Origin of the sequence: Thermoanaerobaculum aquaticum (genome assembly GCF_000687145.1) — a bacterium.
GTDB classification, from domain to species: Bacteria; Acidobacteriota; Thermoanaerobaculia; order Thermoanaerobaculales; family Thermoanaerobaculaceae; genus Thermoanaerobaculum; species Thermoanaerobaculum aquaticum.
Map to the genome: position 1 here is coordinate 1 of NZ_JMFG01000007.1, position 54,125 is coordinate 54,125.

General features: G+C 63.5%; 50 protein-coding genes, 2 tRNA genes and 1 pseudogene. 37 read left to right on the plus strand and 16 right to left on the minus strand.

Going from position 1 to position 54,125, the window contains the following annotated elements; genetic code table 11:
• From EG19_RS02930 to EG19_RS02950, 3 genes and pseudogenes are all read left to right on the plus strand, one after another.
• Window positions 1-438, plus strand: a pseudogene (locus tag EG19_RS02930) (hypothetical protein); the annotation flags it as partial.
• Between the two features lie 432 nt (window positions 439-870).
• The gene (locus tag EG19_RS12270) at window positions 871-2,187 is read left to right on the plus strand and encodes a DUF3631 domain-containing protein (RefSeq protein WP_053334811.1); all 1,317 of its coding nucleotides are present in this window, start codon (window positions 871-873) and stop codon (window positions 2,185-2,187) included.
• Window positions 2,188-2,592: 405 nt separating this feature from the next.
• Window positions 2,593-3,090, plus strand: a complete 498-nt coding sequence (locus tag EG19_RS02950) for a hypothetical protein (protein ID WP_053334813.1) — start codon at window positions 2,593-2,595, stop codon at window positions 3,088-3,090.
• Between the two features lie 334 nt (window positions 3,091-3,424).
• On the opposite strand, the gene EG19_RS02960 is transcribed toward EG19_RS02950, so the two are convergent.
• Window positions 3,425-3,778 carry a hypothetical protein gene (locus EG19_RS02960; protein WP_038047356.1) on the minus strand — a complete coding sequence of 118 codons (354 nt, stop codon included), beginning with the start codon at window positions 3,776-3,778 and terminating at the stop codon, window positions 3,425-3,427.
• A 974-nt stretch (window positions 3,779-4,752) separates the two neighbouring features.
• A tRNA-Ala gene (locus EG19_RS02965) sits at window positions 4,753-4,828 on the minus strand.
• 172 nt (window positions 4,829-5,000) lie between these two features.
• On the opposite strand from EG19_RS02965, the gene EG19_RS02970 reads away from it, so the two are divergent.
• The 4 genes from EG19_RS02970 (at window position 5,001) to EG19_RS02980 (ending at window position 7,360) form a co-directional block, all read left to right on the plus strand.
• Window positions 5,001-6,050, plus strand: coding sequence for a PKD domain-containing protein (locus EG19_RS02970; protein WP_038047357.1), 1,050 nt, complete (start codon window positions 5,001-5,003; stop codon window positions 6,048-6,050).
• Between the two features lie 16 nt (window positions 6,051-6,066).
• Window positions 6,067-6,162 (plus strand) — tRNA-Sec (locus EG19_RS13345).
• Between the two features lie 36 nt (window positions 6,163-6,198).
• On the plus strand, window positions 6,199-6,963 hold the full coding sequence (locus EG19_RS02975; protein ID WP_161685319.1) for a DUF4388 domain-containing protein: 765 nt from the start codon (window positions 6,199-6,201) through the stop codon (window positions 6,961-6,963).
• A gap of 112 nt (window positions 6,964-7,075) precedes the next feature.
• The gene (locus tag EG19_RS02980) at window positions 7,076-7,360 is read left to right on the plus strand and encodes an FmdB family zinc ribbon protein (protein WP_038047361.1); all 285 of its coding nucleotides are present in this window, start codon (window positions 7,076-7,078) and stop codon (window positions 7,358-7,360) included.
• Here the strand turns inward: EG19_RS02980 and EG19_RS02985 are convergent.
• The 13 genes from EG19_RS02985 to EG19_RS03045 all read right to left on the minus strand — a co-directional run bounded on the left by EG19_RS02985 (window position 7,357) and on the right by EG19_RS03045 (window position 21,262).
• Window positions 7,357-8,232, minus strand: a complete 876-nt coding sequence (locus EG19_RS02985; RefSeq protein WP_161685322.1) for a UTP--glucose-1-phosphate uridylyltransferase — start codon at window positions 8,230-8,232, stop codon at window positions 7,357-7,359. The genes EG19_RS02980 and EG19_RS02985 overlap by 4 nt on opposite strands.
• The gene (locus EG19_RS02990) at window positions 8,232-8,678 is read right to left on the minus strand and encodes a DUF192 domain-containing protein (protein WP_053334814.1); all 447 of its coding nucleotides are present in this window, start codon (window positions 8,676-8,678) and stop codon (window positions 8,232-8,234) included. The genes EG19_RS02985 and EG19_RS02990 overlap by 1 nt, the downstream gene beginning before the upstream one ends.
• A 3-nt stretch (window positions 8,679-8,681) precedes the next feature.
• Window positions 8,682-10,025 (minus strand): sigma-54-dependent transcriptional regulator, encoded by a 1,344-nt coding sequence (locus tag EG19_RS02995; protein WP_038047365.1) that lies wholly within the window; start codon window positions 10,023-10,025, stop codon window positions 8,682-8,684.
• The gene (locus EG19_RS03000; RefSeq protein WP_161685325.1) at window positions 10,026-11,624 is read right to left on the minus strand and encodes a two-component system sensor histidine kinase NtrB; all 1,599 of its coding nucleotides are present in this window, start codon (window positions 11,622-11,624) and stop codon (window positions 10,026-10,028) included.
• Window positions 11,625-11,686: 62 nt separating this feature from the next.
• Window positions 11,687-12,889 carry a type II secretion system F family protein gene (locus EG19_RS03005; protein ID WP_038047369.1) on the minus strand — a complete coding sequence of 401 codons (1,203 nt, stop codon included), beginning with the start codon at window positions 12,887-12,889 and terminating at the stop codon, window positions 11,687-11,689.
• Between the two features lie 3 nt (window positions 12,890-12,892).
• On the minus strand, window positions 12,893-14,011 hold the full coding sequence (locus EG19_RS03010; RefSeq protein WP_038047371.1) for a type IV pilus twitching motility protein PilT: 1,119 nt from the start codon (window positions 14,009-14,011) through the stop codon (window positions 12,893-12,895).
• A gap of 10 nt (window positions 14,012-14,021) precedes the next feature.
• Window positions 14,022-15,740, minus strand: a complete 1,719-nt coding sequence (pilB, locus tag EG19_RS03015; protein WP_161685331.1) for a type IV-A pilus assembly ATPase PilB — start codon at window positions 15,738-15,740, stop codon at window positions 14,022-14,024.
• 3 nt (window positions 15,741-15,743) lie between these two features.
• The gene (locus EG19_RS03020) at window positions 15,744-16,505 is read right to left on the minus strand and encodes a DUF3108 domain-containing protein (RefSeq protein WP_038047375.1); all 762 of its coding nucleotides are present in this window, start codon (window positions 16,503-16,505) and stop codon (window positions 15,744-15,746) included.
• Window positions 16,506-16,514: 9 nt separating this feature from the next.
• Window positions 16,515-17,513: a lipopolysaccharide heptosyltransferase I gene (waaC, locus tag EG19_RS03025; RefSeq protein WP_038047377.1), complete on the minus strand. Its 999-nt coding sequence runs from the start codon at window positions 17,511-17,513 to the stop codon at window positions 16,515-16,517.
• Window positions 17,513-18,016: an adenylyltransferase/cytidyltransferase family protein gene (locus EG19_RS03030; protein WP_038047379.1), complete on the minus strand. Its 504-nt coding sequence runs from the start codon at window positions 18,014-18,016 to the stop codon at window positions 17,513-17,515. Before EG19_RS03030 ends, waaC begins: the two co-directional genes overlap by 1 nt.
• Window positions 18,009-19,016 (minus strand): bifunctional heptose 7-phosphate kinase/heptose 1-phosphate adenyltransferase, encoded by a 1,008-nt coding sequence (locus EG19_RS03035; RefSeq protein ID WP_038047381.1) that lies wholly within the window; start codon window positions 19,014-19,016, stop codon window positions 18,009-18,011. The genes EG19_RS03030 and EG19_RS03035 overlap by 8 nt, the downstream gene beginning before the upstream one ends.
• Before the next feature lie 9 nt (window positions 19,017-19,025).
• Window positions 19,026-20,003 (minus strand): tetraacyldisaccharide 4'-kinase, encoded by a 978-nt coding sequence (gene lpxK, locus EG19_RS03040; protein ID WP_053334815.1) that lies wholly within the window; start codon window positions 20,001-20,003, stop codon window positions 19,026-19,028.
• Window positions 20,000-21,262 carry a 3-deoxy-D-manno-octulosonic acid transferase gene (locus EG19_RS03045; protein ID WP_053334816.1) on the minus strand — a complete coding sequence of 421 codons (1,263 nt, stop codon included), beginning with the start codon at window positions 21,260-21,262 and terminating at the stop codon, window positions 20,000-20,002. The genes lpxK and EG19_RS03045 overlap by 4 nt, the downstream gene beginning before the upstream one ends.
• Before the next feature lie 103 nt (window positions 21,263-21,365).
• On the opposite strand from EG19_RS03045, the gene EG19_RS12280 reads away from it, so the two are divergent.
• The 30 genes from EG19_RS12280 to EG19_RS03195 all read left to right on the plus strand — a co-directional run bounded on the left by EG19_RS12280 (window position 21,366) and on the right by EG19_RS03195 (window position 53,329).
• Window positions 21,366-21,980 carry an RNA polymerase sigma factor gene (locus EG19_RS12280; protein WP_053334817.1) on the plus strand — a complete coding sequence of 205 codons (615 nt, stop codon included), beginning with the start codon at window positions 21,366-21,368 and terminating at the stop codon, window positions 21,978-21,980.
• Window positions 21,977-22,465 (plus strand): zf-HC2 domain-containing protein, encoded by a 489-nt coding sequence (locus tag EG19_RS03055; protein ID WP_038047383.1) that lies wholly within the window; start codon window positions 21,977-21,979, stop codon window positions 22,463-22,465. Before EG19_RS12280 ends, EG19_RS03055 begins: the two co-directional genes overlap by 4 nt.
• 3 nt (window positions 22,466-22,468) lie before the next feature.
• Window positions 22,469-23,152, plus strand: coding sequence for a secretin N-terminal domain-containing protein (locus tag EG19_RS03060; RefSeq protein WP_038047385.1), 684 nt, complete (start codon window positions 22,469-22,471; stop codon window positions 23,150-23,152).
• Complete coding sequence (locus EG19_RS03065) at window positions 23,152-24,360, plus strand: type II secretion system F family protein (protein ID WP_038047387.1); 1,209 nt, start codon at window positions 23,152-23,154, stop codon at window positions 24,358-24,360. Before EG19_RS03060 ends, EG19_RS03065 begins: the two co-directional genes overlap by 1 nt.
• An 8-nt stretch (window positions 24,361-24,368) precedes the next feature.
• On the plus strand, window positions 24,369-26,000 hold the full coding sequence (locus tag EG19_RS03070) for a GspE/PulE family protein (RefSeq protein WP_038047389.1): 1,632 nt from the start codon (window positions 24,369-24,371) through the stop codon (window positions 25,998-26,000).
• Window positions 25,997-26,908 carry a type IV pilus biogenesis protein PilM gene (locus EG19_RS03075; protein ID WP_038047394.1) on the plus strand — a complete coding sequence of 304 codons (912 nt, stop codon included), beginning with the start codon at window positions 25,997-25,999 and terminating at the stop codon, window positions 26,906-26,908. The genes EG19_RS03070 and EG19_RS03075 overlap by 4 nt, the downstream gene beginning before the upstream one ends.
• Window positions 26,905-27,477 carry a hypothetical protein gene (locus EG19_RS03080; RefSeq protein ID WP_038047396.1) on the plus strand — a complete coding sequence of 191 codons (573 nt, stop codon included), beginning with the start codon at window positions 26,905-26,907 and terminating at the stop codon, window positions 27,475-27,477. The genes EG19_RS03075 and EG19_RS03080 overlap by 4 nt, the downstream gene beginning before the upstream one ends.
• Complete coding sequence (gene pilO / locus EG19_RS03085; protein ID WP_038047399.1) at window positions 27,474-28,085, plus strand: type 4a pilus biogenesis protein PilO; 612 nt, start codon at window positions 27,474-27,476, stop codon at window positions 28,083-28,085. Before EG19_RS03080 ends, pilO begins: the two co-directional genes overlap by 4 nt.
• On the plus strand, window positions 28,072-28,647 hold the full coding sequence (locus tag EG19_RS13850; RefSeq protein WP_152543884.1) for a hypothetical protein: 576 nt from the start codon (window positions 28,072-28,074) through the stop codon (window positions 28,645-28,647). Before pilO ends, EG19_RS13850 begins: the two co-directional genes overlap by 14 nt.
• 2 nt (window positions 28,648-28,649) lie before the next feature.
• The gene (locus EG19_RS03095) at window positions 28,650-30,983 is read left to right on the plus strand and encodes a secretin N-terminal domain-containing protein (protein WP_038047402.1); all 2,334 of its coding nucleotides are present in this window, start codon (window positions 28,650-28,652) and stop codon (window positions 30,981-30,983) included.
• Window positions 30,980-31,441: a type II secretion system protein gene (locus EG19_RS03100; protein WP_038047403.1), complete on the plus strand. Its 462-nt coding sequence runs from the start codon at window positions 30,980-30,982 to the stop codon at window positions 31,439-31,441. The genes EG19_RS03095 and EG19_RS03100 overlap by 4 nt, the downstream gene beginning before the upstream one ends.
• Before the next feature lie 2 nt (window positions 31,442-31,443).
• Window positions 31,444-31,854, plus strand: coding sequence for a type II secretion system protein (locus EG19_RS03105; protein ID WP_038047408.1), 411 nt, complete (start codon window positions 31,444-31,446; stop codon window positions 31,852-31,854).
• Complete coding sequence (locus EG19_RS03110) at window positions 31,854-32,390, plus strand: prepilin-type N-terminal cleavage/methylation domain-containing protein (RefSeq protein WP_038047413.1); 537 nt, start codon at window positions 31,854-31,856, stop codon at window positions 32,388-32,390. The genes EG19_RS03105 and EG19_RS03110 overlap by 1 nt, the downstream gene beginning before the upstream one ends.
• 239 nt (window positions 32,391-32,629) lie before the next feature.
• Window positions 32,630-34,084 (plus strand): hypothetical protein, encoded by a 1,455-nt coding sequence (locus EG19_RS03115; RefSeq protein ID WP_152543885.1) that lies wholly within the window; start codon window positions 32,630-32,632, stop codon window positions 34,082-34,084.
• Window positions 34,085-34,121: 37 nt separating this feature from the next.
• Window positions 34,122-34,817, plus strand: coding sequence for a heavy metal response regulator transcription factor (locus EG19_RS03120; RefSeq protein WP_038047464.1), 696 nt, complete (start codon window positions 34,122-34,124; stop codon window positions 34,815-34,817).
• Entirely contained in the window at window positions 34,807-36,213 is a 1,407-nt protein-coding gene (locus EG19_RS03125; protein WP_053334818.1) for a heavy metal sensor histidine kinase, read from the plus strand. Before EG19_RS03120 ends, EG19_RS03125 begins: the two co-directional genes overlap by 11 nt.
• A 60-nt stretch (window positions 36,214-36,273) precedes the next feature.
• A complete protein-coding gene (locus EG19_RS03130) occupies window positions 36,274-38,133 on the plus strand; it encodes a hypothetical protein (RefSeq protein WP_038047417.1) in 1,860 nt (619 codons plus the stop codon).
• Window positions 38,134-38,135: 2 nt separating this feature from the next.
• The gene (locus EG19_RS03135) at window positions 38,136-38,981 is read left to right on the plus strand and encodes a cytochrome c3 family protein (protein WP_038047420.1); all 846 of its coding nucleotides are present in this window, start codon (window positions 38,136-38,138) and stop codon (window positions 38,979-38,981) included.
• 121 nt (window positions 38,982-39,102) lie between these two features.
• Window positions 39,103-40,872 carry an ammonia-forming cytochrome c nitrite reductase subunit c552 gene (locus EG19_RS03140; RefSeq protein ID WP_038047422.1) on the plus strand — a complete coding sequence of 590 codons (1,770 nt, stop codon included), beginning with the start codon at window positions 39,103-39,105 and terminating at the stop codon, window positions 40,870-40,872.
• Between the two features lie 157 nt (window positions 40,873-41,029).
• Window positions 41,030-42,265, plus strand: coding sequence for a M16 family metallopeptidase (locus tag EG19_RS03145; protein WP_152543886.1), 1,236 nt, complete (start codon window positions 41,030-41,032; stop codon window positions 42,263-42,265).
• Entirely contained in the window at window positions 42,262-42,708 is a 447-nt protein-coding gene (dut, locus tag EG19_RS03150) for a dUTP diphosphatase (protein WP_038047433.1), read from the plus strand. Before EG19_RS03145 ends, dut begins: the two co-directional genes overlap by 4 nt.
• Entirely contained in the window at window positions 42,708-43,475 is a 768-nt protein-coding gene (locus EG19_RS03155; protein WP_038047438.1) for an MBL fold metallo-hydrolase, read from the plus strand. Before dut ends, EG19_RS03155 begins: the two co-directional genes overlap by 1 nt.
• Window positions 43,472-43,711 (plus strand): phosphoribosylformylglycinamidine synthase subunit PurS, encoded by a 240-nt coding sequence (gene purS / locus EG19_RS03160; protein ID WP_038047441.1) that lies wholly within the window; start codon window positions 43,472-43,474, stop codon window positions 43,709-43,711. The genes EG19_RS03155 and purS overlap by 4 nt, the downstream gene beginning before the upstream one ends.
• Window positions 43,708-44,406: a phosphoribosylformylglycinamidine synthase subunit PurQ gene (gene purQ, locus EG19_RS03165; RefSeq protein ID WP_038047442.1), complete on the plus strand. Its 699-nt coding sequence runs from the start codon at window positions 43,708-43,710 to the stop codon at window positions 44,404-44,406. The genes purS and purQ overlap by 4 nt, the downstream gene beginning before the upstream one ends.
• The gene (gene purL, locus EG19_RS03170; protein ID WP_038047443.1) at window positions 44,403-46,595 is read left to right on the plus strand and encodes a phosphoribosylformylglycinamidine synthase subunit PurL; all 2,193 of its coding nucleotides are present in this window, start codon (window positions 44,403-44,405) and stop codon (window positions 46,593-46,595) included. Before purQ ends, purL begins: the two co-directional genes overlap by 4 nt.
• On the plus strand, window positions 46,592-47,992 hold the full coding sequence (purF, locus tag EG19_RS03175; protein WP_038047444.1) for an amidophosphoribosyltransferase: 1,401 nt from the start codon (window positions 46,592-46,594) through the stop codon (window positions 47,990-47,992). The genes purL and purF overlap by 4 nt, the downstream gene beginning before the upstream one ends.
• 239 nt (window positions 47,993-48,231) lie before the next feature.
• Window positions 48,232-51,219 (plus strand): hypothetical protein, encoded by a 2,988-nt coding sequence (locus EG19_RS03180; protein ID WP_038047446.1) that lies wholly within the window; start codon window positions 48,232-48,234, stop codon window positions 51,217-51,219.
• 230 nt (window positions 51,220-51,449) lie between these two features.
• Window positions 51,450-52,493: a phosphoribosylformylglycinamidine cyclo-ligase gene (gene purM, locus EG19_RS03185; protein WP_038047448.1), complete on the plus strand. Its 1,044-nt coding sequence runs from the start codon at window positions 51,450-51,452 to the stop codon at window positions 52,491-52,493.
• A complete protein-coding gene (gene purN / locus EG19_RS03190; protein WP_200867105.1) occupies window positions 52,462-53,100 on the plus strand; it encodes a phosphoribosylglycinamide formyltransferase in 639 nt (212 codons plus the stop codon). Before purM ends, purN begins: the two co-directional genes overlap by 32 nt.
• 16 nt (window positions 53,101-53,116) lie before the next feature.
• Window positions 53,117-53,329, plus strand: a complete 213-nt coding sequence (locus EG19_RS03195) for a hypothetical protein (protein WP_038047450.1) — start codon at window positions 53,117-53,119, stop codon at window positions 53,327-53,329.
• A 220-nt stretch (window positions 53,330-53,549) separates the two neighbouring features.
• Here EG19_RS03195 and EG19_RS03200 read toward each other — a convergent pair.
• Window positions 53,550-54,125: TPM domain-containing protein (locus tag EG19_RS03200; RefSeq protein ID WP_038047451.1), on the minus strand; the 576-nt coding region annotated here is incomplete at its 5' end.

Here is a 54,125-nt window from a genome sequence, read left to right on the forward strand (position 1 = left end):
TTTTGCGAGGCGCTGAACCGGAAGTTTGCGCAGGAGCCGGCAAAACGCGAAGACTGGCATCGCCCGGTGCCGGAGGGCATGGACCTTGCGGAGGTTTTCTGCTGGGAGGAGACCAGGGTCGTGAACAACGACTGGACGGTGCGCTATCACAACCGGTGGTTCCAGATTACAGGGCCCAAGGGAAGCCTGCCACCGGCCAAGAAGAACGTCACCGTCCGCCGGCGGCTGGATGGCTCGTTGGCCCTTGTGTACCGGGGACAACCGGTGGACTTTGTGGAGATTCCTGGTGCTTTGCCGCGGGCCAAAGCACCGGTCGTGGTGGCATCGAGCAAGCGCAAACCCCATCGTCCGGCGCCCGATCATCCTTGGCGGCGTTGGTCCCCACCGATCCCAAAAGCCGCAACGCCAAAGGCCAGCAACACCCCGCAAGGCGCTTGACATCCGTGAACCATAACGGCGCAACCCGGGCTGTGGAGCATGCCGCACCTATGGAAAAGCCAGAGGCTTTCCCACAGGTGCTTGGAAAACGCTCCGCGTTTCCCCCACGCCCCACAGCCCCTACGACAACCATGGGGTCATTTCTATCGAGCTCCCCATGGGGACATTTCTAAAGAGTGTTGACAGACCCACCTCCCCGCCATTCTTTGCGCACCCGCCGCCTGCAGCCCCCCGACCCCTACTTCTCGCGTGAGCAGTTTTTGCGCTACCACCATCAAGATTTGGCAGCCATGTCAGAGCAAGAGCTTGAGAAGGAAATCCGTCGCGCCCTTGTGGCTGCGAGTTTAGCCCCCGTTCTTTCGTGGGCAACCTGGTGGGAGCAGCGGTACCAAGCCGCCCTGGCGGAGCGAACCCGCCGGAAGGGGGGTGGGCATGAGCGGCGGTGAAACGCTGAACGAGGTGCGCGCGTTCATTGGGCGCTTTGTGGTTGCTTCCGAGGCGGTGAAGGACACCCTCACGCTGTGGGTTGGCTACACGTACACCTGGCAAAGCTTCCCGGTGGCCCCCTATTTGGCCATCGTTTCACCTACGAAGCGCTGCGGGAAAACAAGGGTGCTGGAGGTTTTGGAGTGTCTGGTTCCCAACCCCTGGCGTGCCGTTGCACCTACACCAGCTGCACTTTTCCGCACCATCGAGGCGGAACATCCAGTGCTGCTGCTTGATGAGCTAGACACAATCTTCAAAGGCCGTACCGAGGCCGAGTCTTACTTGCAGGCGGTGGTGAACGCCGGCTACCGCAGGGGCGGCTTCGTTCCCCGCTGTGAAAAGAACGGCAAAGAAAAGATGACCGTGCAGAAATTTGAGGTGTTTGGCCCCAAGGTGCTGGCTGCCATCGGCCACCTGCCACCCACCATTCAGGACCGCTGTATCACCATCCACCTGGAGCGCGCCACCGTTAAACTGCCGCGCTTCATCCTCTCGCGGGAACTGGAAGCCGCCGCGCCGTTGCGTGCCGCGCTGGCGGAAGCCTTTGGTGGTGGGGTTCCCGACCCCTGGCCGACCGACATCCCATCGCAGCTTGACGACCGGGCGGCGGAAATTTGGGCCCCGTTGTTGGTGATTGCCGAGGGAGCGGGCGGCGATTGGCCGAACCGTGCGTGGCGCGCTGCTATCCAACTTTCAGCATCACGTGGGGAGGATGAAACCCCGGCCATTGAAGCTTTGGCGTTCGTGGCGCGCCTCTTCAAGGAACACGGCGCCGACCGCCTGGCCACCACCACAATCATCACTGAAGGCCAAGAGGCCGGGGTTTTTGACCGTGACTTCACCCCCCGGCGCTTGGCAAAGCTTTTAGCACCCTTTGGAATCACCCCAGCCAAGTGGAAGGACACTGAGGGCAAGACGGTACGAGGCTACCTGCGGGAGCAGGTGGCTGCAGCTGCGGCCGTTTACACCCCGCAGGAAACCGCCACAAGCGCCACCGGAGTTACAACCCACGATGCTGCAAACACTTACGCGGTGGCGGATGGGTGGCGGGTGGCGCTTCCAAGCGCCACCAATGATGATACGCCGTCTCAGGTGGCGGATATATCCGCCACCCGCCACCAAAGCGCCACCACGCAAGTTATTGATCATAAAGGTACTTCTTCCGCCGGTGGCGGAAGTGGCGCTTTCTTCTCGGGTACTGAGGCCGGAAGCCTGCCCGAGAAAGGAGGAAAGCATGGCACCCCAAGCCGTAAGCTCATTTGACCTTCCGGCAGGGGTTCGGCTGTCTGCCTCCCCTGACGGAAAGTTTCTGGTGGTGGAACCAGCTGAGTTGCTTACCCCTGAGCACGAAGCCAAGCTTGCAGAGCTGAAGCCCCGCATCCTGGCCCTGCTCCGCTGGAACCACTGCCCCACCTGCCTGCAGCCGTTGGAGCTCCAGCCGGGCCAAGGTCGGGCGTGGTGTGGGCACTGCCAGTGGGCATGGTTTGAGATACCGGGGGAGCCTAACGGGTGGAAGGACACCCCCATGGCGCTGGCGTCCCGCCGCGCGTCAATGGGCTTGTGCCCCACCTGCGGGGTGTGGCTCGGGGCGAGGGGCTGCTGGCGTTGTGGGGCCACCTGCCCTATCCCCGGGTGTGACCACGCGAGGCATTGAACGGAGGACGAACGATGGACGCACGCGAAAGAACCAGCGGAAAAATCGGGACCGCCCGCTGGCGGTACATCACGGACGAAACCGTAACGCTTAAGACCCTGGCGGAAGAGCTCGGTATCTCTTATCCCTACCTGAAAAACAAAGCCGCTCATGAACGATGGGCGGAGCAACGCCAGGAGTTCCAAAGGATGGTGATGGAAAAGGCAAGTGCCAAGGTGGCGGATGAGGTCGCGCGCTTGGCGGAAGAACACCGGAAGATTGCCCGCAAGGCCATGGAAGTCGCGCAGCCCATCTTTGAAGGCAAGGTTGGGGAGCTGACCCCATTCCAAGCGTGGAGTGTCATTCGCGAGGCCGTGGAGCTGGAGCGCAAGAGCACAGGCCTTGACGAGCAAGTAAAGGCCCAGGTTGTCGAGCACCTGGTGGTCCTGCTCAACGTGGCGAAAACGCTGCTGCAGCCCGAGCAGTTTGAAGAGCTGAGAACAAGGCTGCTTGAGGCCTCGGGGGTGGGGTAGGGGGTGGCCAAGACGTTGCTTTTTTGCATCGCCGGCGGGCAGAGGGCCATCACTGGCCGAGTTACCGCCAGGCGCATTGCACGCTTTCAAGCTTGTTTGGGGCACCTGCCCATTCCGCAAAGGCCGGGGGGCATGAAAAAGTATCATCTCCCCGGCCGCGAGCGCAGCCCGGCCCTTGCTCGCTCAGCACTGAAGTTCCCGTGAACCCCCGATCGCAGCTGGAGCAAAGCCCCCCTACTTAGCCTGAGATTGTGCCGCTACCGGAGTGGTTGTATGGCGGTTCAAGGGTTCGCTTAGAGGTAACGAATCATGACCCGACGTGCTCGTAATAGCCTCACTTGACCCATAAAGCTGGAACCCACCCGGTCATCCCAAAAACAGGGCCGGGACAGAGGATTTGCACCTTCCGTCGGTTTCTCGTGCTGCCTACCACGGCTACCTCGCATCCCTGGTCAACATAAAAAACCTCGCCTTTCAGTTGCATCACCAAAAGGACCCCTGTGACGCGGCTATCATCTGCCCTCACGACCTCATCTATTAGCTCCGGGCGAGTAAAAACGGGCACCTGTGCTACGTCGACGCCTGCGTCAAGAATGGCTACGCCGGACCTTGGGGGAAGCTCAGCAATCAATCCGATGACTAAGAGAGCTAGGAACACGCAGCCGATCTTAACGGTTCGAGAAGCCATAGGACCTCCTTTCTAGCTTGCCGCGAGTATTATCTGCTCTTGGGTTCTGTGTCAACCTCCAGGCACCCACCTAAAACTTTGTCCTCCTTGCGGGGTCACGCCCTGGGGCGAGCTTTCCCCATTACGTGACGAGGCTTCCCTTGCCTCCAAGGACTGGCCCTTTTTAAGGCCCGGAAGCCGTTTTAGGCCTCCCCCTGGGGTGATTGCGAGGTGCTGCCGAAAAAACCTCTTCGGTCGAAATCTCAGGCCGGAAAGAGGCCCCCACTACTGTGGGGACGGACGGCTCGGTTTTGCGGCAACCCGGGCTGAAGCTGGCTTTTGTTATTTGCCTCCTGCGCAGTTTGCTATCCGGTTTTCGCAAGGGCGCACACGCCTAAGGCGAAAGGAAGGGTTAACAAACTAACGTTCGGCATTAGTCCGCTAGCCGATGGTTGGGAACCTCTTGTGGGGGGGTGGCGACCATCCCCCCACCGGCACCTTCTCCCCAACCTGATTGCTTTTGCTCCCCCAAGAAAAAATCCCGCAACCACGCCCGTCAAGCTCGTTACCAAGCCTGGGATTGTCAGCTGCCGGGGGAAGGTGTTCCCCTGGTGGCCTGCTTGTTCTGCACATTCCTTTGGGTGTGTTCTGCAGTGCAGGCTTCCTTTGCGGCCGAAAGCTCTTGGGAAAGAGAAGAGTGCCAAATCCCCCCTCCCCGGGGTGTTTCTCTTAGATGACCTTGAAGGCTCCAACCGTTGAGGCCCTTTCGGAACGGAAGCACGGGTTGCGGAGGGATGGAGGGCCACCGGCTTCTCCCGTGCCCTTTCCAAGCGCCTGCCATGACCGGAACGGGAAAGCCGGATGCGCCAAAAAGGGGTGGAAATCGGGGGTTCCTCTGGGAGGGGTGGAAAAGCCTTTTTGGTGCTCCTATTGCAATACTAGTGCAATGAAGCTTAGGGCCGCCGGAGCGGCCCGCCGTAAGCTGTTGATCTTATTGGTGGAGCCGATGGGAGTCGAACCCACGACCTCATGAATGCCATTCATGCGCTCTCCCAACTGAGCTACGGCCCCACCCGGGGATGAAAAACTAGCAAACTCCGGGCGGCCCGTCAAGGACCGGCAGGGGCATTTAAGGCGGTAGTTGGCCCGGTAGCCTGGATGGAGCATTTTTTCCCGGGACGGGGGTAGGATTAAGGGGGCTTTCTCCATGAAGGCGTTGCCCGGGAAAGCCAAAGGAGGGGCAATGTGGCGGCTCGCACTTTGCTTGATTTGCTTGGGGGTAGACGCAGCTGCGGTGGACCTTACCATCACGGCCTCACCAGCTCGTCCTCGGGTGGGTGAGGAAGTGACCTTTACCTTTTCGCCGCCGGTGAGCCAAAGCGGTGATGAGGTGATCTTTGACTTTGGGGACGGAGCCACCGGGAAGGTGAGTTGGGCCGTGGAGTGTGCGCTCTTTGGTGGGTGCAAACAGATCAAACACACCTATCTGGCGGCGGGAAACTTCCGCGTGCTGGCTTCCGGGAAGGTGACTGGACAGGACGCCTCCGGCTCCCTGAACCTCACCGTGGACCCGACGCCGGTGCCTGCCGACCTTTACCTTTTGGCGGCGGCGCACGTGCGGGGCACTAACGAGACCAACTGGCGCACGGATTTGGTGGTGAACAACGTGACCTTTCTGGCGGCTTCCTACAAACTGTGCCTCCTCCGCCGCGGGACCGGGAACCAAAACCCGGTGTGCAAGAGCTTTACCCTGCCGGCTCGGCAAGCCCGGCGACACCAGGATGTGTTGTTCACTGAGTTTGGCAGCGAGGGGGCAGCAGCCCTGCGTATCGAAGCCGCCCCTGGAGTAGTTTTGGCCACCAGTCGCACCTACAACGCGCTGGAGGCAGGCACCTACGGGCAGTTTGTGCCGGTTTTGGGTTTGTCCCAGGCGCTATTGGCTGGCGAGGAGGGGCGGCTTTTGCAGCTTTCCCATAACCCAGCGCTGACCGACGGTTTCCGCACCAACCTGGGGCTTTTGAACCCTACGCCCGGCGTGGTGACCGCGCAGCTTCGCTTTTACCGCGGCGACGGCATCCTGATTGGCGAGCTGGCCCAAGACCTTCAGCCCTACGAGTTCACCCAGCTGGACAAGGTCCTCGAAAGGGTCACGGATCAACCAGTGGAGGACTTCTACCTAGTGGTTTCCTGCAACCCGGCGGGAGCTCGGCTTTTTGCTTACGCCTCGGTGGTGGACAACCGCACCGGCGACGCCATCTTGGTGCCGCTGCAAAAAGTGCCCGCCCAGCAGTAGGCGGTACAATACGCGCGGAAGCGCACGGGGCCTGGTGGCCCTCGCGGTCTTCAAAACCGTTGCCCGGCCGCACCAGGCGGTCGGGGGTGGGTTCGATTCCCATGCGCTTCCGGAACTCTTTTGGCGAGAACGTGCTAGGATGGCCGTTGTGGGGGAACAAACCTCTCGTCATATTTACGTGGGGGAGCTTGCCGAAACACCGCTCCCGGAAATGCTGGCTACCATCCACCGCTACCGCGTCCCGGGGGTGCTGGAGGCGGAGGTAGGGGACGCCATTAAGCGGGTTTTCATTTACGACGGCGACATCATCTTTGCCACCTCCACCAACCGCGCCGAATCCCTCGGTGACATGCTGTTAGCCGCGGGAAGGATCACCCACGAGCAGTACCGGGCCTCTTCGCTTTTGCTTTTGGAAAACCCCCATAAGCGCCACGGCCAGGTGCTGGTGGAAATGGGGATCCTTACCGAAGCCGAGCTGCGGGTGGTGGTGCTGGAACAGGTGCAGCGCATCGTCTGGGGGCTTTTTGGGGTGAACGAAGGCAAGGTGACGTTTACCCTAGGGGAATACCGCACGGACGAAACCTACAAGCTGCGTATCCCCACCCCCAGGGCCGTGCTTCACGGCTGTAAGACCGTTCCCGACGCCCGCCGGCTGGTGGGGCGCCTGGGCAGCAAGAGCACGGTTTTCCAAAGGGTCCCCACCCCGGAGCACCTGCGGGGGTTGGAGCTGGAGGCCCAGGAGGAGCAGCTTTTGTCTTTGGTGGACGGCCGTAAGACCTTTTACGAGCTGTGCGAGCAGGGGCCCTTTGCCCCCGGCCTTAACGCCCGCGTTCTGTACGCGTTTCACTGCTTGGGGCTGATTCAAAAGGCCAAGGAGCAGGCGGGCATCAAGGTGCAGGTTTCGTCGAGCTGAGGGTGTAAAATATGAGCGGTTGCCGCGCAAGGCGCGGCCGCGACCATGCCTGGGGTTGAAAACTGGGGGACTGGCCGGAGGCCCCAGGCTTTGCGTCACAGGGAGGATCGCCATGCCGCTTTACGAGTACGCCTGTGCAAGCTGTGGCGTTCATACGGAGGTCATGCAACGGGTGGGTGCGCCGCCGTTGGCCTCGTGCCCTCACTGTGGCGGTCCGGTTCATAAGGTGCTGGCTCCGCCTGCGCTTCACTTCAAGGGCACGGGGTGGTACGTCACCGACTACGCCCGTGGGGGCAACGGGGGGAAAGCGGAAAGCCGCACCGAGCAAAAGGGGGGTTCCGAAAGCGCCACGGCGTCCTCCGGGGACACCGCCTCGGGAAACGGAAAAAAGCCTTAAGGTTGGAAGTTACGCCGGGCCAGATCTTCCAGAAAGTTTCTGAAGGCCTCCCCTAGCTCGGGGTGGGAAAGCCCCAGCTCCACCGTGGCGCGGAGGAAGTCTCCCTTGTTGCCGGCGTCGTAACGCTTCCCTGGAAAGGTACAGGCGTAAATGGGTTCCCGCCTCAAGGTGCGGCGCAGGCCCTCGGTGAGCTGGATTTCCCCGGAAGCATCGGGGGGTGTAGAGCGCAGCTCCTCCAGCACCGTGGGCGTGAGGATGTAGCGGCCAATGACCGCCCAGCGGGAAGGGGCCACCTCGGGGGCGGGTTTTTCCACCAGGTCGTTGACGCGGAAAACCCCGTCGCCCAGGGGCTCCGCCGCCACGCACCCGTAGCGGGAAATTTCTGCCGCGGGCACCTCCATGACCGCCACCACCGAAGCCCCGGTTTGCCGGTGCACCTCGGCCAGCCGGCCAATGGCCGGGCTTTCCCCCACGATCACGTCATCCCCCAGCAGCACCGCAAAGGGCTCGCGGCCCAAAAGGGAGGCGGCTTGCAGCACCGCGTGCCCCAGCCCCAGGGCCTGCTTTTGGCGAACGGCTACGACCTCCACCAGGTTGCCCACCTCCTGCACCGTCCGCAAGAGCTGGTGTTTGCCTTTTTCCGCAAGAAAGGCCTCCAGGCGCAGGCTGCGGTCAAAATGATCCTCGATGGCCGCTTTGCCTTCCGCGGTTACGAAAATCGCCGTGGTGAAGCCGGCGGCTACCGCTTCCTCCACCACGTACTGGAGGGCCGGCTTGTCCACCAGCGGGATGAGCTCCTTGGGGATGGCCTTGGAGGCCGGCAGAAAACGGGTGCCAAAGCCGGCCACCGGGAAAACCGCGCGGGTGAGCATCAGCGGCGACCCTCACCGGCAACCGGATAGCCGGGGACCGCGGTGAACGTCAGGCGAACCCCGGGTTTGACACCGTGGGCTGCCGCTTGCCCGGCCGCCAGCTCCAGCACCGCCCGCGCCGGGCGGCTGGGCTTGTAGGAGGGGCAGGGGTCCAGCTTGCAGGGGGGCACCGAGGCCTTCACATCCACCACCGTGCCGCTGGCATCCAGCCAAATGAAATCCAGCGGGATGAGGGTGTTCTTCATCCAGAAGGGCAGGTAATCCTCCCGGTCAAACAAAAACAGCATCCCGTGGTTGGGCGGCAGCACATCGCGGAACATCAGCCCCACGGCCTTTTGCTCGTCGGTGACCGCCAGCTCCAGCGAAACCACGGTGTTATCGGGAAGCACGCAGGTCGGTGTTGCTGCTTGACCAGCAAGAACCACAGCAAGCAAAAACGGGATCATCGGTTAATCCTCCACTAGCTTGTACTTTGCCACATGGTAGCGGAACGCCCGGTAGGACATGCGCAGGAGCTTGGCTGCTTCTTTTTGCACACCACCGGTGCGCGCCAGGGCTTGGCGCATGTACTCCCTTCGCAACTCGTGCAGGTGCGCTTCCACGTCCAGGCCCCCTTCGGGAAGGCGCACCGGGCCTGAAGACGGTGCCATTTCCCCCTGCCCCAAAAGGGTAGTGGGAAGCGCGCTTAGGGTGATCACCGAGGAAGGCTCCAGCGCCACCGCCCTTTCCATGATGTTTTCCAGCTCCCGTACGTTCCCCGGCCACGGGTAGTTTTCCAGGACCGCCATCACGTCGCGGTGAATTTGCTTGGTGGGGAGTTTGAGGCGGTTGCACGCGCGGCTCACGAAGTGGCGGGCCAGCTCGGGGATGTCCTCCCTTCGCTCCCGCAGCGGCGGCACGTGCAGGTGAATGACGTTGAGCCGGTAGTACAGGTCCTCGCGGAACTGCCCTTCCTTGAGGAGCTTTTCCAAATCCCGGTTGGTGGCGGCAATGATGCGCACGTCCACCTCGATTTCCCGGTTGTCGCCCACGGGGCGGATGCGCCGTTCCTGCAAAGCGCGGAGGAGCTTTACCTGCATGGTCAGCGGCAGCTCCCCTACCTCGTCCAAGAACAACGTGCCCCCATGCGCTTCCAGGAAAAGCCCCTTCTTTTCGCGGACGGCACCGGTAAAAGCACCGCGGGCGTGGCCGAAGAGCTCGCTTTCCAGAAGGGGCTCGGGCAGGGCACCGCAGTTCACCGGCACAAAAGGAGCAGCGGCTCGCGGGGAAGCCGCGTGGATGGCCCGCGCCAACAGCTCCTTGCCGGTTCCCGATTCGCCGGTAATGAGCACGGTGGCATCGCTGCGGGCCACCTGAGGGAGGCGCTGGAGGATGGGCCATAAGCTGGGCGCCTGGCCCAAAAACCCAAAAAACGCCACCGGTTGCGGGGCGGCAGGCGCCAGATGCTTGCCCACTACGGCCTTCAAGACCTCAACGTCGAAGGGCTTGGAAAGGTAATCCACCGCCCCCTCCCGCAGCGCGGTGATGGCTTGGGCCGGGGTAGTGTGGGCGGTAATCACTACAAACGGGGTTTCTTGGTTGTTTTGGCGGGCAGTGCGGATGAGCTCCAGCCCGTTGCCATCGGGCAGGTAGATGTCGCAAACCACCAAATCGAAGCGGTTGCGGTGCAACTGGGCGTGGGCTTCGCTGAGGGTGCTCGCCTCCGCCACGTGGTACCCCTCGGCCTCCAGGATGATGCGCAAAAGCTCGCGCATGGGGGCTTCATCGTCCACAACCAGAATGCGCGGTGGCACTTACACCTCCCGCATGGGGATGGAAAGCGTAAAAACCGAACCTCGGCCTGGCTGGGACTCCACCTTCACCTCACCGCCGTGTTCGCTGACGATGGAGTAAACCACCGCCAGCCCTAAACCGGTTCCTCCTTTGCGGAACGCCTTAAACGGCTGAAAGATCTCATGAATGCGCTCGGGGTCCATGCCTTCCCCCTCGTCGGCAAAACGTACCACATAAAAGGCCCCATCGGGGAAAGCCTCCACGGTGAGCGTTCCCCCGCCGGGCATGGCTTGAATGGCGTTGCGGGCCAGGTTGAAAAAGGCCTGGCGGAGCTGCTGCTCATCGGCCACCACCGGTTTTTCGTGGCGCACGATGCGGCGCAGGATGCGGTGGTTGGGGCCAAGCTCCGAAGAGTGGGTAAAAAGGTCCAGGGTTTCCTCCAGGACGCTTCCTATGTTGCAGGGGCCCCAGTGCGGTTCGGGCGGCCTGGCGTAGTTGAGGAACGACTCGATGATGTTGGAAAGCCTTTTCGATTCGCTCACCACGATGCGCAACAGCCGGCGTTCCTCCTCGGTGAGGGTGCTGCGGTTTGCCAACACCTGAGCCGCTCCGGAAATGGAGGCCAGCGGGTTGCGGATCTCGTGGGCAATGCCCGCTGCCATCTCGCCGGCTGCCACCATGCGCTCCTTGAGCTTTTCTTTGCGTGCCGCTTCTTGCACCTCGGTGAGATCGCGGAAGTGCACCACCGCCCCCAAAACCGCGCCGTTGTCGGAGGCCAGCGGTGTGACCGTGCACCCTACGGGGCGATTGCTGGGTGGGAGCTCCCCTTCCAGCCTTTGGGGGAAGCCCTTCGCCACGCGGTCCAGAATGGTTTCCCAGGACACCCCAGCGAGGGGCAGTACTTCGGAAAGCTTTTTCCCCTCCAGGGGTTGCGGCTGTCCGGTGATGGAGGATGCGGCCGGGTTGGCCAGGAGCACACGCCCTTTGAGGTCGCAAGCCAGCACCCCCGATTCCACGGAGCGCAGCACATCGGCGGTGAGGGCCAGGGCCCGGGCGGCGGCTTCTCTTTCCTCCTGGAGGCTTCGCTCGGCTTGCTGCAGGGAGTGAGCCAGGTAAGAGGCCAACAGCGCCACCGACGCAAAGCCCACGGCGGTAAGCCCCAGCTGCAGGGTCAGCGAAGGGGGACGGGGCGAGGCCAGGGCCGAAATGCTGGCAGGGGGTGGCAGCACTCGCGACACCACCAGCTGCACCATGGCCAGGTAGGCGAGGAAAGCGGCGGAAGCCAGCGCCAAGGCCCCTTTGAGACCATACATGAGCGCGGCCAAAAGCACCGGCGCCAAAAGCAAGAAGGCAAAAGGCGACCATGCCCCGCCGGTGAAGTACACGATGGCGGTAACCAGCACCACGTCACCCAGGAGCTGCAAAAGGCCGTGAACCGCGGGCTCAAGACCGGCCAGCCAGAGGATCAACCACACCAGGGAAAGGGCAAAACCCCACCCGGCCACGGCGAAAAGCGGGGAAAGGGGCAGCATTTCCTCCGAAAGGCTTTGGAGGATGAGCGCCGTCACCACCACCGCGCCGATGGCCAAGAGCCGCAGGCCCAAAAGCCATCGCGCCAAGCGTTGGGTTTGTAGGCGGCTCGCCCAAGGGCCGCGGGGTTGAGGGCCCTTTTCCGCTTCCCTCATCCGATCTTGGAGATGAGGTCGAACATGGGCAGGTACATGGAAATCACGATGCCGCCAATGACCACGCCCAAAAACGCAATGAGCAGCGGTTCAATGAGCTTCATCATGCCGGCCACCGCCATGTCCACCTCTTCTTCGTAAAAGTCCGCAATTTTGGAAAGCATGGTGTCCATGGCGCCGGTGGTTTCGCCCACGGAAATCATCTGCACCACCATGGGGGGAAACTGCCCCGTAGCCCCCAGAGGCTCGGCCAGCGTCTTGCCCTCCTCGACCCTCTTGCGCACTTCAAGGATGGCCTGCTCGATTACCGCGTTCCCCGAGGTGCGAGCGGTAATGTCCAGGGACTCCAGAAGCGGCACACCGGAAGCTAGAAGTGTTCCCAACGTGCGGCAAAAGCGGGCCACCGCAATTTTTCTTAAAACGATTCCTAACACCGGCGCTTTCAGCAAAAGGCGGTCAATCACCAGCTTACCCTGCTCGGTTTGGTAGTACAGGCGCACCGCAAAGAAAGCGGCCACCGCCAAACCCAATATCAACCACCAAAAGCCGGCTACGAAATTGGAAAGGGCCACCACGATACGGGTGGGCAAGGGGAGCTCGGCCCCCAGGGAGGTAAACAACGACGCAAAAACCGGGATCACCTTCCAGAGGATCACGTAAACCACGAGAATGGCGATGGTGATCACCGCCGCCGGGTAAATCATGGCGGACTTCACCTGCGCTTTCAGGCGCGCTGCCTTTTCAATATAGGTGGCCAAACGCTGGAGGATGGTGTCCAAAATACCGCCGGCTTCACCGGCAGCCACCATGTTCACGTAAAGGTCGCTGAAGGCCTGCGGGTGCTTCCGCAGGGCAGCTGCCAGGGAGGAACCTGCTTCCACATCCTGCCGCACCTGCAGGATGATCTGGGCAAAGCGCTTGTCCTCCTGCTGCTCACCAAGGATTTGCAGGCATTGCACCAGAGGCAAACCGGCGTCAATCATCACCGAAAACTGGCGGGTGAAGATGGCCAGCGCTTTGTCGGAGATCCGGCCGCGCAAGCGCGGCACCGCCACTTCCTTGCCTTTTTCCTTGACGGTGGTGGGCACGATCTGCTGCCGGCGCAGCAGGGCAAAAACCGCTTCCTTGCTGTCGGCAACCAAAACCCCGCTGCGCACGGCGCCGGTTCGGTCCCTACCGCGCCACTCGTAGCTTGGCATAGGCTAGCTCCTCCCTCCTACCCGGGGTGCCACGGGAGGCTGCACAACCCCCACACCCCGGTTGATCAGGTCCTGCAGCTCGTCGGGGTTCGAGCTGTACGAAAGCGCCGTTTCCAGCTTGATAAGCCGCCGCTGGTACAGGGTCGCCAGCGACTGGTTAAAGGTTTGCATACCGTGGGTGAGCTGCCCGGTTTGCATGACCGAGTAAATTTGGTGGATTTTGTCCTCACGGATGAGGTTTCGCACCGCGGCGTTGGGGATCAACACCTCGCAGGCCAGCACCCGACCTTTGCCCGACGCTTTGGGCAGCAAGGACTGACAGATGATCCCCTCCAGCACGAAGGAAAGCTGCGCCCGCACCTGTGGCTGCTGATGTTCCGGGAACACGTCAATGATGCGGTTGATAGTTTGCGGGGCGGAGTTGGTGTGCAGGGTGGCAAAGGTCAGGTGGCCGGTTTCGGCAATTTGCAACGCCGCCTCGATGGTTTCCAGGTCGCGCATCTCGCCGATGAGCACCACGTCCGGGTCTTCGCGCAAGACCGAACGCAAGGCGTTGGCGTAGGAAAGCGTGTCGCTGTGCAGCTCCCGTTGGTTCACCATGGCCTTTTGGTGCGAGTGCAGGTACTCGATGGGGTCTTCGATGGTGATGATGTGAACCGGGCGCTCCTTGTTGATCTTGTCAATCATGGCCGCCAGGGTGGTGGACTTGCCGGAGCCCGTAGGCCCGGTGACCAGCACCAGCCCCCGGGGCTTGTTGCACAGGGTTTCCACCACCGGCGGCAAACCCAAGTCGCGAAAGCCCAGGATCTCGTAAGGAATGCGCCGGAAGGCCGCGGCAATGGCGCCCCGTTGGAAGTACACGTTGGCCCTGAAGCGCGCCAGGTTCTTAATGCCAAAGGAGAAGTCCAGCTCCAGGTTTTCCTCCAAGCGGTGCTTTTGCGCATCAGTGAGCACCGAATAGGCCAGCCGCTTGGTTTCCGGGGCAGTGAGCACCGGGTAGTTGGGGAGGCGCTCCAGCATGCCGTCCACGCGGATGATGGGTGGTGAGCCGGTGGTGAGGTGGAGGTCGGTGGCCCCCCGATCCACTGCAATTTTCAAAAGCTCATGAAGCGTGACTGGCATGGCTCCCCCCTTACAGCACGGTCTCGCGGACTACTTCCTCGATGGTGGTTATACCTTCGCGGATTTTGTGGAGGCCCGATTGCCGCAGGGTAATCATCCCTTCCTCAATGGCTTTCCGTCGCAATTCTACGACGGTAGCGCCGGAAAGGATGAGCTCGCGGATGTCGTCGGTGATTTCCATCACCTCGAAAAGACCCACCCGGCCCTTGTAGCCGGTGTTGCCGCAGCGGTCGCAGCCGCGACCCCGGTACACCTTGAGGGAGTGGGCTTCAGCCTCGGAAAAGCCCACGGAAAGCAAGCCCTGGATGGGGACCTCCACCTCTTCCTTGCAGTTGCTGCAGATGCGCCGCACCAACCTCTGGGCGGCAATGACGTTCACCGAGGTGGCCACCAGGAACGGCTCGATGCCCATGTTCATAAGCCGTGAGATGGTGGAGGGGGCGTCGTTGGTGTGCAGGGTGGAAAGCACCAGGTGGCCGGTGAGGGCGGCCTTGATGGCAATTTCTGCGGTTTCAAAGTCCCGGATTTCCCCCACTAGGATGATGTTGGGGTCCTGCCGCAAGAAGGCCCGCAGGGCGGCGGCAAAGTTGAGGCCGATGCTTTCCTTCATTTGCACCTGGTTGACACCGGGAAGCTGAAACTCCACCGGGTCCTCGGCGGTCATGATGTTGACCTCGGGGGTGTTGATGCGGGAAATGGCGGAATAAAGCGTGTTGGTTTTGCCGGAACCCGTAGGCCCGGTGACCAGCACCATGCCGTAAGGCTTCAGAATGGCGTCCTCAAACTTCTTGAGGGAGCTCTTCTCAAAGCCCAGCTTGGTCATGTCCAGGCGCAGGTTTTCCTTGTCCAAAAGCCGCAGCACCACCTTTTCGCCAAAGAGCGTGGGCACCGTGGACACGCGGTAATCCAGCTCCCGGGTGCGCCCTTCCACCTTGGCCTTGAGCTTGATGCGTCCGTCCTGGGGCAAGCGCTTTTCGGCAATGTCCAGCTTGGCCAGGATCTTGATGCGGGAGGTAATGGCGTCCTTAAGCCGCAACGGCGGGGTCATGATTTCCTGCAGGATGCCGTCAATGCGGTAGCGGACGCGGAAGGTTTTTTCGTAAGGCTCGATGTGGATGTCCGAAGCCCCGCGCTTGATGGCGTCGGTGAGGATGATGTTCACCAGCCGCACCACGGGAGCTTCCGTGGACTCCTTGGCCAGCTCGGCAACGTCCAGCTCCTCTTCCTCCTCCAACAGCTCCAGCGCTTCCTCTTCCACCGTGGCCAGGTCTTCCATGACCTTCTTGAGCTCCACCTCACGGGTGGAGCCGTACACCTTGTCAATGGCTTCGCGGATGGCTTCTTCCGAGGCCACCACCGGGTCCACCTTGAAGCCGGTGGAAAAGGTGATGTCGTCCACGGCAAAGATGTTGGTGGGGTCGGCCATGGCCACCGTGAGGGTCTGTCCGGTTTTGAGGATGGCAATGATGTTGTGCTTGCGGGCCTGGTCCTCGGGGATGAGCTTGGCCACCGCCGGGTCAATTTCGAAGTTGCGGAGGTTGATGGAGGGCACCCCGTACTGATGGGAGAGGCACTCGATGATGTCATCCTCGGTGACATAGCCGAGCTTTTGCAGGATTTCCCCCAGTTTGCCGCCGCGGCTCCGCTGTTCCTCCAAGGCCTTTTCCAGTTGGGCTGGGGTGATCATCCCAGCTTTCAAAAGCAACTCACCGAGTTTCAGCGCCATGATCCCTCACTCCTGTTTCTCGCTTTTTGAGTGTACCACTTCTTGCCAGCTTGGGGTGGCTTCCACCAGGGTGGCGGTGAGCGAGCCAAAGGGGAGGCGGGACACGATTTTCAAAGGGATGTGCCGGGGGTCCTGGCTCACGTAAAGCACCAGCTGGCTCTCGTTTTTGTAAAGGCCGCCGCTGCGGAACCGTGGTTCCACCACGAAGGTTTCCACTTTGGTGGAGCCCACCTTAAGCGTTTGCCTGCCGGTAACCACCACCATGAGCGGGTACACTTCCTTTCCCGAAATCACATCCAGGCTAAAAGCCCGGCTGGGGGCCAGGTCCAAGGTGCGGAGGGCAAAGATCGAACCCAGGGTGTCCAGCACCGGTGGGTTTACCGTGACCTTTCCCTTTTCCCGCCCATCCCGGGTTCGGGTGGCCACCCCCGTGGCCCGATCCACCACCAGCACCTCGGAGTAGTGGCGCTTGCCCTCGGCAATGGTGGCTTCCTGCCGGAGCAAGCTCAAGGGGTTGCGGGAAAGCAGCGTTTCAATGCGGTTGTTCACCGAAAAAATTCGGGAAAAGCTGGGGGTGGAGGTGGCGGTCATGGTCAAGCGCAGGTTTTCCCCCTCCGGTTTTGCCGAAAGCTCCAAAGTCCCCGCCACCACGTGGAAGTAGCTCAGGGCATAGGTGAGCTTCTCGCCTTCCGCCAACCACGGAGGGTCCTGGGCGTAGGAAGACAGGGCCAGCAAGATTCCCGAGGCCAGTGCCAGGGTAGGTCGCATCGTTCTATCCTACACGGCTTCTGTCAAAAGACCTTGCAGTGCCGAAAGCACCTCCGCCATCTCCACCGGGCGAGCGGCGCCGGTGGCGGCCCTGCCCCGGGAAGCGCCGGTTCTGGCGCCGCTGACCACCGCCACCCGGGGGCCGCGGGGCGCGTTCCGGGCGGGATCGGTGGCCACGTGCACCGCCACCGTCGGGGTTCCCAGGGAGGCAGCCAGATGGATGGGGCCGGTGTCGCCGCCCACCACGGCCCTGGCCGCCGCCAAGCAAGAGGCGAGCTGTAGGAGATCGGTGGGGGGAGCTAAGCGGGCCTCTGGGGCCTGGCGCACCACGTCCTCGGCGATGGCCCTTTCCCCGGGGCCCCAGAACACCGTAACCGGCAAGCCCAGCTCGGTGAGTTTGCGGGCCAGCTGTGCAAAGAGGCGAGGGGGCCAGTTCTTTTGCGGGTGGCCGCTGCCGGGGAAAAGCTGCACGGCAAAGGCCTCTTCGGGGGGATTGGGTAGATGCGGGCGGAGGAAGCTCCCGTCCGGTGCGGTGCCGTAGCGAACCGGCAAGGGAAGCGCTTCGGCCAGGGTCAAATTGAGGTCCACCACGTGGGTGAGCTCAGCCCGAGGGGTTACGGTTTCGGTGTAAAAGAGCCCGCTGATGCGCTCCCGACGGTGGGATGGGGCAAAACCCAGGCGGCGGGGGATCCCGGCGAGGGTCGCCCACAGCGCCGATTTCACCAGCCCCTGGGGGTCAAGGGCCACTTCCGGGGCAAGAACCCGCAGCGTATCCATGGCTTTTTTGGCTTCCGCCCGCACCGTTTGCCCCCAGGGGGTGTGACGCCAGCGCTTGGTGGCTACCGGCACGCAGTGGCGGACCGCCGGATGCAGCGCCACCAGAGGCGAAAAGCGCTCCTCCACCAGCCAAACCACCTCCCCGTGCTGGGCCAGGACCACCGCCAAAGGCCAGGTGTGAACGATGTCGCCCAGGGCTGAAAGGCGTGTGAGCAGGAAGCGGGTGGCCATTACCGGGAGCTTTCGGAGGCCAGAAGCTTGCGGATGGTGGCCAGAAGGTCGCTGGTGGCGTGCTCTTTGGGGTCGCCACAGATGGCGGTGCGCCCACCCCAGGCGGCCACCACCTCCCTTTCCGGTACGGTTTCCGGCGTATAGTCGGTGCCCTTGGCGTGGATGTGCGGTTTGATGGCCTTCAAAAGCTCCACCACCGTGGTTTCCGGGAAGATCACCACGTAGTCCACGCAGGAAAGGTGCGCCAAAAGCTCGGCGCGTTCCGCTTCCGGGACCAGCGGCCGCCCGGGGCCCTTTAAAGCGCGGGTGGAAGCGTCGCTGTTGACCCCCACGATGAGCAAATCGCCCAGCTTTTTGGCGGCCCAAAGGTAGCGCACGTGGCCCACGTGCAGGAGGTCAAAAACCCCGTTGGCCAAAACCACCGTTTGCCCCTGTTCCCGGGCCTTTTGGGCTAGCAAAGCCGCTTGCTCTCGGGTGATGATCTTGGCGCTGGGATCAGTCATGGATGAAGGGGGCGGCGTCCACTGCCGCGTGCAGTTCCTCGGCGCTCACCGTGGCGGTGCCGGCCTTCATCACCACGATGCCACCGGCGAGGTTGGCCAAAAGCGCCGCCTGACGGGGTGTGCCGCCGGCGGCCAGGGTCAGCGTCAGGGTGGCCAAGACCGTATCGCCGGCACCGGTGACGTCGGCCACCTGGTCGGTGCCGTACACCGGCAGGTGGAAGGGAGGCATCCCCTGCTCCACGAGCGTCAAACCCTGGGAGCCGCGGGTGGCCACCACAAAACGCGCCCGCAGCTTGCGCCGCAGGCTTTCCGCCGCTTCTGCCACCTGCCGATCGGTTTGCGGGAACTGACCGGCGTGGGCGGAAAGCTCCTCGAGGTTGGGCGTTGCCCCATCCACCGGCCCCAGGGAGGGGAGGGCAAAACGGGAATCAGCCACCGCCAGAGCGCCTGCGGGCAGACTTCGCCGTAAGGCTTGCACGCCCTCGGGGAAAACCGCCCCGTACCCGTAATCGGAAACGGCCGCCGCCTGCACGGTGGGGGCGAGGGCGGTGAGCGCGGCCATCAGCTGGTCGCGGAGCTTGCCGTTACCCACGTTGTCCTCGATGTCGTAACGGGCCACCTGGTGCTTGAGGGCGGAAGGACCCCCGGCCAGGATGCGCACCTTGGTCACCGTGCGAAACCCAGGCACGACCACTACCTGGCTGACATCTCCGCCTCGCTGCCTCAGGGTTTCCCGCAGCACCTGCCCCTGCTCGTCGTCCCCCACCACCCCCACCGCCACCACCTGGGCCCCCAGGCTCAACATGTTGGCCATGGCGTTGGCGCCGCCTCCGGGCACGTCCTTTTGCTCCTCAAAGCGCAGGATCAGCACCGGCGCTTCGCGGGAAATGCGCTTGGGGCTGCCCAAAATGAAGCGGTCCAGGACCAAATCCCCGTAAAGCAGCACCCGGCAGCCGCGGAAGCTTTCAATGAGCCGGTGGAGGCGGTCCCTTTCCCGCACGTTGGGATTCTAGCGGATGCCGAGGACGGGGCTCACCAAAGCGGTGAAGGGCTCCTGGAGGGGAACCAAGGAAACCTCCAAAACCGCCACCTCGGGGGCGAGGTCCTGGGGCAAGCGCACCGCATCTTTGGCGGTGGTGATGGGGATGGCGCCTTGGCGTTTGGCCTCCCCCAGCAGGAGCTCCAGTTCCGCCCGGGTGTAGGGGTGGTGGTCGGGAAAGGGCTTTGTCGCCACGAGCTGGGCGCCGGTTTCGGTCAGCGTCCGAAAGAAGCGAGCGGGATGGGCGATGCCGGCGAAGGCCAGAAGCTTTTGCTCAGCAAGCTCGGTCAAGGGCCGCAGGCGGTCTTGCCAGAAAAAACCCAGGGCTTGCAGGGAAACGGCAAAGGGGGGCAAGGGGTGGTAGCGGGAAAGGGCAGTCCGGGCGGTTTCCTGCTCGGTGGGCTTGCCCACACACACAATGCGGGAGGCAAACGCCAGCGCCCGGGGGCCCTCACGACGCCAGCTCTGGCGGCCCAGGGGGTCTTTGGCGTCCACCACCACCAGGTCCACCTCCCGGGCCAGCGGCCAGTGCTGGAACCCGTCGTCCAGGAGGGCGTGGGTGGCTCCCAGGGAAAGCGCTTTGCGGGCCCCACGCAGACGATCGGCATCCACCACCACCGGGACGTGAGGAAGCCTTCTGGCCAAAAGCGAGGGCTCATCGCCCGCCTGGATCCAGTCCGGACCTGGGTCCCCTTGCAGCACCACCGTGGTTTTCCCCAGTCGTTTATAGCCGCGGGTGAGGATGGCCGGCTTGGCACCAAGCTCCAAAAGCGTCCGCGCCAGGGCCTCCACCAGGGGGGTTTTGCCGGTGCCCCCCATGGTGATGTTGCCCACGGAAATCACCGAAAGCGGCGCGGTTTTCCGCGGCAAAAGACCACGGCTCACCGCAAAGCGCAGCACGAAGTTCAAACCTTCAAAAGGGGCGTTGACCAGGCGCTGGAGGCTCATGGCAGGAAGGGGAGCAAGGCTTCCACGGTTTTTGCGGTGGCTCCTGCGTGCTTGGCCAGCACCGCTTGGGCGTTTTGGCCTAAGGCCTGGGCTTGCTGGGGGTGGACCAGCAAATGGGCCAGCGTTTCTTGCAGCTCGCGGACATTGTGCACGAGCTTGACCCCGCCGTGCACCTCCAGCTCCCGGTACACCGCGGCAAAGTTGCGCACATGGGGGCCGGAAACCACCGGCACCGCAAACCTTGCCGGCTCAATGGGGTTGTGCCCGCCGGTGGGGACCAGCGAGCCCCCCACAAAGGCGACGGTGGCCAGCTGGTAAAGCGCCGCCAGCTCCCCCACCGTGTCCAGCACCACCACGTCGGCGGTGGCATGGGCAGCGGGCAAGGGGCTGCGGCGAACCGCCGCTAGCCCCAGTTGCCGGCAAAGCTCCAGGACTTCCTGGGCCCGCTCGGGGTGGCGGGGGGCCAGGATCAAAAACGGGCGGTCCGGGAGCTTCATCCAGGCAGAAAGGACCTGCTTTTCTTCCCCGGGCATGGTGGACCCCGCTACCAACACGGCACGACCGCTGGCCAGCTGGCAAAGCCGCGCCTTGAGGTCTTCGGCCAGAGGCCTTGCGGGCTTCACGTCGAACTTGATGTTGCCGGTCACCCGTACCTTTTCCTGCGGTACCCCTAAGGCCACCAGCCTGGCCGCATCGCCTTCCGTTTGCGCCAGGGCCAGGGTGAGCGGCGCCAAAAGCGGGCGCAAAAGGGGGGCAAAGAGCTGGTAGCGCGGAAAGGAGCGGTCGGAAATGCGGGCGTTGACCAGCACCACGGGAATCCCGGCTTCGCTGCAGGCGGCAAGCATCTCCGGCCAAAGCTCGGTTTCCACCAGCACGAGAAGCCGCGGTTGGGTGGCGGCCAGAAAGCGGCGGGTGGGAGCGGGGAGGTCCAGGGGAAAAGGCAGGGTGGCGTCGGCCACCTGGGCGCCGGAAGCGAGCTCTAGGCCGGTGGCGGTGGTGGCAGAGAGGAGGAGCGGTACCTGGGGAGCGCGCCTTCGAAGCTCGGAAAGCAGCGCCCTGGCCACCGTCACCTCCCCCACGGAAACCGCATGGACTAACACCCCACCCTGGGGCACCGGTGGCAGACCCAAACCCAGGCGCATCCTGAGCGGTGGCCTTCGCTTTCCGGTGCGGCGATCGGCTACCCACAGGAAAGGAGCAGCCAGGGGCAACGCTAGGTGCAAGACCAGCCGGTAGAGGAGCAGGGAAAACCCGCGCACCCGCCAAGTCTAACGCAGGGACCAGCAAAAGCCCGGAAGGTCTATACTGCCCCCAACGGCGGAACGCCGGGGCACGTAAACGGGGGTGGAGGACGGAGGTGCCGTGGGGGTGCTTCGCCTTTTTACGAGTAGGGATGTGAACGCCGAAGCCGACGATCGGGTGTTGGCCAAAGCCGCTCGCGCCGGCGACGAGGAGGCCTTTGCTTTGCTGGTCAAGCGCCATCAGGGCGGGGTTCGGCGCTTGGCGGCCCGCATTCTTTTGGACGAGGAAGAAGCCCGGGACATCGCCCAGTTAGCCTTTATCCGCGCCTGGGAAAACCTCTCCCGCTACGACCCTTCCTGGTGCTTTTCCACCTGGCTTTACCGCATCGCTTCCAACTTGGCCATTGACGCCCTGCGGGCCCGGGGGAGCCGGGATCGCACCCACCAAACCCACCTGCGGTTGGTGGGGGAGGAGGAAGCCCCAAAGGCCCCGGAGCTTTTGCAGGAAAAAGAGGTGGAGAGCATCTTCCACCAGCTCGCCCAGATCCTGCCGCCGGCCCAAAGGCAAGCGTTCGTGCTGCGGGAGGTGGAGGGGCTTTCCACGTCGGAGGTGGCAAAAATCATGGGCTGCACCGAAACCACCGTGCGCAACCACGTCTTTTCGGCGCGGGCCACCTTGCGCCGGGAGCTGGCGCGGCGCTATCCCGAGTACCTCCCCAGGGGAGGTGAGGCATGAGCTGCAGCAGGGTGAGGGGGTGGCTGCCAGCTTACCTGGCCGAAAGCTTGGGCGAGGAGGAGCGTCAGGAGTTCCGCGCCCACGTGCGGAGCTGCCCGGGGTGCCGCCGTTGGCTTTGGCAGCAGGATGCCACGGTGGCGCTGGCTTTGGCGTTACCGGCGACGGACACGGCGGACGGTGGCTTCGTGGAAGAGGTCCTGGCGGGCATCCACCAGCGGCGGGTGGAAAGGGCTCTGGCCAGGAAAAAGCGGACCTGGCGGCGGGCAGCGGCAGCTGCCGCGGCGCTTTTGGTCCTAGGGTTGGCTTACGAGCGCTGGCCCCGCTCACCCCGGCCGCAGGTGGTGGCCCAGCCGGCGCAGGAAAAGCTTGCCCCCGAGCCTTTCGTAGAGGTGGAGGGGGAAGGGGTGCGGGTGTACCAGCTGGCTTCCGGGGGGGATGCCCGAACGCAGGTCGCCTTCATCGTAAGCCCCTCGGTGGAGCTTTAGGGCGTGCGGTGGCTAGCGGCGCTGGTCGTGATTTCTGGCCTCACCCTCGGTGCTTGGGCGCAAGCCGTTCAGGAGGTGCGGGTTTTCCAGCTGCGGTTCAAACCGGCCCGGGAGGCCGCTTCGGTGGTTGAGCCGCTCCTGTCGCCGGAGGGCTCGCTGCTCATTCAGCCGCGGGCCAACACCCTTACGGTGCGGGACACCCCGGCGGTGCAAAAGCGGGTGGCGGAGGCTTTGGCCAGCTTCGATGTGCCGCCGGAAACCTACCGCATCCGCCTGCGCCTCATCCTGGCGTCCACCGTGCCCCCCACCCCGGGTGCTGCCAGCCCCCTAATTGAAGGGGTGGGCCGCGAGCTTTCGGAGGTCTTCCGCTTCACCTCCTACCAGGAGCTGGACACCCTGCTCCTGGCGGCCACCGATGGGGCTACGGTGGAAGCGGAAGCGGCGGGGAAGTACTACTTGAAGTTCTTGGTGCGGGGGTCAAGCCGCGAGCGGGATCGCGTGCAGCTCCAGGGCTTTGAGCTTTACCGCAAGAGCCGCAACCCCGACGGCAGCGAGGGCTTGCGCCTCTTGCTGCGCACCACCCTTTCCCTGCGCTTAAAGCAAACCGGCATTTTAGGAGCAGCTCGCTCGGAGGCCGCCAACCAAGCGCTGGTGCTGGTATTTTGGGCCGAGCGGGAGGAGACGTAATGCCTGAGTTTGTGGTTCGCCTGGGGATGCCGGATGGGCGGGTGAGCGAGCAAAAGCACCACGCGGCTTCCGCCGAAGCCCTGCGTCGGGAGCTGGAAACCCGCGGGCTTTACGTGTTTTCGGTGAAGGCCGCCCGGCGGCTGCGCCTTTCCTGGCGCTTTCGCTTTCGGGAAAAGGTCAAACCTCTGGAGTTTTTGGTCTTCAACCAGCAGCTGGCGACGCTTTTGGCGGCGGGGATGCCGGTGCTGCAATCCCTGGAGCTGCTGCAAAAAGCGCAGAGCAACCCGTTTTTCCGGGAGGTGTTGGCGCGGGTTTTGGAAGACGTGCGCTCAGGGGTGGCGCTTTCCGAGGCCTTTGCGGCCCAGGGGGCGCTGTTTCCCCCCCTGTACTGCGCCAGCGTGTTTGCCGGCGAGCGCTCCGGCGATCTGGTGGGGGTTTTGCGGCGCTACATCCGCTACCAGCAAATGCTGGAAGGCGCCCGGCGGAAGGTTACCTCGGCCCTCACCTACCCGGCGGTGCTCATGGGCCTGGCGTTTGGCTTGATCGTTGTGCTGGTCACCTACGTGATCCCCCGCTTTGCCGGCTTGTACCAGGATTTCCAGGCCGAGCTGCCGCTTTTGACGCTGGGGATCTTGGCTCTGGCCAGCTTCATCAAGCAACAAATATATGTTTTGCTGGCTGGTCTGGTCATCGGCCTGGTGGTGCTGCGCCGCTACCTGCAAAGCGAAACCGGACGTTTGGCCTGGGACCGAGCCCGCCTGCGCTTGCCGTTTGTGGGGGAAATCTTCCACCTCTTCGGGCTTTCACAGTTCGTGCGGGCCTTGGGTACGCTCCTGGCCGGAGGTACGCCGCTGGTTCCGGCCCTGGAAGTGGCGGTGGGCACCGTCACCAACCGCGCCCTTTCCGAACCGTTGCGGGGGGTGATCCCCATGGTGCGGGAAGGACAGCCCTTATGGTCGTCTTTGGAAACCACCGGGCTTTTCCCCGAGCTTTCCCTGGCCATGGTGCAGGTGGGGGAAGCCACGGGGGCTTTGGTGGAGATGCTGGATGGGGTGGGGCAGTTTTACGACGAGAGCGTCGAGGTCAAGTTAGGAAGGGTGGTGACGCTCATTGAGCCGGCGGTGTTGGTGCTCATGGGCGGCGTCATCGTGACCCTGCTCTTGTCCGTGTACCTGCCCATGTTTACGCTGTTGCAGCGGGTGCAGTAGGAGGGGCCATGAGCACGGATTTGAAGAAGCTTTCGCAAACTCTGGCGGGGTGGATCCCGCCGGAGGACGATGTGGCCAAGGCCCAGGCTTTGGCCGAACGGCTGGGCTTGCCGTTTGATGACCTCTCCAACTTCCGGGTGGACCCTGAGCTTTTGCGCCACATCCCCGTGGACGTGATGCTGCGCTACCAGTTTGTGCCGCTCCACCGGGAAGGGGAGGTGGTGGTGGTGGCTATGGCCGACCCTTCGGACGTGTTGATGGTGGACGAGGTGGAGCTGGCCTTGGGCTCGCCGGTGGAAGTGCGGGTGGCCCCCAAAAACCGCATTGCCGAAATCCTGGAAAAGTCCGAGTCCACCCAGCGGGTTCTGGATGAAGCCACCGAGGACTTCCGCATTCAGCTGGTGCAGGAAACCGACAACGGCGAGGAGGCCCTGTCCATTGACCGCATTGCCGCCGATACCTCGCCCATCATCAAGCTGGTGGACACCATCATTTACAACGCCATCCAGCGCCGGGCCTCCGACATCCACATTGAAACCCGGGATCACGGGGTGATCGTCAAGTACCGCATTGACGGCGTGCTGTACGAGGCCTTAGAGCCCATTGACCGCCGCCACCACGCCACCATCATTTCCCGCATCAAGGTCATGTCGGAGCTGGATATTGCCGAAAAGCGCATCCCCCAGGATGGGCGCTTCAAGTTGCGGATCAAGGGGCGAACCGTGGACTTCCGCGTTTCCATCATGCCCACGGTGTTCGGTGAGGATGCGGTGATCCGCATCCTGGACAAAGAATCGGCCAACCAGGAGTTCCGCAACCTCAACCTGGACGTTCTGGGTTTCGATGCGGAAACCAAGCGCAAGCTGCGCAAGTTCATCCGCGAGCCTTACGGCATGGTGCTGGTCACCGGTCCCACCGGCTCCGGCAAAACCACCACCCTTTACGCCTGCCTTTCGGAAATCGTGTCCACCGAGGACAAGATCATCACCATTGAAGATCCCGTGGAGTACATCCTCCCCGGGGTCACGCAAATCCCCGTGAACGAAAAGAAGGGCTTGACCTTTGCCCGCGGCCTGCGGTCCATCCTGCGGCACGACCCGGACAAGATCATGGTGGGCGAAATCCGCGATGAGGAAACCGCGCAAATTGCCGTACAATCCGCCCTTACCGGGCACCTGGTGTTCACCACCGTGCACGCCAACAACGTGGTGGACGTGCTGGGGCGGTTTTTGAACATGAACGTGGACCTCTACAACTTCGTGTCCGCCTTGAACTGCGTGTTGGCCCAGCGGTTGGTGCGGAAGATCTGCCCCCACTGCAAGCGACCGGCGGAGGTGAGCCCCGAGCTTTTGGAGGAATCGGGCCTGACGCCGGAAATGGTGCGGGGGGTTACCTTTTACGAAGGGGCCGGCTGCCTGGAGTGCAACGGCACCGGCTTTCTGGGCCGCACCGCCATTTCCGAGCTCTTGGACCTTTCCGACAACATCCGCGCGTTGATCCTGGACCGCCGGCCGGCGGCGGAAATCAAAAAGGCCGCCAAGGCTGAGGGCATGAAGTTCCTGCGGGAGTCGGCCCTGGAGCGGGTGTTTGCGGGCGTGACCACGCTGCGCGAGATCAACAAGGTGACGTTCGTGGAATGAGCGCCAAAGACCTCCTCCTCACCCCCCGTCCCCGCCACGCCTTCGCCGTGACCGAGGAAGCCGTGTACTACGGCCTCCTGGACCGGCGGCGAAGCCGCCTGGAGCGGGTGGAAAGCCGCCCGCTCCCCGCCGATGCCGTGCAGCTGGGCCCGGTGGGGCTTCTGCAGGTCAAGGTGGATCGGCTCAAGGCCACCCTGGAAAACCTCAAGGGTCTGGTGGGGGATTTTCCCAAGAGGGCGGCGCTGGTGGTGCCCGACGCCTGGCTGCGGGCCCTGGTGTTGGAGCTGGAGGCTTTGCCCCGGCGGCGGGAGGAGGCGGAGGAGGTGATCCGCTGGCGCCTTAAGAAGCTCCTCCCGTGCCGTCCCGAGGAAGTCAGGCTGGATTACACCCCCTGCGGGGCCAACGGGCGGGTGTTGGTGGTTTTGGGTTTGGACAAGCCCCTTTCGCTTCTGGAAGAGGCGTTTTCCGCGCAGGGTTGCGAGCTGGGGAGCATTGAGCCGGTTTCCATTGCGCTTTCGGCGGTTTTGCCAGCTGCTGCTCGGCCGTTGGTGCTGGTTTCCACGGTGGGGCGGGCCATGGCCATTGTGGTTTTGTCCGACGGGAGGGTGCAGCTTTCCCGCTTGAAGCTCATGCCGCAAGCGGGGGCGCGGGCCCAGAGCTTGGCGCTGCGGGAGCTTTCGCGCACCGCCCAGTTTCTGGCCGACAAGGGGTGGACGGCGGCGGGCTTTTCGGTGGTTTTGGCGGCAGGCGAGGAGAGCTTGGCCAAGGCCGTTCAGCTGTGGGCTTTGGAGCAAAAGGGCGTGGATGTCCGCCGGTTGGGTGAGCCGCCGGCGCCCCCCGCTTTGGTGACCAATCCCTTGATGACGTGGGGCCTGCTTTCGGCGGCGCAACCTGGGGAGGGGGAATGAGACGCCCAAACCTGGCTTCCAAGCCGTTCTTAAACACCAGGCCGGTGTGGGTGGTTTCAGGGGTCATCTGGCTTTTGGCGCTGGCCTTGAGCGGGTATTCGGTGGTGGATTTCCTTTCGGTGCGGGGGCAAGAAAAGGACGCCGGCAGCAAGCTGCTGGCCTTGAGCCAAAAGGCCTCGCTCCTTTCCCAACAAGCCGATGCCCTCAACCGCGAGCTTTCCCGGGTGAACTGGAAAAAGCTCAAGCTGGAGGTGGATTCGGTGGCCCACGCCGCTTCCCAGAGGCAGCTGCGCTGGGGCCGGCTGCTGTCGGACCTGGAAAACGTCACACCCTGGGACGTGCGGCTTTTGAGCATTAACCCCGCGGTGGACGCCAGCGGCAAGGTCACGATCACGCTGGAGGGTGTGGCCACCAGCCGCGAAGCCTGGCTTAAGTTCCTGGGGCGCCTCATGGAGGACCCGCGGTTTGCCAACCCCATCCCCAGGCAGGAGGAAGCACCGGGGACCGGCAGCCCCATGGGGTACGGCTTTTCCTTGAGCGTGACTTACAACCCGGAGGTTGCCACGTGAACCGCTCGGCGTGGTGGAAGTACGTGTGGGTTTGGCTGGTGCCCGCCGCTCTGGTGCTGGCCAACGGCCTCTGGCTTTTGGCTTTGCGTTCGGCGGTTTTGGGACGAGGGGCGGAAGCGGTGGCGCAACTCAAGCAAAAGGAAGCTCACGTAAAAGAGCTGGAGCGGATGGTGCGGGAGCTTTCCGAAACCCAAAAGCGGCTTTCTCAGCTGCAGGAGGAGCTCACCCGCCTGCGGGAGCAGGAAATGGGTCCCATGCGCCAGCGGCTTGTGCCGTTTCTGCAGGAGGTGGTGCTCAGGGCGCAAAAGGTGGGGCTTTTCCCCGAGCGCATTTCTTACGCGGCACGCAAGGACAGCAAGTCGGGGCTGGTGCACTTCACCGCCACTTACGAGCTCACCGGTTCTTACGAGCAGCTCCGCCGCTACATGGCGGAACTGGAAGCGATCCCCCAGTTTGTGGTCATCGAGCGGTTGGGCCTGCGGGGCGAGGGCTCCGCGCAAAGCACCGAAATTTCCCTGCAAATGGTGGTAGGCACGTACTTTTCCGATTGGGATCAGGCGTTGCTGACCCAACTGGGGGCGCAGGAGGCCAGCAGTGCAACTGAGTGATTCCCCGCGGAAGGTGGCGCTGGCGGTGCTGCTGGTGGTGGCGTTGGCCTTCACCGTGGTGTGGCGCCTGCGGCCGGGCTTGGTGCAGAAGGTTCTGCCGGGGGGCGAGAAGCGGGTGGTGCTTTCCCGTTTTGAGGTGCCGCATCTTCCGGCGGCCCCGGCCCCGCCGCCACCCCTGACCGAAGGCGCGGGTCGCAACCTCTTCACCTTTGGGGCACCACCTACCCCCACCCCGGATCCCCGACCCACACCCACGCCGGTGCCTCCGCCCCCCGTAACCCCTGGGCCGCCCCGGCCCACCCCCACCCCGCCAGGGGTTTTGCTTCCCGACGGTCGGCGGTTGCCGCCTCCACCGCCGTTTTCCTTGCCCTACCTGGGTTGGCTGGGACCGCGGGAAAGGCCGGTGGCGGTGTTTCGCGAAGGCAACGATGTGCTGGTGGTGCCCGTAGGCTCTGTGGTGAAGGAAAAGTTCGTGGTGCGGGAGGTTGGCCCCACCGCGGTAACGATTGGCTACCTGGGTTACCCGGAAAACATCACCACCCAGGTGCCGCTGGCGAGGTGACGATGCGAAGGCTTTCCTGGATTGTGGTGCTCACGGTGATCTTGGGCTCCTGCGCCACCTACCGCTACTCGCGGCAGGCGGAAGAGGCCATGACGGGCGATAACTGGGATGCGGCGGTGTACTACCTCTTGGAGGCTCTGGCTGCCGATCCCGGCAACATCAAGCTCAAGATGGACCTGCAACGGGCCCGCACGCGAGCAGCGGAGGAGCACTTCCGGCGGGGCCTGGGGTTTAAGGCAGCCGGAGAGCTGGCCCGGGCCCGCACCGAGCTGGAGCTGGCGGTGCAGCTGGACCCCACCCATCAGTACGCCGAAACCGAGCTTGCTAAGGTGCGCAAGGACCTGGAGATCCTCGCGCAGGAGGGGGGCGCCGCCAAGCTCGAGCAAGCAAAAAAGGCAGCCCGGGAAATGAAGGTCAAACCGCCCATCTTGACCCCGGAAACCGCCGAGCCCATGACCTTAGCTTTCCCCAACCCGGTGAACGTCAAGGATATTTACAACGCCATCGCCAAGGCCTTTGGCTTCAACGTGCTGTACGACCCGCGCTTGAAGGACACCAAGCTGGCTATCGAGCTGAAAAACGTTACCGCCAAGCAAGCGTTGGATAACGTGGTGCAAGCCGCCCAGCACTTTTACAAGGTGCTCGACGAAAAAACCATCATCGTGGTGGAAGACACCCCGCAAAACCGCCGGGATTACGAGGATCTGGTGGTGAAGACGTTTTTCCTCTCCAACGCCGAGGTGAAAGACATCAACAACATGATCCGCACCCTCATCGATGCCCGCCGGGTGGCCACCAACGAGCAGCTCAACGCGTTGGTGATTCGCGATACCGCTGACAAGGTGGCCATCGCCGAGCGGCTCATTGCCGCCAACGACAAGTCCAAGGCGGAAGTGTTGGTGAGCGTGGAGCTCTTGCAGGTGGATTCCTCCAAGCTCCGGGACATTGGTGCGAGCCTTTCGTCCTACAGCTACCCCATCACCCTGGACCCCTCCCGCATTACCGGCAGCGCCGACGAGGCCAGCATCCCCCTCCCCCGCCTGGACGACATCACCCGCTCCATGTGGGGGGTGGTGGTGCCCAACGTCACCATCAACCTCATCAAGTCTGCAGGGCAAGCGGAAACCCTGGCGCAACCGGAGCTGCGCATTACCGAAGGGGAGAAGGGCAGCGTGGTGATTGGCGATCGCGTGCCCATCCCCACCACCACCTTCAACACCTCGCAAACGGTGGGCGGTAACATCGTGCCCATCACCGCCTTCCAGTACCAGGACGTGGGCATCAAGATCAACGTAGAGCCTCGTGTGCACCACAACAACGAGATCACCCTAAAGCTGGAGGTGGAGGTTTCGGAGCTGGGGGAGAGCGTGGAGGTGGCGCAAGGACAGCGCCAACCAAAAATTGGCACCCGCACCATCAAATCGGTGATTCGCTTGAAGGACGGGGAAACCTCGCTGTTGGCCGGGCTTTTGCGCTACAGCAAGCGGGAAAGCAAATCAGGCTTGCCGTTCCTTTCCGATTTACCGGTGATTGGTGGGCTTTTCCGTTCCACCCAGCACGACTTTAAAAAGACCGACCTTATCTTGACCCTCACCCCTCACATCATCCGCAACCCCGACATTACCGAAGAAGACCTGGCCCCCCTGTGGGTGGGCACCGAAACCCGGGTGTCAATTTTTGGCACCGCACCGCGGGTGCAGGGACCGGCGGAGCTGGGCATCTTTGGCCCCGGTCGTGGCCAGCCGCTGTCCCTGCCGGCGGAACAGGAAGGGGAAGGAGTCCCGGAGGAAGCACCACCACTGCGTTTCCAGGAGCAGGAAAAGCCGGACAAGAGCAGCTCGCTGCTTTTGCCTTCACCAGGCCAGGCTCCATCAGCCGAGAAAGGCAAGGAGGGGGGGCTAGCCGCCACCGCTGCTAGCGCCGATGCCGACAGCTTCGGGCTTTCCCGCATCAGCTTTTACCCCCAGCGCTTGCCGGTGCACGTGGGAGCGGAAGCGGGGGTGGTGGTGGTCCTGGAAGCAGGGGTAGGAGGCGCCGATGCTCCGCTGCACCTGGCCTACGATCCGGCGCGCTTGGAGGTGCTGCGGGTGGAGGAGGGGCACGTGACCACCGCGGACGGAGTGAAGGCGGTGACCGTCACCCACACACCGGTTTTGGGGTGGATCACGCTTTCCTACCCGGGAACCGCCACCGGCACCTCCACCCTGTGCAAGCTCACGGTGCGGCCGCGAACCGCCGGTGAGCTGCCCATTATCTTTGCCGGGCCCATCGGTGGTATAACCAGCCAAAACGCCACGGTGGTGGCGGTGCCGCAGGTTTTGGGTTCGCAACCATGAGAAAGCTTCGGCGCGTACGCGGCTTTACTTTGGCGGAGCTGGTGATGGTGGCGGCGCTTCTGGCCATCCTCACGGCCATTGCCGTCCCTACCGCCCGCTTCATGACCCGCCGGGAGCAGGAAGCGGAGCTCAAGCTGGCGTTGCGGCAAATGCGCAACGCCATTGACGAATACAAGCGCCTGGCAGATCAGGGCATGATTCAGGTGGATTTGGGAACCGAAGGCTACCCCAAGAGCCTGGAAGAGCTGGTGGAAGGGGTGGAAATCGTAGGGAAAAAGACCAAGCGCAAGTTCCTCCGCCGCATTCCCGTGGATCCCATGACCGGAAAGGCGGAGTGGGGCTTGCGCTCCTACCAGGACGAACCCGACTCCACCAGCTGGGGTGGACAAAACGTGTACGACGTGTACTCGCTGTCCGAGGCCACCGCCTTGGACGGCACCAAGTACAGGGACTGGTAACCATGGCGTACGGCGAAAGGCAGCGGGGTTTTACCCTCATTGAGCTCATCGTGGTGGTGACCATCATCGGCATTTTGGCCACCATTGCCGTGCCGGCCATGCGCAACGCCCCCATTCGTGCCAAGGAAGCCGCGTTGAAAGCCGACCTTTACACCCTTCGCTCCTGCATTGACCAGTTCCACGGGGACCGGGGCCGCTGGCCCACCTCCCTGGAGGAGCTGGTGAGCATGGGCTACCTGCGCAAGATCCCGGTGGACCCCATCACCGGCTCGGCGGAAACCTGGGTGGTGGTGTACGCGGAAACCACCGGCGACGAAACCGAAAAGGAGCAGGAAGCGGGTCCCGGCATCATTGACGTGCACTCGGGGGCGGAAGGGGTGGCCCTGGACGGCACCCGCTACGCCGATTGGTGATGAACCAAAACCAGCGCGGTTTCACCATGGTGGCGGTGGTGGTGGCCATGGCGGTGATGGCCATCATGATGGGGGTGGCGGTGCAAACCGTCACCTTCCAGCGCCAGCGGGAAAAGGAAGAAGAGCTCATCTTCCGGGGAAACCAGTACGTGGAAGCCATCCGCCTGTTTCGCGCCCGAAACGGCCGGTTTCCGCTAACCCTTAAAGAGCTAGAAGAAGCCAAGCCCCGGGTGCTGCGCAAAGCCTGGACCGACCCCATTACCGGCCAGAAGGACTGGGTGCCGGTGTTTTTGGGGGAGGAGGGGACCGGCTCGGAGGGCCTTGGTATCGGCATTGCGGTCCCCACGCCCCCACCGGGGGAAGAACGCAAGACCGAAGCCCGGGGGCCCATCGTGGGGGTGCGTTCCCGGTCCTGTCAGGAATCCATCAAGGTTTACGAGGGGCGCACCCGCTACTGCGACTGGAAGTTCGTGTTTGATCCCAAGAAGTTCCAGGTCCCTATCCCGGGGCAACCTGGAGGCAAGGCTCGGGATTAAGCAGGGCCCAAATAGGGAGGGAGCATGCTCCGAGCCAGGTTCCTGCTGGCTCCAGTGGTTTTGGGCGCGGAGCTTTTTTCCCGCAGCCCAAGGAGCGCGCATTGCCAGCCGGTGGATCCTTTCCCTTCCTTTTCGCCAGTGCGCGATACTGGATTTTTCGCAACGCAAGCCGCTAAGGCCTGGGTCGTGGCATGCTGAGCCAGCTGGTCCGCGTCTTTCGGCAGCGGTGGCGAGGCTGGATGCAAACCTGCCGGCTTTCTCTCTGTGCCAGGCCCCTGGCTGAATGGTGGGTTTTTGCGGGAGCCTTGGGCCTTTACGTGGTTTGGCTGATATCCACGCTTCCCCAATCCCCCATGGAGTGGGACGAGGTGCTGTTTGTCCGAGGGGTACTGAAGTTTGACGTTGGGGAACACGCCCCGCACCCCCCGGGCTATCCGATTTACATGGGGCTTTCCAAGCTTTTCTTTTTTCTGGGCTCGGATCCCGTACATGCCACGCAGCTGGCCTCGATTGTGGGCGCGGTGCTGGCGCTTTGGGGGATCGGGTGGTTGGGGCGTCTGGTGGGACTTCCTGCCTTGGCGGTTTTTTTCTCCTGCCTGATGGCCACGCTTTCGCCTTGTTTTTCCTTTGCCGCTAACTTGGGGCTTTCGGACATGCTGGCCACAGGCTTGGCGATGCTGGCCGTGGCCACGTTGCTTTGCTTGGAGCAAAAGCCCACCTGCAGCACGGCGGTGCTGGCCGGAGCCATGACCGCCCTGGCCTGTGGGACCCGGCCTCAAATTTTTCTGGCGCTCCTGGGTCCTTGGGCGCTGGTAACCTTGAGGCTTTCCCGAAAGCGCGTGTACCGCTGGCTCTGGTCTTTGCCGGCGGCTTTGCTGGTAAGCCTTGTCGTTTGGTTGCCGGTGCTGCGGCTCACCGGCGTTAATCGCTTTCTCGCCGCCAGCCGCTGGCTGGCCTCCTGGATGGATGCCCACGAGTACCTCTCTCGCTTCCCCGCTTTGCCGTTTTCTCGTTTTGTGGCGGATTGGCTGGTGCGACCCCTGGGGAGCCAAGCGCTGGCGGTGTGTTTTTGGCTGGCCTGTGTGGCGGGTGGGTGGCTCCTCTGGCGCCGGGGGTACGGCCGCCTTGTGGCGCTGCTTTTAGCTTCCGGCGGCGGGTACTTGCTCCTGGCCCCCTGGACCATGACCGCCGAAGCCGCCGTGCGCTACGCCCTTCCCGCTTACGCATTGCTTTCGCCTTTGGCTGCCGGTTTGGTCTTGCCCACGCATTGGCTGCAGGGGGCCGGGGTTCTTTTGCTGGGCACCTGGATGCTGGCAGCTTTTGCTTGGATCTTACCGGCCTTGACCTTGCGCGCCGCCGAACCTAACCCGGTGTGGGCCGCGTTGTCCTGGGTGCGGGAAACCCAGCAGCCCCAGGTGGTATTTGTGAACGGCGGCATTCGCCCTCACGCCCTCTTTGTCCTGCAACCCGCAGGCTTCCCGGTGGAAGTGGGAGACCCCCAAAACCCGGCTCCCGGACTTTGGGTCCGCTCCCCGGCGCTTGCTCGCGGTTCCCAGGTGCTTTTTTCCGCTTCCTGGCCCGAGCCCAAAATCGGCCATATGGCCCGCCGCCGCTACCTCTCCGCGGAAGTGGTGCGTGTGGCTCCCGCGTCAGGTGTTTCCGTCCCAGCGCGCCCAAAGGGTGGGAGCCGGTAACGAGCCCTTTTTGCGACAGTTGGCTAGACTAGGGAGCATGAGAATCTTGGTCATTGAAGACGACCGCAAGACTGCAGGCTTTTTGCGCAAGGGCTTAACCGAAGCGGGCTTTGTGGTAGATGTTGCGGAAACCGCGGAAGATGGTCTGTTTCAAGTTACTTCGGCAAGCTACGACGCGGTTTTGCTCGACGTGATGCTGCCGGATAAGGAAGGCTGGTGGGTGCTTGGGGAAATGCGGCGCCAGGGACTCCACGTGCCGGTGATTTGCCTGACCGCTCGCGGCTCGGTTCCGGATCGGGTTAAGGGCCTGGAGCTGGGGGCCGATGATTACGTGGTCAAGCCCTTTGCTTTTTCCGAGCTTTTGGCGCGGCTGCGGGCGGTGCTGCGGCGGACCCCCGAGCCCCGGGAGGAGGTGATTCGGGTTGCCGATCTGGAAGTCGACCTCACCCGCCATCGGGCAACCCGGGCCGGAAAGCTTCTGGATCTCTCGGCCAAGGAGTTTGCGCTTTTGGCGTTGCTGGCGCGAAGAGCGGGGCAGGTCCTGACCCGCACCATGATTGCCGAGCTGGTGTGGGACGCTTCCTTCGATTTCGATAGCAACGTGGTGGATGTGGCCATCCACCGGCTGCGGGAAAAGGTGGACAAACCCTTTGCCTTTCCGCTCATCCACACCTTGCGGGGTGTGGGCTACGTTTTAGAACCCCGAGAAAGCCCGGAAAAACATGCGCGCTAACGTTTCCATGGCGGCCCGCTTGACGGGTCTTTTTGTGTTCCTTTCGGTGGTGCTTTTGGGCGCGGTTTTGGTGGCCTTTTACTGGCGGGTGGAGCACCACCTGCACGAAGAGCACGAGCGTTTGCTGGCGGAGGTGGCCAACACGCTGGCTTCCGTTCCGGTGGAGCAGCTGCGGAACCGGGTGGGTTTGGAGCGAGCTTCGCTGCCGAAAGGCAAACCGGTGCTTTTTGCCCCCAACCGCTACGGGTTTCGCCTGCAGGCCAAAACCGGCGAGGTTTTGGTGGAAACGCCCGGGATGAGTGAGCTGCCGGCAACCGTTTGGCCCCAGCTCCCTGCTGGAGGCCCTGGCGGTCACAATACCCATCCCCAGGCCATTGCCCCTGACAGGTTCGTGGTGGTGGCGTGGCGACCCTACGCCATGACCGGCGGCGCCGAAGGGCTATTGTTGGTGGCCTTAGACGTGAGCGACGACGTGGATCTCTTGCGGGACATCAGGAACTCCAGCTTGGTCATGGTGGTGCTGGCGGTGGGCTCGGCCACGCTTTTGGGTTTGCTGGGGGCAAGAAAGGGCATGGCGCCCTTGCGGCGGCTCACCGCCGAAGTGCAGCACGTTTCAGCTTCAGACCTTCAGGTGCGGGTTGCCGATTATCATTACCCCCAGGAGCTGCGAAGCCTCGTCCAGGCTTTTAACGGTTTGATGGAAAGGTTGGAAAAGGCCTTTGGCGACCTAGCTTCTTATTCCGCCAACTTAGCCCACGAGCTGCGCACACCGCTGGCGGTGCTGCGGGGGGAAATGGAAGTGGCGCTTTTGGGCAACCGCACCGAAGCGGAATACCGGGCGGTTTTGGAATCGGCCTTGGACGAGCTGGACCGGTTGGCGCGCCTGGTGGAAAAGCTGCTGTCTTTGTGCCGCGCGGATCGCGGGGAAATGGCCCTGCAAAAGCGGTGGCTGGCGCTGGAGGGCGAGGCCAAAGCGGTGCTGGAGTTTTACCGTCCCCTGGCCGAGACGCAAGACGTCAGCTTGGTTTTGGAGGGGGAGGGTCAAGCCTTTGTGGACCGCGACCTCTTCCGCCAAGCCCTGGCCAACCTGGTGGCCAACGCTTTGCAACATGTGAGCGCCGGTGGCACCGTCCGGGTGCGGGTAAGCCAGGATGAAGGGCGCAGCGTGGTCACGGTGGCCGATGACGGGTGTGGCATTGACCCGGAAATCATGCCCTTCCTGTTTCAGCGCTTTCCGCCAATTCCCAGGCGGAAGGGGAGCGGTCTGGGTTTGGCAATCGTCCGCTCCATTGTGGAGCTTCACGGAGGAGGCGTCACCATCGCTGACGCAAACCCCCGGGGAACCGAGGTGCACCTGTGGTTTCCCATTGGTGGGGCAGATATTAAACAAGTGTAACTTTCCCGTCATGTTCTTGTAAGAAACAAGCCCTACATTGCCCATCGGGAGCGTTTGGGCATGCGTGGGGCAGGACACCGGCTGTGGTTGCTTTTGGGCTCTTGGCTTGCGGTTTCAGCCGGTTGGGCTCAGTCCAACGGCGAGGTCGGATTTGGCATTGCCTGGCAGCGGGTCACAGGTTCGGAGGACAGCTTTCAAAGCCAGTACCCCTTCGGCTCCGGGCTTTTCCTTTCCCGGCTGAATCTGGATTTGCGCCCGTGGATTCCTGGTTTTTCTCGCTTTCGGTTGGAGGCCCAGGGGTTTGGGGCGGAGCCCGATGGCCGTGGCCGTCTGCAGGTGGCCTGGCACCGGGAATGGCAACTGGAGCTGGACTTCCGCCGCCGGGAGCGGTTTTTCTTTTCCCCAGGCTGGGACTTGGGCACCCGGCGGGAGCAGTGGGCTATGCAACGGTGGCATGGCAAGCTGATCTACGACGGGTTTTCCAGGGCGCAACTGCAGTTGGCGCTGCGTCACGTTCACCGGAGCGGCTCCATCACCGGGCCGTTTTACGGCTTGGGGGAACCTTACGTCGCCACCCGAAGGCTTGGGGACGACCTGGATGAGGCTTCCTTTTCGTTAATCACCAAGGGCCTGCCGGTGAGCTTGCTTTTGGAACAGGGTGTGGCGCAAGTTCGCAACCGTTTTCGCCTGTTTCCAGCCAACCAGGGCTCCCCGGCCGGCGGCCAGGACCCGGACGTGCTCGCGGAGCTGAAAAAGCCCGGTACTTTCAAAACCACATCGCCTACCACCCGCCTTGCGGCAGCCTACAACGACTCCCGCTGGGACATTGGGGTGGAAGCCCTCTACCGGCGCGATCGCTCACACAACGACCTTTCCTACTGGGAGCGCTACCTCCTGGGCGAAGGAAATTGGGGCTCTTTGAGCTTTTTGGAGGAAGGCACGTCCCGCCAGGTGGGAAGCGTGAAGCGGGCGGCGGCCCATGTGGGTTTTGCTCTCGGTCACGGTTTTAACGTGGCGGTGCGCTCCAATCGAGAAGAACGGGATAGCGACACCCGGTTTGTGGGCCAGCGGGTTTTAGTCCTGGACGGCCCAGGTGGGGTCGTTGAAATACCCGTGGATTGGAGGGATTCAGGGGTTTTCGATCTCCGCGATACGAGCCACACGCTGGAAGCCGGCTGGCAGGGAGACAAGCTTGGGATCACCGCGTACCGCCGGATGGGGGAGCGGGAGGTGGATTGGCGCCGCAGCCAGGAAAGCCCGTCGGAACGCTACCAACGGGACGCCCGGGGCTGGGGGCTGGTGGCGCGGTGGAAGGGGATTTGGGGGTTTTCCGGGGAAGCGGGAGGCGAGCGGGGCACGTTCAGCCGGGTAATCTTCCGGGTCGAGCCAGAAACCACGCGGCGAGTGTGGATGAAGCTGCGCTATCAACCGCGTTCTGGCGTGGAGCTGGCCGCCTCGGCCAGTAACGAGCGGGCTGACAACCCCAGTACGGTGGCCAATGCCAACTACAAGGACCAAGAGCTTTCCCTTTCGGCCAGTGTTTTTGCCGATTCCGGTGCGCGCCTATCGTTGCTCTTCACGCAGCTCCGGGTCACCAGCGACGTCCAGTTGGGCCTCGTTCCGTTGCCGGTGCAACCCGGTGTTTCTTCCTACGAGCTGAAGCTCCGCACCGCAGCTCTGCGGGGCTCGTGGCCATTCAGCCAACGCCTGCGCGTGGAAGGGGGCATCACGGTGGTGGAAAACCAACCTGACGGCACCGCTTTTTCCAGCCACAGCGGAGACCTGGAGCTGTGCTGGGAGCACTCGGAGCGTTGGGCCTGGAGCCTGGTGCTGTACTCCTGGGGTTACAACGCCTCGGCCAGCAACCGGGATGACTTTCAGGTCCGGAGGGCAGCGGTGATCACCCGGTGGAGGTTCTAGCCGTGTTTGCGCCTTTCTTGTTTGCGGTTTTGTCGGCAACGGTGGCGGGCAGCAGCTTGCCCCCGGGCTTCGTGGGCCGAACGGTTTGCGCCAGCTGCCATGAGGATGTGGCACAGGCTTTTGCCAACGGTCCCCATGGTCGTGCCATGGCATTGAGCCGGGAAGGGGTTTTGGAGCGGTCCTGCGAGAGCTGCCACGGCCCAGGGGCCCAGCACGCCCAGGACCCATTGGCTGGCCACATCCGCGGCCGGGGGACAGCCGCGGAAACGATGGCAGCCGCCTGTCGGCAATGCCACGCCTGGCCGCCGGTGGGTCAGAACCTCCAGGCGCCGGCCCATGCCCGCGCCGGGGTAAGCTGCCTTTCCTGCCACCAAAGCGGCCATCAAGCGGCCAAGGCCGAGCGCTTGCTGCGCGGCCCCGAAGAGCAACTCTGCGGCTCCTGTCACCCCCGGGAACGGTCCGAGTTTTCTTTGCCCTTCGCCCATCGGGAAGGCCGTTCTCCGCTGCCGTGTAGCAACTGCCACGGAATCCATCAAGAGCTTTTCAGCTCCCTGGGCATTCCCCGGGATCCCCAAAAGCGCTGCGTAAGCTGCCATGGGGAAAAGGGAGGTCCGTTCCTCTACCCCCACCCGGCCGGGGAGGTGGGCGGGTGCGTTCGCTGCCATGAGGCCCACGGCTCGCCCAATCCGCAGCTGTTGGTAAGACCGGAAGCCATGTGGCTCTGTTTGGAGTGCCACGCGCAGGTTCCCCCCTCCCACAACCTCAGCAACGCTTCCTACCGCCAGTGCGTGGCGTGCCATGCGGCAGTTCACGGATCGCACCGCAGTGTGCGCTTGTTCACGGAGTAAGCCATGTACGAAAGCGAGGAGCGGTCGGTGAAGAACGCGTGGCGCTCCCGATACCCACCTTTTGGGTTTGCCAAAGCCCACAAGGACACCAACAACGCTTACGAAAGGAGGTAAGGAAATCATGAACGCACGAACCTTAAAGCTTATGGTGGTGGTCGCCACCCTGGCGTTGGGGACCGCCACCGCCGCGGAGCTGGCCAGCTCTCACCCCCGCCAGTGGCTGCAGCCAGCTAAGGGGGGTGTGGCCACCGCAGCTGTGGTTTCCAAGCTCACCGCGGTGTACGGTCCGCTCACCAGCGATGCCAACTGGTACGTAGGTTCCTACGTGTGCTTGGCCTGCCATCAGGAGTACACGGGTTGGAGGGAAACCAAGCACAACCAAGCCTTGCGCCAGCCTCGCCCCGAGTACTCTTTGATTCCCGGCAAGGGTGTGGTGGCGGATTACGATAAGAACGGCATTGACGACTTCCAGCAAGGCCTGGACTTCAACACCATCAGCTCGGTTTTTGACAAGTACAAGCCCAACGCCCCTAAGCTCAGCTTCGAGTCGGGGAAGTACTACATCACCATTGGCTCCCTGAAGATGCCGGTGGTGTTTACGCAAGGGGGCACGGGGAGCTGGAAGCAGCGGTTTGGCGTGCGGATTCCGGTGTCGGATTTGCCCTCGGGGCTTTCTGCGGAAATCTACATGTCGCCCATTCAGTACAACGAGGCCACGGGTCGCTACGTGCTCTACAACGACAAGAACTGGTATGACCCCACCACCAACCAGCCGAAATGGGCTGCAGGGGTGACCTCGGCGCAGCTGGCCTCCCATGGTGGGACCTACTCCAAGAAGTGCATCGGCTGCCACGCCACCGGCATCCGCGAGCTGGGGCAAACCGCTACCGGTGAGTGGCTTTACCGCGGTTGGATTGCGGCCGTTTACGACCCCGCGGATCCGGGCGTGTTTGATTACGACGGCGATGGCAACGCTGACCTTGTGAACATCGGCTGTGAATCCTGCCATGGCCCGGGCTTGCAGCACGTTCTGGCCGGCGGTGCCCAAAGCAAGATCGTCAACCCTGCCAAGCTCAGCACCCAGGAGGCCAACGAGGTTTGCGGCCAGTGCCATATCCGGGTGGAGTCGGTACCCAATGGAACCCACGAGTGGCCGTACAACGACGCCACGAAGAAGAGCTGGATTCCCGGCAGCGGCGAGCCGCTTTCCAATTATTACAAGGATGCGGGCGGCTACTGGCCCGATGGGCAAAGCTCCAAGCAGCATCACCAGCAGTTTGAGGACCTGTACCGCTCCTCGAAGCCCACATTTCAATTCCACCCGGTGCGCTGCACGGAGTGCCACGATCCTCACGTGAACACGGCCAACAAGAACCAAATCGTGGAGCGCATCGTCAGCGACAACGTGACCATCCCCACGCAAAACGACAACAACACCCTTTGCCTGGCCTGCCACGCCACCCACGGGCCGTTTTCTTCGATTACCAAGGAGCAGGTGGCCGACCTGGAAGCCAACATTGACCACATTGAAAACGTGGTTTCCGCTCACTCCCACCACCCTTACGGCCCGGATCGCAAGATGGGCCTTTCCCGCTGCAGCAAGTGCCACATGCCAACCATTGCGGTGACAGCCGAGGCCTACGACATCCACTCCCACACCTTTGAGGTGATTCCTCCCGAAAAAACCCTGGCCTTCCAGGACAAGGGCGGCATGCCCAACGCCTGCGCGGTGTCCTGCCACGCCACCAAGGTCAACTCTTTTGGCCTGGGCTTGGATCCCTCCCTGGGCACCTGGAACGAGAAATTCGATCGGGACCTGGCCAGCGCGCTCATGAAGTACTACGGACCCAACGGGCTCTGGTGGCAGAAGACACTCTCCGCGGGACAGTGACAAACCTCCTCACCTGAATAGCGGCAGCGTGCAAAGCATCTTCGCCGAGGGCAGGGGGACCTGCCCTCGGTTTTTTGTTTGCTCTGCTTTCCACCGACAAGCGCCCCAGTTCCCGGTCGTTGTTTCCCAAGCCGGGGACCTGTACACTTCCACTTCCATGGAGGGGGAAGGCACGGTCATCGTGGAGCGGTGTGAGACACCTACAGCTGCGGTGGGGCTGTGGGTGCGTTCGGGTTCGGCCCATGAAAGCAAGGAGCTGGCCGGCATCACCCACCTTTTGGAGCACCTGCTTTTACGCCGCTGCGGGGGGCGCACTCCGGAAACCATTGCCGAGCTCATTGACTCACTGGGCGGCGACGTGAACGCCTACACCACCCGGGAAACCTGCGCGGTGGTGGCCCACGTGCCGGCCACCCGGCGGCAGGAAGCGCTGGAGCTGGTGCTGGATGCCATTTTCCACCCCACCTTTACCGAGGAGGACGTGAGGCTGGAGCAAAAGGTGGTGGCGGCGGAGTTCGACCTTTACCGGGATTCCCCGGCCGAAACCGCGGCGGAAAAGGCCCTTTCGGCCTGCTGGGGGGATCACCCCCTGGCGCGACCCATTCTGGGGGACCCGTCGGTGGTGGGCTCCTTGAGCCGCGAGGCGCTTTTTTCCTTTCACCGTGCCCGCTTTGGTCGGAATCGAGCGCTGGTGGTGGCGGTGGGCCCCTGGGAGGAAGCTGAGCTTGAGGAGCTGCTTTCTTCCAAGCCCCAGGCGTTGGATGGAGATTTACCGCTGCCGCCGGCTGTGTGGCAGCCTCGCTTGACCGCCGAGGAGCGGGCCAGCCTGGAGCAGGTGTATGTGCACGTGGTGTTCCCCGGCCTTCCGGAGGATTCCCCAGAGCTGCCGGTTTTGGAGGTGCTGAACCAGGTCCTGGGAGGAGGAGCGGCCAGCCGTTTGTTCCGCACCTTGCGCGACCAGCTGGGCTTGGTTTACGAGGTGGGCAGCTCGCTGTTGGCCGCCCAGGTGGCAGGGGCTCTGGAGGTGAGCTTTTCCGCCCCGGCGGGACGGGGGCAGCAGGCTTGGGATGCCTTGCTTTCGGTGCTGGAGGACGTGGCCAGCGGGCGGCTTTCCGACCGTGAGGTGGAGCTGGCTAAGCAGGCGCTTACGGCTTCCATCGTGCTGGGTGCTTCTTCCCCCGATGCGCTCATGGAGGCGCACGCCGGGGAGTTTTTGAGCCGGGGGCGACGGTTTTCCCAAAAGGAGGTGGAAGCCGAAATCCGCGAGGTCAGCCCCGAGCAGGTGCGGGCGATGGCGGCCCGGGTGCTGGACCTTTCGCTGTTGGCAGGGGCGGTGTGTGGGCCACCCGGACAGGCGGTGGTGCCGCCGGTGCTGGCGCGGAGGGTGGCGTGAGCGTGCAGGTGGAGGTGGCGGTGCTCCCCCACGGCCAGGGCTTGCCCCTGCCCACCTACGCCACCCCCGGGGCTGCGGGGGCCGATGTATGCGCGGCGGTGGAGGGGGAGGTGGTGCTCCCCCCGGGAGGGCGGGTGGCGGTTCCTACGGGCCTGGTGGTGGCGGTACCGGAGGGCTACGAAATGCAGGTGCGACCGCGCTCGGGTCTCGCTTTGCAGCACGGGATCACCGTGGCCAACGCGCCAGGCACCATTGACAGCGACTTCCGCGGCGAGCTCAAGGTGATCCTGGTGAACCTGGGTGACAGGCCCTTTGTGGTGCGGCGGGGTGACCGCATCGCCCAGCTGGTGGTGGCTCCGGTGGTGCGTGCCCAGTTCAGAAAAGCCGAAGGGCTTTCCACGACCGCTCGCGGTGAGGGCGGCTTTGGTTCCACGGGGGTTTGATGCGGGTCCACGTGCTTGCTTCCGGCTCCTCGGGAAACGCCCTGGTGGTGGAAGGCAAGCAAGGGGCGGTGCTTTTTGATTGCGGTTTGGGCCCGCGGGTGCTGGCGGCTCGCCTGCGCGCGGTGGGGGTGGATCCCCAGTCCATTGTGGCCCTGGTGCTTTCCCACGAGCACACCGACCACGTGAAGGGGTTGCCGCACTTTCAGAAGCGCTTTTCGGTGCCGATTTGGGCCACCCCCGGCACCTGGGAGGCCTTGGGAGGGGTGGACTCCTGCGGGGAGCTTTTGACCTTGGGCAAACCGGCAGCGGTAGCTGACCTTTCGGTGCTGCCCCTGCCCGCGTCCCACGACGCGGTGGAGCCGGCGGGGTTTGTGGTGGAGGCTTGCGGCCTGCGCCTGGGGCTTTTAACCGACACCGGGGTGGTCACCGAGCTGCTTTTGGAGCGCCTTTCCGGTTGCCACGCGCTCTTCCTGGAGGCCAACCACGATTTGGATATGCTGCGTTTTGGGCCCTACCCCCCGGTTTTGAAGCAGCGCATTGCCTCCCGCCACGGGCACCTTTCCAACGTGCAAGCCCGGGATGCCCTGGAGAGGTTGGTGCACCCCGCCCTTCGGCAGGTGGTGGCTATGCACCTGTCCCGGGAGAACAACCGCCCGGTTTTGGTGGAGCAGGAGCTGGGGCGGGTGCTGCGGGGGGGGCCGGCAAAGCTCTGTGTGGCCTCCCAAGACGAGCCGCTGACGGTTCACCTGGAGGAGGGAAGGTCATGAAGGTGGAAGTGCGGGTGCAGCTCAAAGCGGGGGTGCTGGACCCCCAGGGGGAGGCCATCCGGCGGGTGCTGGGGCGGTTGGGGTACGCCGAGGTGAGCTCGGTGCGGGTAGGGAAGCTCATCCTCCTGGAGGTGGAGGGCGAAGACCAGGAGCGGGTGCACGCCCGCGTAGAAGAGGCGTGCCGGGAGCTTTTGGCCAACCCCATCATTGAGGACTTCGAGGTGCGGCTGTTATGAGCTGGCGGCGGCCCAAAATTGGGGTGGTGCGCTTCCCCGGCTCCAACCGGGATGCCGATGCCCTGCGGGCGGTGGAGCTGTGCGGGGGAGAGGCGGTGCCCATTTGGCACGAAAGCGAAGACCTCCTGGGGGTCACCGGCGTGCTCATCCCTGGGGGTTTTTCCTACGGTGACTACCTGCGGGCGGGTGCCATGGCCGCCCATTCCCCGGTGATGCGGGCGGTGCGCAGGCATGCGGAAGCGGGGGGACCGGTTTTGGGGATCTGCAACGGCTTTCAGATCCTGCTGGAAGCGGGGCTGTTGCCGGGGGCCATGCTCCCCAACCGCAGCTTGCGCTTTATCCACAGGGAGGTTTACCTGCGGGTGGAGCGCGACGACACCCCGCTTCTTGCCAAGCTGCGCCGCGGGCAGGTGGTGCGCCTCCCCATTGCCCACAAAGAGGGAAACTGGTTTGCCTCGGGAGAAGAGCTTTCGGCCATTGAAGCCAAAGGTCTGGTGGCGCTGCGCTACTGCTCGCCCAACGGTGAGGTGGACGAGGCCCACAACCCCAACGGTGCTTTACATGCGGTGGCGGGGCTGACCAACCCCGAGGGCAACGTCCTGGGCATGATGCCCCACCCGGAGTGCCGGGTGGACCCGCTGGTGGCCGAGCCCTTTGGCAGGCCGTTCATTGCCGCGCTGGTGGAGGCCTCATGAAGCGCTGGAACGATGAGGCGGAGCTGGCCGATGCGCTGGAGCACGGGCTCACCGCCGAGGAGTGGGAGCGCATCCTGGCGGCACTGGGGCGAACCCCCAACCTCACGGAGCTGGGGATCTTTGCCGCCCTTTGGTCCGAACACTGCTCGTACAAGTCCTCGCGGGTGCATTTGAAGCATTTCCCCACCTCCGGTCCCCGGGTGGTGCAGGGCCCTGGAGAAAACGCCGGAGCGGTGGACATTGGCGACGGCTGGGTGGCGGTTTTCAAAATGGAGTCCCACAACCACCCTTCGTTCATCGAGCCGTACCAGGGGGCGGCCACCGGCGTGGGCGGCATCCTGCGGGACGTGTTCACCATGGGGGCGCGGCCGGTGATGCTTTTGGATTCTTTGCGCTTTGGCGATCTTTCGGCGCCGCGCATGCGCTACCTGGTGGACGGGGTGGTGCGGGGCATTGGCGATTACGGCAACTGCGTGGGGGTTCCCACCCTGGGCGGGGAGGTGGATTTCCACCCGGCCTACAACGGCAACATCCTGGTGAACGCCATGTGCGTGGGGGCGGCCCGCAAGGACAAGCTCTTCTTTGCCCGCGCCCAGGGGGTGGGGAACCGGGTGATTTACCTGGGCTCCAAAACCGGCCGGGACGGCATTCACGGCGCCACCATGGCCTCGGACAGCTTCGATGAAACCGCTGAGCAGAAGCGGCCCACCGTGCAGGTGGGGGATCCGTTTACCGAAAAGCTGCTCATCGAAGCGTGCCTGGAGCTCATGGACAAGGGGCTGGTGGTGGCCATTCAAGACATGGGGGCGGCGGGCTTGACCTCCTCGGCCTTTGAAATGGCAGCCCGGGGCCGGTGCGGTCTGGAGCTGGACCTTTCCCGGGTGCCGGTGCGGGAAGAGGGCATGACCCCGTACGAGCTCATGCTTTCGGAATCTCAGGAGCGCATGCTTTTGGTGGCGCGTCCCCAGGACGTGCAGGAGATCTTTGCCATTTGCCATCGCTGGGGCCTGGACGCCTGCGACATAGGTGAGGTGGTGGCGGGGAACGAGGTGACGGCCTTCTGGCAGGGGGAGGTGGCGTTTCGCTTACCGGTGCTCCCCGCCGTGGACGACGCCCCCCGCTACGATCGCCCCTACCAGTTGCCACAGCCTTCCTCGGCGGTGACCCTGCCCAGCTTCTCCGGCCGGGACTTCGGCCAGGACCTGCGGCGGCTTCTGGCCTCCCCGCACCTGGGGAGCAAGCGGGCGGTGTACCAGCAGTACGACCAAACGGTGGGGGCAGCCACCTTAGCCGGGCCAGGTGGGGAAGCGGCGCTGGTGCTGGTCCCCGGCACCCGCATTGGTCTTGCCGCCACCACCGACTGCAACGCTTACGCTTGCTCCCTGGACCCTTACACCGGCGCTGCACAGGCGGTGGTGGAGGCCATGCGTAACCTTGCGTGCGTGGGGGCGGAGCCGGTGGGTGTCACCGACTGCCTCAACTTTGGCTCCCCGGAAACCCCCCAGGTCATGGGCCAGTTTGTGGCAGCGGTGCGGGGTTTGGCCGATGCCTGCCGGGCCCTGGGGGTGCCGGTGGTTTCGGGGAACGTCTCCTTTTACAACGAAACCTCCGGCCAGGCCATCCTCCCCACGCCCACCGTGGGCATGGTGGGGGTTGTGCCTTGCGTCCTCCACCGCCCGTCTTTTGCCCTGGCGGAAGGCGATGTGGTTGCGCTTTTGGGTCCGGTGGCGGGGGACCTTTCCGCCTCCCGCTACCTACAGCTTGTGTGGGACATGGCCGCAGGGGTGGTTCCCGCTCCCGAGTACCCTGCCGAAAAGGCCGCTGCCGAGCTGGTGCGGTCGCTGGTGCGCCTGGGGCTGGTGAAGGCGCGGGATATCTCCGACGGGGGCCTGGCGGTGATCCTCGCGGAAATGTGCGGCGAGGTGGGTGCACGGGTGGTGATCCCCGAAGGTGTTTCGCCAGCGAGCTTCCTGTTTGGGGAGTGGGGGCCCCGCTACCTCTTGGCCTTCCCCGAGAGCTTCCAGCCAGCGGTGGAGGCGGCCGCTTCAGGGGTACCGTTGACGCTTTTGGGGCGAGCCGGAGGGGACGCGCTGGTGGTCGTGCACGGGGAAGAAGAGCTGCTTTCCCTCCCGCTGGCGGAAATGGCCGAGCTGCGGGAGCAGGGCCTGCGCTTTTTGGAAGAACAATGAGGCCAGCCGAGGACCGGTTCCACGAGGAGTGCGGGGTTTGCGCGGTGGTCGGGCACCCCGACGCCGCCAACCTGGTGTACCTGGGGCTTTACGCGCTGCAGCACCGGGGGCAGGAGTCGGCGGGCATTGCCACCTGGGACGGCCACAGGGTGCACTCCCACCGCGCCATGGGCTACGTGGCCGACATTTTTGATCGCAAAACCCTGGACCGGCTGCCGGGGGAGGTGGCCATCGGCCACGTGCGCTACTCCACCGCCGGGGACTCGGCGCTCACCAACGCCCAGCCTCTGGTGGTGAACACCCAGCACGGCCCTTTGGCCGTAGCTCATAACGGCAACCTGGTCAACGCCTTGAGCTTACGGCACGCCCTGGAGGGGGAAGGGGCTATTTTCCAGTCCACCTCCGACACCGAGGTCATCCTGCATTTGGCCGCCCGCTTTCGGGCGGACTCGGTGGAAGAAGCGCTGCTGGCAGCTCTGGCGGCGGTGAAGGGGGCGTACTCCCTGGTGGTTTTGGCCCGGGAGCGGGTTTTGGCCGCTCGCGATCCCCTGGGGTTTCGCCCGTTGCTTTTGGGGCGGTTGGGGGAAGCCTGGGTGGTGGCCTCGGAAAGCTGCGCCTTTGATTTGCTGGGGGCAGAGCTGGTGCGGGAGGTGGCCCCTGGTGAGGTGTTGCGGCTGGACCGGGCGGGGGTTCGCCAAATCCGGCCGGCGGCTTCCCCGCCTTACGCCCACTGCGTTTTCGAGCACGTGTACTTTGCCCGCCCCGATTCCCGGGTGTTTGGTGAGGATGTGGGGATCGTGCGCCAGCGGCTGGGGGAGAGGCTGGCCTTGGAGCAGCCGGCGGACGCCGATGTGGTGGTAGGGGTGCCGGATTCGGGGATCCCTGCGGCCCTGGGGTACTCCCGTTTTTCCGGTTTGCCGTTCGTTTTGGGCCTGGTGCGCAACCACTACGTGGGCCGCACCTTCATCGAGCCCAAGCAAAGCATCCGCCACTTTGGCGTCAAGGTAAAGCTCAACCCGGTGCGCGCCCTGGTTTCGGGGAAGCGGGTGGTGCTGGTGGACGATTCCATCGTGCGCGGCACCACCTCCCGCAAGATCGTGACCATGCTCAAGCAAGCGGGGGCCCGGGAGGTGCACTTGCGGATTTCCTCGCCGCCCACCATTGGCCCTTGCTTTTACGGCATTGACACCCCCGAACGGCGGGAGCTCATCGCCTCTTCGGCCACCGTGGAGGTAATACGCCAGTTCGTGGGGGCTGATTCCCTGGGGTACCTTTCCGAAGCGGGGATGCTGGCGTGCCTGGAGACACCCGCTGAGAACTTCTGCACCGCGTGCTTTTCCGGCCGCTACCCGCTCTTGGAAACCGAGTCCGAAACCCTGGCCAAGACCCAGCGTTAGGCCCGGTCTGGCCACATTGGGTTGGAGGGCTGGGCCCAGGCCCTGGCCGTCTTTAAGGCTAGAGGTCGCTTCGAACCCCATGCTTTTTTGCCCAACAACTTGATGGTTGTGCGGTTTGTTGACAAGAATTATCAGTTTTATGTCTCACGATAGTGTTGACAAGCGCATGACCACAGAATTACATTTGTCTGCGGTCCTGGGCTCTTCGTCACTAGCCCGGGATCAGAAAGGGGGGTTCAATGGTAAAGCGGGTTGTTCCACTGTTGCTGGTAGCCTTCCTCGCTTGGCCGCTGTGGGGCCAGGCGCAAAACCCCGTCACCGTGGCTTTTGAGGTCACGGGAACACCGGGGTTTGGGGCAGCGGTCTCGGTGAAGGCTACGGTTACCATCAACGACGGCTCCAGCCTCCAGGGACTGGCGTGGAGCCAGACGGGCGGTGTGCAGGTGACGCTTGCCGGTGCCAACACGGACACGGTGAGCTTTACGGTGCCTGGCCGGGCTGAGTTCCGCCAGCACCTCATTGAGGTTCTGAAGGAGCCAGCCCTCACCGCTGCGCAGCTGCCGCCCAACGTGCCGGTTCCGGAGGAACACTTCCCCGGCGGGTTGCAGGACCGCTTCCAGGTCGTGGCGGTGAACCCGCACGCCCTGGCGGATGCTGGCGCCATCGTGCTCAAGCTCACCGTGACCACCACCTCCGGGACCTATTCGTTCACCAAGTCGGCGGCGGTGCCCCTGCCTTGGAAGTGGACCACGGGGATCCGCAACGTGCCGGTGGGCCTGCCGGTTCTCCTCTACGCGCCGGAGCAGGCCACCTACGACTGGAACCTGGTGTTAAAGCCCGTAGGGTCCAACGCGTCCCTTACCGACCCCACAGCCCAAACCACCGAGTTCATCCCCGATGTGCCCGGCACCTACAGGGTGACGATTACCGATTTGGCGGGCAACAAGGTGCGGACCCTGGAGATCATTGCCGGCCTGTGGCGGGGTGTGATTACCGGGCAGGACGCCAACGAGCGGCCCATCCCGGACACCGCCTGCACCGGGTGCCACATTTCCGGAACGCCTCTGGGTCAGTTTGCCCAGTGGAAGGAATCCGGGCACGCGGAAATCTTCACCAGCAACGTGAAGACCAACGACCACTACGGGGTCAACTGCTTGTCCTGCCATACCGTGGGTTACGACACTTCGGTGAACAACGGCGGCATTGACGATGCCGACAAGTGGCAGGATTTCCTCAACTCCGGTCTTTTGACCCACACCGGTCCCAACAACTGGACGCAAATCCTGGCGCAATTCCCGGAGGTGGCGAAGCGCGCCAACATTCAATGCGAGAACTGCCACGGCCCGCAAAACAGCGAGGCCCATGCCCGGGGTGGTTCCTACCGCACCAGCCTGTCCTCGGATGTGTGCGCCTACTGTCACGGTGAACCGCCCCGCCACGGTCGCTTCCAGCAGTGGCAGCTTTCCGGCCACGCCAACTACGAGCTGGCCGGTGAAGAGGGCATGAGCGGTTCCTGCGCCCCCTGCCATACCGGCAATGGCTTCTTGGCTTGGGCGAAGAACAACTTCCAGGGTTCCTCGGTGCAGGTAACCTGGACCGCGGAAGAGGTTCACCCCCAAACCTGCCAAACCTGCCACGACCCGCACGACGTGGGCACCACTTCCGGCGGGCCAACCACTAACGCCAAGGTGCGGGTCATGGGTGAAACCCCAACGCTGGTCGCCGGCTTCAAGGTGACCAACGCCGGCTCTGGTGCTCTCTGCATGGTGTGCCACAACGGCCGCCGGGGCTTGCGTGACGATGCCCACTACAACCTAGCTGACGTTGCCCGGGCACCTCACCAGGGTCCCCAAACCGACATCCTGGTGGGTCGCAACATGTACTTCGTGGAAGTGGGGACCCCCGGCTACCACTCAATGTTGCCGGACACCTGCGTGGATTGCCACATGGAAAAGACTCCGCCGCCCGACATCATTTCCTACAACCGCGGCGGCACCAACCACACCTTCTACGCCTCCAAGACCATCTGCTCCAACTGCCATACTGCGGTGACTGCCGAAGCCGTGCAATCCAAGGTGGCCGCCAAGATGGAAGAACTCAGGGCTGCGGTGGAAGGGAAGCTGCTGGAGGCCATGGCTGCTCAGCTCTCCTTGGGCAAGAAGATCGACATTGGCGGCCTCGCCACCATCAACAGCATTGGCCAGATCAAGCACCTGGAGCTCACCGAGAGCCACGGCCGTCAAGCCATTCAGGTGACGCTTGCCGACAACACCGTCCTCGACGTGGTCACGCTGAACAGCGTGAAGGTGGTGCCCCCCACCGGTTCTGCCGTGGAGATCCTGCGGGTGGCCGACCCGGCGGTGGCCAAGGCCGGCTGGAACTACTTCATGGTGGAGCTGGACCGCAGCCACGGCGTCCACAACCCCTCCTTTGTCATGCGGGCACTGGACCTCTCGTTGCTGGCTCTGAAGACGCTCCCGCCCGGTGCGGGTTCCTTGCCCTCGGGAGCGCAGGGCGGTGGACCCGGCAACGGGGCCGGTGCGGTGAGCTGCACCACGCCGTTCGTGTACTGGGTTGAAGTGGCGGCCCATGCCGCCGGCGAGGCCGGAAGCCAGTGGCGGACCGACCTGGTGGCCCGCAACCTCTCCTCCAACGATGCTTCCGTCAAGTTCTACCTCTACACCGACGAAAACAAGCACGAAGCCACCGCTACCGTTCCTGCCGCCTCACAGAAGGTGTTCGAAGACGTGGTGGCGCTCATGAACATTCAAGGGAAGGGTTCCCTGGAGGTTTGCTCGGATCGTCCGTTGTTCGTGGTGAGCCGCACCTACACCGATACCGGCGAAGGGACCTTCGGCCAGTTCCTGGATGGCCACATTGGCGATTACGGCCTCGGCGCGGGCATGACCGCGGAGCTCATCGGTCTGCGCCAGGAAGAGGGCAAGTTCAGGAGCAACTTGCAGTTCACCAACGGTGGCACGACCCCAGCGGAAATTGAGGTCACGCTTTACAACAACAGCGGCCAGGCGCTTACCACCTACACCGTTACGGTTCCCGCAGGCAAGGTTGTGCAGGACCTCCAGCCCTTCAAGAACCGCGCCAACCAACCCAACCTGGGTTGGGGCTTTGCCGGTGTGACGGTCAAGCAGGGCAGCAACGTTCGCGTGAGCGGCTCGGTGGTGGACAGCCGCACCAACGATCCCACCACCATCCCGCCCAAGCGGTAGAGGCTCAGAAAGCCAGACACCAGCGGCGGCCTTTTGGCCGCCGCTTTTTTCTTCGCGTTGAGCACAAACCGGCGCTTACTTACAGGGATTGCCTCCCGGAGGTTCGGGGCAAACCTGGTACTCGCTCCAGTCCACTTGAGCCGGGACAAACCGCCCGCGTGGCAATGGCAAGCGAGCGCTGCTGGCCCTGTTTCTCGGGCCATCAAGAGACTTCGGGTATCATCCCCGCCATGGAGAACGGCCTCACGTACAAGAACGCCGGCGTGGACATTGACGCGCAGGATCAGGCGCTGGCCCGCATCAAGGAGCTGGCCCGGGCCACGTTCACGCCGGGTGTGCTTTCGGAAATCGGCAGCTTCGGCGGGCTTTTTACCCTGCAGCCGGAAAACCCCGAGGCCCCGGTGTTGGTGGCTTCCGCCGACGGTGTAGGCACCAAGCTCAAGGTGGCGCAAATGGCGGGAAAACACCACACCGTGGGGGAAGACCTGGTGAACCACTGCGTCAACGACATCCTGGTGCAGGGGGCGCGGCCCCTGTTTTTCCTGGACTACCTCGCTACCGGCAAGCTCCAGCCGCACGTGGTGGTGGAGCTGGTCTCCGGCATGGCCCGGGCCTGTCAGGTCCATGGGTGTGCTTTGCTGGGCGGGGAAACCGCAGAAATGCCGGGGTTTTATGGGCCCGGCGAGTACGACCTGGCGGGGTTCATCGTGGGTTTGGCTTTTCGGGACCGGCTTTTGGATCGGAACCGGGTGGCCGCAGGGGACAGCCTGGTGGCGCTCCCTTCTTCCGGGCTGCACACCAACGGCTACTCCCTGGCTCGCAAGGTGTTTTTTGAGACGCTCAAGCTTACGGTGGACAGCTACGTCCCGGAGCTTGCCTGCACGGTGGGCGAGGAGCTCCTGAGGGTGCACCGGTCTTACTTTGCTGCGGTGTGGCCGCTGGTGGAGGCAGGGCTTGTTAAATCGGCAGCGCATATCACCGGCGGTGGTATTCCCGATAACCTGCCCCGGGCTTTGCCCCCGCATTTGGGAGCGGAAATTGACCTTAAAAGCTTCGACGAGCCGGCGGTTTTCCGGCTCATCCGCCAGGCGGGGAAGGTGCCCGAGGAGGACATGCGCCGCACCTTCAACCTGGGCGTGGGCATGATCCTGGTGGTGGGCGAACAGCATGTGGGACAGGTGCTTTCCCGCCTGGTCCTGCACGGTCCCGGGTGGATCATTGGGAGGGTGGTGGAAGGCGCCGGTGTGCGTTTCGTGGGGGAGCGCGTTGGCTAAGGCCCGGGTTGGCGTTTTGCTTTCCGGTCGTGGTTCCAACTTCCTGGCCCTGGCGGAAGCCTGCCGGCGGGGGGAAGTGCCGGCGGAAATCGTGCTGGTGGTTTCCAACCGACCGGAAGCCCCGGGGCTTGCCAAAGCGCAGGAGCTGGGCGTTCCGACCGTGGCCATTCCCAGCAAGGGGCTTGCCCGGGAAGAACACGAAAAGCACTTGCTTGCCGCCCTGCACCAGGCGCAGGTGGATTGGGTTTGTTTGGCGGGTTACATGCGCTTGCTTTCCCCGCAATTTGTGGCGGCTTTTCCCAACCGCATCCTCAACATTCACCCGGCGTTGCTGCCGGCCTTTCCCGGCCTGGACGCCCAGCGGCAAGCCTGGGAGTATGGGGTCAAGGTTTCAGGTTGCACCGTGCACCTGGTGGATGCCGGCTGCGACAGTGGCCCCATCGTGGTGCAGCGGGTGGTGGAAGTGCGGGACGACGACACCCCGGAAACCCTGGCTGCCCGCATCCTGGAGCAGGAGCACATCGCTTACCCCCAGGCCCTGCGGCTGCTCCTCACCCGCCGGTGGCACATCGAAGGCCGCCGGGTGGTGTTTGCCCGGGAGGCTTGAGGTTTTCCGCTAAAGCGTGTTCAATGGCAGCGATGGAGGCGGCGTACTGGCAATTGGTGGCGATCCTCCCGGTCCGGAAGTGCGCCTTCTCACCAACGAATGCCAGAAGGTCACAGGCCAAAAGCTTCAGGTTCTTCTCGCCGAACGGCGGATGGAGCCTTTGGAGGTTTTAGAGGGCATGTTGGCCTGGTTGCGGTCACACCCCGAAATGGTGGTGCGGGACCTTTAGAAACCACACAAGACATCTCCCTTTTTGTGGTGAGTTGGTGCTCGGGTGGACTGCCTTTTCGCAAGCACCCAAGGTGGGCCACCTACGGGAGAGCCACATCCACACCTGGAGCACGACCAGCCTCACCCCAACGTTCCGAAAAGCTGTGGGGTCTGAGCTGCCAAACAAGCGCATCAACGGCGGCAAGATCTCCAGGAGCTTGCATTTAGAAAGGCTTTCTTCACCAGCTGGAGGAGGCACCACCCCCACCAAAGGAGCCACCACCACCGGAAAAGCCGCCGCTCCAAAAGGCCCCCCGGCCTCGGGGTGATGCCGAGCCAAACATGGCCAGCGCTGGATAGCGACGCCGAAACCGCCGTCCCCAGGAGCTGTGACCCACGAGCACCTTGACGATGGGCACTCCCAAAAGCCAAAGCACACCCACGACGATGCCAGCATGGGGCTGAACCACCGTGGTAAGGGCGGTCCAAAACGGCAGCAGCACAAACCAGGTGTACCAGCTGTGAAAGCCCTGGGCAAAGAGCGCTCGGAGGGTAAAGGGCGTGAGGGCTGCGGCACCAATGAGAAAGATGAAAACCCTGAAGTACCAGGGAGCGTTCTGAGCAGAGCGTTTTTTTGGCACCACCTGGTTCACCTGCTTTTCCCCGGAAATTAGGGCGGCCACGGCAGCTACAGCTTCTTCCACACCGGCATCGAATCGGCCGGCGCGAAAGTGGGGCCGCACCAGGTTGTCCAGGATTCGCCGGCAGGTGGCGTCGGTGAGTACGGACTCCAGGCCGTAACCCACCTCCAGCCG

What these genes read in the sequence shown, in the direction of transcription:
- EG19_RS12270 (WP_053334811.1), top strand. Translation starts at nt 871, where the DNA reads ATGAGCGGCGGTGAAACGCTGAACGAGGTGCGCGCGTTCATTGGGCGC.
- EG19_RS02950 (WP_053334813.1), top strand. Translation starts at nt 2,593, where the DNA reads ATGGACGCACGCGAAAGAACCAGCGGAAAAATCGGGACCGCCCGCTGG.
- EG19_RS02960 (WP_038047356.1), bottom strand. Translation starts at nt 3,778, where the DNA reads ATGGCTTCTCGAACCGTTAAGATCGGCTGCGTGTTCCTAGCTCTCTTA.
- EG19_RS02970 (WP_038047357.1), top strand. Translation starts at nt 5,001, where the DNA reads ATGTGGCGGCTCGCACTTTGCTTGATTTGCTTGGGGGTAGACGCAGCT.
- EG19_RS02980 (WP_038047361.1), top strand. Translation starts at nt 7,076, where the DNA reads ATGCCGCTTTACGAGTACGCCTGTGCAAGCTGTGGCGTTCATACGGAG.
- EG19_RS02985 (WP_161685322.1), bottom strand. Translation starts at nt 8,232, where the DNA reads ATGCTCACCCGCGCGGTTTTCCCGGTGGCCGGCTTTGGCACCCGTTTT.
- EG19_RS02990 (WP_053334814.1), bottom strand. Translation starts at nt 8,678, where the DNA reads ATGATCCCGTTTTTGCTTGCTGTGGTTCTTGCTGGTCAAGCAGCAACA.
- EG19_RS03005 (WP_038047369.1), bottom strand. Translation starts at nt 12,889, where the DNA reads ATGCCAAGCTACGAGTGGCGCGGTAGGGACCGAACCGGCGCCGTGCGC.
- EG19_RS03010 (WP_038047371.1), bottom strand. Translation starts at nt 14,011, where the DNA reads ATGCCAGTCACGCTTCATGAGCTTTTGAAAATTGCAGTGGATCGGGGG.
- EG19_RS03020 (WP_038047375.1), bottom strand. Translation starts at nt 16,505, where the DNA reads ATGCGACCTACCCTGGCACTGGCCTCGGGAATCTTGCTGGCCCTGTCT.
- waaC (WP_038047377.1), bottom strand. Translation starts at nt 17,513, where the DNA reads ATGGCCACCCGCTTCCTGCTCACACGCCTTTCAGCCCTGGGCGACATC.
- EG19_RS03030 (WP_038047379.1), bottom strand. Translation starts at nt 18,016, where the DNA reads ATGACTGATCCCAGCGCCAAGATCATCACCCGAGAGCAAGCGGCTTTG.
- lpxK (WP_053334815.1), bottom strand. Translation starts at nt 20,003, where the DNA reads ATGAGCCTCCAGCGCCTGGTCAACGCCCCTTTTGAAGGTTTGAACTTC.
- EG19_RS03055 (WP_038047383.1), top strand. Translation starts at nt 21,977, where the DNA reads ATGAGCTGCAGCAGGGTGAGGGGGTGGCTGCCAGCTTACCTGGCCGAA.
- EG19_RS03065 (WP_038047387.1), top strand. Translation starts at nt 23,152, where the DNA reads ATGCCTGAGTTTGTGGTTCGCCTGGGGATGCCGGATGGGCGGGTGAGC.
- EG19_RS03070 (WP_038047389.1), top strand. Translation starts at nt 24,369, where the DNA reads ATGAGCACGGATTTGAAGAAGCTTTCGCAAACTCTGGCGGGGTGGATC.
- EG19_RS03075 (WP_038047394.1), top strand. Translation starts at nt 25,997, where the DNA reads ATGAGCGCCAAAGACCTCCTCCTCACCCCCCGTCCCCGCCACGCCTTC.
- EG19_RS03080 (WP_038047396.1), top strand. Translation starts at nt 26,905, where the DNA reads ATGAGACGCCCAAACCTGGCTTCCAAGCCGTTCTTAAACACCAGGCCG.
- EG19_RS03095 (WP_038047402.1), top strand. Translation starts at nt 28,650, where the DNA reads ATGCGAAGGCTTTCCTGGATTGTGGTGCTCACGGTGATCTTGGGCTCC.
- EG19_RS03100 (WP_038047403.1), top strand. Translation starts at nt 30,980, where the DNA reads ATGAGAAAGCTTCGGCGCGTACGCGGCTTTACTTTGGCGGAGCTGGTG.
- EG19_RS03105 (WP_038047408.1), top strand. Translation starts at nt 31,444, where the DNA reads ATGGCGTACGGCGAAAGGCAGCGGGGTTTTACCCTCATTGAGCTCATC.
- EG19_RS03110 (WP_038047413.1), top strand. Translation starts at nt 31,854, where the DNA reads ATGAACCAAAACCAGCGCGGTTTCACCATGGTGGCGGTGGTGGTGGCC.
- EG19_RS03115 (WP_152543885.1), top strand. Translation starts at nt 32,630, where the DNA reads ATGCAAACCTGCCGGCTTTCTCTCTGTGCCAGGCCCCTGGCTGAATGG.
- EG19_RS03120 (WP_038047464.1), top strand. Translation starts at nt 34,122, where the DNA reads ATGAGAATCTTGGTCATTGAAGACGACCGCAAGACTGCAGGCTTTTTG.
- EG19_RS03125 (WP_053334818.1), top strand. Translation starts at nt 34,807, where the DNA reads ATGCGCGCTAACGTTTCCATGGCGGCCCGCTTGACGGGTCTTTTTGTG.
- EG19_RS03130 (WP_038047417.1), top strand. Translation starts at nt 36,274, where the DNA reads ATGCGTGGGGCAGGACACCGGCTGTGGTTGCTTTTGGGCTCTTGGCTT.
- EG19_RS03140 (WP_038047422.1), top strand. Translation starts at nt 39,103, where the DNA reads ATGAACGCACGAACCTTAAAGCTTATGGTGGTGGTCGCCACCCTGGCG.
- EG19_RS03145 (WP_152543886.1), top strand. Translation starts at nt 41,030, where the DNA reads ATGGAGGGGGAAGGCACGGTCATCGTGGAGCGGTGTGAGACACCTACA.
- EG19_RS03155 (WP_038047438.1), top strand. Translation starts at nt 42,708, where the DNA reads ATGCGGGTCCACGTGCTTGCTTCCGGCTCCTCGGGAAACGCCCTGGTG.
- purS (WP_038047441.1), top strand. Translation starts at nt 43,472, where the DNA reads ATGAAGGTGGAAGTGCGGGTGCAGCTCAAAGCGGGGGTGCTGGACCCC.
- purQ (WP_038047442.1), top strand. Translation starts at nt 43,708, where the DNA reads ATGAGCTGGCGGCGGCCCAAAATTGGGGTGGTGCGCTTCCCCGGCTCC.
- purL (WP_038047443.1), top strand. Translation starts at nt 44,403, where the DNA reads ATGAAGCGCTGGAACGATGAGGCGGAGCTGGCCGATGCGCTGGAGCAC.
- purF (WP_038047444.1), top strand. Translation starts at nt 46,592, where the DNA reads ATGAGGCCAGCCGAGGACCGGTTCCACGAGGAGTGCGGGGTTTGCGCG.
- EG19_RS03180 (WP_038047446.1), top strand. Translation starts at nt 48,232, where the DNA reads ATGGTAAAGCGGGTTGTTCCACTGTTGCTGGTAGCCTTCCTCGCTTGG.
- purM (WP_038047448.1), top strand. Translation starts at nt 51,450, where the DNA reads ATGGAGAACGGCCTCACGTACAAGAACGCCGGCGTGGACATTGACGCG.